This is a genomic window from Pseudomonas sp. GM33 (genome assembly GCF_000282295.1).
In the GTDB taxonomy this organism is placed as follows: Bacteria; Pseudomonadota; Gammaproteobacteria; order Pseudomonadales; family Pseudomonadaceae; genus Aquipseudomonas; species Aquipseudomonas laurylsulfatiphila.
In genome coordinates, this window is sequence record NZ_AKJO01000087.1 from 1 (window position 1) to 57,671 (window position 57,671).

Annotated in this window: 51 protein-coding genes and 1 pseudogene (1 of these 52 running past the window's edge); 24 read left to right on the forward strand and 28 right to left on the reverse strand. The window is 60.7% G+C overall.

Features of this window, described 5'->3' with window-relative positions; genetic code table 11:
• Positions 1-109 precede the first annotated feature (109 nt).
• Both PMI26_RS14500 and PMI26_RS14495 read right to left on the reverse strand, forming a co-directional pair.
• Positions 110-3,175 (reverse strand): efflux RND transporter permease subunit, encoded by a 3,066-nt coding sequence (locus PMI26_RS14500; RefSeq protein WP_007974995.1) that lies wholly within the window; start codon positions 3,173-3,175, stop codon positions 110-112.
• A 6-nt stretch (positions 3,176-3,181) separates the two neighbouring features.
• Complete coding sequence (locus tag PMI26_RS14495; protein WP_007974997.1) at positions 3,182-4,282, reverse strand: efflux RND transporter periplasmic adaptor subunit; 1,101 nt, start codon at positions 4,280-4,282, stop codon at positions 3,182-3,184.
• A gap of 93 nt (positions 4,283-4,375) precedes the next feature.
• Between PMI26_RS14495 and PMI26_RS14490 the strand changes: the two genes are divergently transcribed.
• On the forward strand, positions 4,376-5,014 hold the full coding sequence (locus PMI26_RS14490) for a TetR/AcrR family transcriptional regulator (protein WP_007975000.1): 639 nt from the start codon (positions 4,376-4,378) through the stop codon (positions 5,012-5,014).
• Positions 5,015-5,145: 131 nt separating this feature from the next.
• On the opposite strand, the gene PMI26_RS14485 is transcribed toward PMI26_RS14490, so the two are convergent.
• Positions 5,146-5,928 (reverse strand): class I SAM-dependent methyltransferase, encoded by a 783-nt coding sequence (locus tag PMI26_RS14485; RefSeq protein WP_007975001.1) that lies wholly within the window; start codon positions 5,926-5,928, stop codon positions 5,146-5,148.
• 93 nt (positions 5,929-6,021) lie between these two features.
• Between PMI26_RS14485 and PMI26_RS14480 the strand changes: the two genes are divergently transcribed.
• The gene (locus PMI26_RS14480; RefSeq protein ID WP_007975004.1) at positions 6,022-6,642 is read left to right on the forward strand and encodes a hypothetical protein; all 621 of its coding nucleotides are present in this window, start codon (positions 6,022-6,024) and stop codon (positions 6,640-6,642) included.
• 3 nt (positions 6,643-6,645) lie between these two features.
• On the opposite strand, the gene PMI26_RS14475 is transcribed toward PMI26_RS14480, so the two are convergent.
• The 6 genes from PMI26_RS14475 to ppc all read right to left on the reverse strand — a co-directional run bounded on the left by PMI26_RS14475 (position 6,646) and on the right by ppc (position 13,258).
• Entirely contained in the window at positions 6,646-7,467 is an 822-nt protein-coding gene (locus PMI26_RS14475; RefSeq protein WP_007975007.1) for an isocitrate lyase/PEP mutase family protein, read from the reverse strand.
• Positions 7,468-7,502: 35 nt separating this feature from the next.
• The gene (locus PMI26_RS14470; RefSeq protein ID WP_007975009.1) at positions 7,503-8,363 is read right to left on the reverse strand and encodes a DUF72 domain-containing protein; all 861 of its coding nucleotides are present in this window, start codon (positions 8,361-8,363) and stop codon (positions 7,503-7,505) included.
• Positions 8,363-8,668, reverse strand: coding sequence for a hypothetical protein (locus PMI26_RS14465; protein ID WP_007975011.1), 306 nt, complete (start codon positions 8,666-8,668; stop codon positions 8,363-8,365). Before PMI26_RS14465 ends, PMI26_RS14470 begins: the two co-directional genes overlap by 1 nt.
• A 255-nt stretch (positions 8,669-8,923) precedes the next feature.
• Positions 8,924-9,598 carry a tRNA (adenosine(37)-N6)-threonylcarbamoyltransferase complex dimerization subunit type 1 TsaB gene (gene tsaB, locus PMI26_RS14460; RefSeq protein WP_007975013.1) on the reverse strand — a complete coding sequence of 225 codons (675 nt, stop codon included), beginning with the start codon at positions 9,596-9,598 and terminating at the stop codon, positions 8,924-8,926.
• A 94-nt stretch (positions 9,599-9,692) separates the two neighbouring features.
• Positions 9,693-10,340 carry an adenylate kinase gene (gene adk / locus PMI26_RS14455; protein WP_007975015.1) on the reverse strand — a complete coding sequence of 216 codons (648 nt, stop codon included), beginning with the start codon at positions 10,338-10,340 and terminating at the stop codon, positions 9,693-9,695.
• Positions 10,341-10,627: 287 nt separating this feature from the next.
• A complete protein-coding gene (ppc, locus tag PMI26_RS14450) occupies positions 10,628-13,258 on the reverse strand; it encodes a phosphoenolpyruvate carboxylase (RefSeq protein ID WP_007975017.1) in 2,631 nt (876 codons plus the stop codon).
• 201 nt (positions 13,259-13,459) lie between these two features.
• On the opposite strand from ppc, the gene PMI26_RS14445 reads away from it, so the two are divergent.
• From PMI26_RS14445 to PMI26_RS14430, 4 genes are all read left to right on the forward strand, one after another.
• On the forward strand, positions 13,460-13,804 hold the full coding sequence (locus PMI26_RS14445; protein ID WP_007975019.1) for a hypothetical protein: 345 nt from the start codon (positions 13,460-13,462) through the stop codon (positions 13,802-13,804).
• A 387-nt stretch (positions 13,805-14,191) separates the two neighbouring features.
• Positions 14,192-14,605 carry a DUF4398 domain-containing protein gene (locus PMI26_RS14440; RefSeq protein ID WP_007975021.1) on the forward strand — a complete coding sequence of 138 codons (414 nt, stop codon included), beginning with the start codon at positions 14,192-14,194 and terminating at the stop codon, positions 14,603-14,605.
• Positions 14,606-14,650: 45 nt separating this feature from the next.
• The gene (locus tag PMI26_RS14435) at positions 14,651-15,448 is read left to right on the forward strand and encodes an OmpA family protein (protein ID WP_007975024.1); all 798 of its coding nucleotides are present in this window, start codon (positions 14,651-14,653) and stop codon (positions 15,446-15,448) included.
• A gap of 144 nt (positions 15,449-15,592) precedes the next feature.
• Positions 15,593-16,699, forward strand: a complete 1,107-nt coding sequence (locus tag PMI26_RS14430; RefSeq protein ID WP_007975027.1) for a hypothetical protein — start codon at positions 15,593-15,595, stop codon at positions 16,697-16,699.
• A gap of 70 nt (positions 16,700-16,769) precedes the next feature.
• Here PMI26_RS14430 and PMI26_RS14425 read toward each other — a convergent pair whose 3' ends face one another.
• From PMI26_RS14425 to PMI26_RS14355, 15 genes are all read right to left on the reverse strand, one after another.
• Entirely contained in the window at positions 16,770-17,099 is a 330-nt protein-coding gene (locus PMI26_RS14425) for a hypothetical protein (protein ID WP_007975029.1), read from the reverse strand.
• On the reverse strand, positions 17,096-18,010 hold the full coding sequence (locus tag PMI26_RS14420) for an alpha/beta hydrolase (protein WP_007975031.1): 915 nt from the start codon (positions 18,008-18,010) through the stop codon (positions 17,096-17,098). The genes PMI26_RS14425 and PMI26_RS14420 overlap by 4 nt, the downstream gene beginning before the upstream one ends.
• A 144-nt stretch (positions 18,011-18,154) precedes the next feature.
• Positions 18,155-19,432, reverse strand: coding sequence for a flavohemoglobin expression-modulating QEGLA motif protein (locus PMI26_RS14415; RefSeq protein ID WP_007975033.1), 1,278 nt, complete (start codon positions 19,430-19,432; stop codon positions 18,155-18,157).
• A gap of 32 nt (positions 19,433-19,464) precedes the next feature.
• A complete protein-coding gene (locus PMI26_RS14410; protein WP_007975034.1) occupies positions 19,465-20,019 on the reverse strand; it encodes a hypothetical protein in 555 nt (184 codons plus the stop codon).
• Positions 20,020-20,177: 158 nt separating this feature from the next.
• Entirely contained in the window at positions 20,178-20,882 is a 705-nt protein-coding gene (locus tag PMI26_RS14405) for a TetR/AcrR family transcriptional regulator (protein ID WP_081500975.1), read from the reverse strand.
• Between the two features lie 111 nt (positions 20,883-20,993).
• Positions 20,994-22,496, reverse strand: coding sequence for a lysine--tRNA ligase (lysS, locus tag PMI26_RS14400; RefSeq protein ID WP_033047908.1), 1,503 nt, complete (start codon positions 22,494-22,496; stop codon positions 20,994-20,996).
• 106 nt (positions 22,497-22,602) lie between these two features.
• A protein-coding gene (gene prfB, locus PMI26_RS31215; protein WP_095965010.1) for a peptide chain release factor 2 occupies positions 22,603-23,698 on the reverse strand; the annotation gives its coding sequence in 2 pieces (ribosomal slippage) (positions 22,603-23,625 and positions 23,627-23,698; 1,095 coding nt in all).
• Positions 23,699-23,905: 207 nt separating this feature from the next.
• Complete coding sequence (locus PMI26_RS14390) at positions 23,906-24,907, reverse strand: response regulator (RefSeq protein WP_007975041.1); 1,002 nt, start codon at positions 24,905-24,907, stop codon at positions 23,906-23,908.
• A 48-nt stretch (positions 24,908-24,955) separates the two neighbouring features.
• Positions 24,956-25,966 carry a chemotaxis response regulator protein-glutamate methylesterase gene (locus tag PMI26_RS14385; protein ID WP_007975042.1) on the reverse strand — a complete coding sequence of 337 codons (1,011 nt, stop codon included), beginning with the start codon at positions 25,964-25,966 and terminating at the stop codon, positions 24,956-24,958.
• Positions 25,963-28,257, reverse strand: a complete 2,295-nt coding sequence (locus PMI26_RS14380) for a hybrid sensor histidine kinase/response regulator (protein WP_007975044.1) — start codon at positions 28,255-28,257, stop codon at positions 25,963-25,965. The genes PMI26_RS14385 and PMI26_RS14380 overlap by 4 nt, the downstream gene beginning before the upstream one ends.
• Positions 28,254-28,934 (reverse strand): chemotaxis protein CheW, encoded by a 681-nt coding sequence (locus tag PMI26_RS14375; RefSeq protein WP_007975046.1) that lies wholly within the window; start codon positions 28,932-28,934, stop codon positions 28,254-28,256. The genes PMI26_RS14380 and PMI26_RS14375 overlap by 4 nt, the downstream gene beginning before the upstream one ends.
• On the reverse strand, positions 28,931-30,202 hold the full coding sequence (locus PMI26_RS14370) for a CheR family methyltransferase (protein WP_007975048.1): 1,272 nt from the start codon (positions 30,200-30,202) through the stop codon (positions 28,931-28,933). The genes PMI26_RS14375 and PMI26_RS14370 overlap by 4 nt, the downstream gene beginning before the upstream one ends.
• Positions 30,199-30,735 carry a chemotaxis protein CheW gene (locus tag PMI26_RS14365; RefSeq protein ID WP_007975050.1) on the reverse strand — a complete coding sequence of 179 codons (537 nt, stop codon included), beginning with the start codon at positions 30,733-30,735 and terminating at the stop codon, positions 30,199-30,201. Before PMI26_RS14365 ends, PMI26_RS14370 begins: the two co-directional genes overlap by 4 nt.
• Positions 30,735-32,357, reverse strand: coding sequence for a methyl-accepting chemotaxis protein (locus tag PMI26_RS14360; RefSeq protein ID WP_007975052.1), 1,623 nt, complete (start codon positions 32,355-32,357; stop codon positions 30,735-30,737). The genes PMI26_RS14365 and PMI26_RS14360 overlap by 1 nt, the downstream gene beginning before the upstream one ends.
• A gap of 310 nt (positions 32,358-32,667) precedes the next feature.
• Positions 32,668-33,354 carry a tellurite resistance TerB family protein gene (locus tag PMI26_RS14355; RefSeq protein WP_007975053.1) on the reverse strand — a complete coding sequence of 229 codons (687 nt, stop codon included), beginning with the start codon at positions 33,352-33,354 and terminating at the stop codon, positions 32,668-32,670.
• Positions 33,355-33,537: 183 nt separating this feature from the next.
• Here PMI26_RS14355 and PMI26_RS14350 point away from each other — a divergent pair, with 183 nt between their 5' ends.
• The 9 genes and pseudogenes from PMI26_RS14350 to PMI26_RS14310 all read left to right on the forward strand — a co-directional run.
• Positions 33,538-34,452 carry a LysR family transcriptional regulator gene (locus PMI26_RS14350; RefSeq protein ID WP_007975056.1) on the forward strand — a complete coding sequence of 305 codons (915 nt, stop codon included), beginning with the start codon at positions 33,538-33,540 and terminating at the stop codon, positions 34,450-34,452.
• 102 nt (positions 34,453-34,554) lie between these two features.
• A complete protein-coding gene (locus PMI26_RS14345) occupies positions 34,555-36,042 on the forward strand; it encodes a gamma-aminobutyraldehyde dehydrogenase (RefSeq protein ID WP_081500976.1) in 1,488 nt (495 codons plus the stop codon).
• A gap of 84 nt (positions 36,043-36,126) precedes the next feature.
• A complete protein-coding gene (gene ydcS / locus PMI26_RS14340; RefSeq protein ID WP_007975060.1) occupies positions 36,127-37,278 on the forward strand; it encodes a putative ABC transporter substrate-binding protein YdcS in 1,152 nt (383 codons plus the stop codon).
• A 216-nt stretch (positions 37,279-37,494) separates the two neighbouring features.
• Positions 37,495-38,532, forward strand: coding sequence for an ABC transporter ATP-binding protein (locus PMI26_RS14335; RefSeq protein ID WP_007975061.1), 1,038 nt, complete (start codon positions 37,495-37,497; stop codon positions 38,530-38,532).
• Position 38,533: 1 nt separating this feature from the next.
• The gene (locus PMI26_RS14330) at positions 38,534-39,481 is read left to right on the forward strand and encodes an ABC transporter permease (protein ID WP_007975063.1); all 948 of its coding nucleotides are present in this window, start codon (positions 38,534-38,536) and stop codon (positions 39,479-39,481) included.
• The gene (locus tag PMI26_RS14325; RefSeq protein ID WP_007975065.1) at positions 39,471-40,280 is read left to right on the forward strand and encodes an ABC transporter permease; all 810 of its coding nucleotides are present in this window, start codon (positions 39,471-39,473) and stop codon (positions 40,278-40,280) included. The genes PMI26_RS14330 and PMI26_RS14325 overlap by 11 nt, the downstream gene beginning before the upstream one ends.
• Positions 40,281-40,439: 159 nt before the next feature.
• Complete coding sequence (locus tag PMI26_RS14320; RefSeq protein ID WP_007975068.1) at positions 40,440-41,864, forward strand: gamma-aminobutyraldehyde dehydrogenase; 1,425 nt, start codon at positions 40,440-40,442, stop codon at positions 41,862-41,864.
• Positions 41,865-42,117: 253 nt separating this feature from the next.
• A complete protein-coding gene (locus PMI26_RS14315; RefSeq protein ID WP_007975070.1) occupies positions 42,118-43,602 on the forward strand; it encodes an APC family permease in 1,485 nt (494 codons plus the stop codon).
• 86 nt (positions 43,603-43,688) lie between these two features.
• Positions 43,689-43,979: pseudogene (locus tag PMI26_RS14310) on the forward strand (spermidine dehydrogenase); the annotation flags it as partial.
• A 40-nt stretch (positions 43,980-44,019) separates the two neighbouring features.
• On the opposite strand, the gene PMI26_RS14305 reads toward PMI26_RS14310, so the two are convergent.
• Together PMI26_RS14305 and PMI26_RS14300 are read right to left on the reverse strand one after the other, a co-directional pair.
• Positions 44,020-44,646: an RloB family protein gene (locus tag PMI26_RS14305; protein ID WP_007975074.1), complete on the reverse strand. Its 627-nt coding sequence runs from the start codon at positions 44,644-44,646 to the stop codon at positions 44,020-44,022.
• A gap of 3 nt (positions 44,647-44,649) precedes the next feature.
• Entirely contained in the window at positions 44,650-45,900 is a 1,251-nt protein-coding gene (locus tag PMI26_RS14300) for an AAA family ATPase (RefSeq protein ID WP_007975075.1), read from the reverse strand.
• 439 nt (positions 45,901-46,339) lie between these two features.
• On the opposite strand from PMI26_RS14300, the gene PMI26_RS14295 reads away from it, so the two are divergent.
• On the forward strand, positions 46,340-46,846 hold the full coding sequence (locus tag PMI26_RS14295) for a BRO-N domain-containing protein (RefSeq protein WP_007975076.1): 507 nt from the start codon (positions 46,340-46,342) through the stop codon (positions 46,844-46,846).
• A gap of 175 nt (positions 46,847-47,021) precedes the next feature.
• On the opposite strand, the gene PMI26_RS14290 is transcribed toward PMI26_RS14295, so the two are convergent.
• On the reverse strand, positions 47,022-47,207 hold the full coding sequence (locus PMI26_RS14290) for a hypothetical protein (RefSeq protein WP_007975077.1): 186 nt from the start codon (positions 47,205-47,207) through the stop codon (positions 47,022-47,024).
• Positions 47,208-47,626: 419 nt separating this feature from the next.
• Between PMI26_RS14290 and PMI26_RS14285 the strand changes: the two genes are divergently transcribed.
• The 7 genes from PMI26_RS14285 to PMI26_RS14255 all read left to right on the forward strand — a co-directional run bounded on the left by PMI26_RS14285 (position 47,627) and on the right by PMI26_RS14255 (position 56,188).
• Positions 47,627-49,255 (forward strand): glucan biosynthesis protein D, encoded by a 1,629-nt coding sequence (locus PMI26_RS14285; protein ID WP_007975078.1) that lies wholly within the window; start codon positions 47,627-47,629, stop codon positions 49,253-49,255.
• A 277-nt stretch (positions 49,256-49,532) separates the two neighbouring features.
• The gene (locus PMI26_RS14280; protein ID WP_007975079.1) at positions 49,533-50,447 is read left to right on the forward strand and encodes a glutamate/aspartate ABC transporter substrate-binding protein; all 915 of its coding nucleotides are present in this window, start codon (positions 49,533-49,535) and stop codon (positions 50,445-50,447) included.
• A 193-nt stretch (positions 50,448-50,640) separates the two neighbouring features.
• Positions 50,641-51,387: an amino acid ABC transporter permease gene (locus PMI26_RS14275; RefSeq protein WP_007975080.1), complete on the forward strand. Its 747-nt coding sequence runs from the start codon at positions 50,641-50,643 to the stop codon at positions 51,385-51,387.
• Entirely contained in the window at positions 51,387-52,058 is a 672-nt protein-coding gene (locus PMI26_RS14270; protein WP_033047912.1) for an amino acid ABC transporter permease, read from the forward strand. Before PMI26_RS14275 ends, PMI26_RS14270 begins: the two co-directional genes overlap by 1 nt.
• Positions 52,055-52,789, forward strand: coding sequence for an amino acid ABC transporter ATP-binding protein (locus tag PMI26_RS14265; RefSeq protein WP_007975082.1), 735 nt, complete (start codon positions 52,055-52,057; stop codon positions 52,787-52,789). Before PMI26_RS14270 ends, PMI26_RS14265 begins: the two co-directional genes overlap by 4 nt.
• 172 nt (positions 52,790-52,961) lie before the next feature.
• The gene (locus PMI26_RS14260) at positions 52,962-54,863 is read left to right on the forward strand and encodes a sensor histidine kinase (RefSeq protein WP_007975083.1); all 1,902 of its coding nucleotides are present in this window, start codon (positions 52,962-52,964) and stop codon (positions 54,861-54,863) included.
• A complete protein-coding gene (locus PMI26_RS14255; RefSeq protein ID WP_007975084.1) occupies positions 54,860-56,188 on the forward strand; it encodes a sigma-54-dependent transcriptional regulator in 1,329 nt (442 codons plus the stop codon). The genes PMI26_RS14260 and PMI26_RS14255 overlap by 4 nt, the downstream gene beginning before the upstream one ends.
• Before the next feature lie 119 nt (positions 56,189-56,307).
• Here PMI26_RS14255 and PMI26_RS14250 read toward each other — a convergent pair whose 3' ends face one another.
• A complete protein-coding gene (locus PMI26_RS14250; protein ID WP_007975085.1) occupies positions 56,308-57,342 on the reverse strand; it encodes an alpha/beta fold hydrolase in 1,035 nt (344 codons plus the stop codon).
• A gap of 218 nt (positions 57,343-57,560) precedes the next feature.
• Here PMI26_RS14250 and PMI26_RS14245 point away from each other — a divergent pair, with 218 nt between their 5' ends.
• Positions 57,561-57,671, forward strand: partial view of a dermonecrotic toxin domain-containing protein gene (locus PMI26_RS14245; protein ID WP_007975087.1) — the 5' end (the start) only. It continues 5,130 nt past the right edge of the window; the window shows 111 of its 5,241 coding nt (coding positions 1-111); its start codon is at positions 57,561-57,563; its stop codon lies beyond the right edge, outside the window.

The following is a 57,671-nucleotide window of genomic DNA, read 5'->3' on the forward strand; positions in this document are numbered from 1 at the left end:
GTTTGCCAAAGGGACTCGCCGTAAGGGCGAAACCATAAGTCGCCGTTACCGCAGAAACGGATATGTACTCAATCAACCAGGAACCTGGTCGGCCCGAAGGCCGCCAAGGTCAAACGGGTTCTTTGCGAACTCGAAACCAGGCCGCATAAAGCGCTGGCAAAAACAAAAGCGTCAACGCCGTAGCAACGATCAACCCCCCCATGATCGCCACCGCCATCGGCCCAAAGAACACACTACGCGACAACGGAATCATCGCCAAAACAGCAGCAAGTGCCGTCAACACAATCGGCCGGAACCGCCGCACCGTCGCCTCGATGATCGCCTGCCAAGGCTTCAACCCGGCAGCAATATCCTGCTCGATCTGATCCACCAGAATCACCGAGTTACGCATGATCATCCCCGACAAGGCGATAGTCCCCAGCATCGCCACGAAACCGAACGGCTGGCGGAACACCAACAGAAACAGCGTCACCCCAATCAACCCCAGCGGCGCCGTCAGAAACACCATCGCCGTGCGCGAGAAACTGCGCAATTGCAGCATCAGCAAGGTCAACACCACCACGATGAACAACGGCACGCCGGCCTTCACCGAGTTCTGTCCACGCGCCGAATCTTCAACGGTGCCGCCAACATCCAGCAAATAGCCGTCAGGCAGTTCGGCGCGGATCGGATCGAGGGTCGGCATGATTTGCTGCACCAGTGTCGCCGGTTGCTGCTTGTCATAGATGTCGGCGCGAACCGTTACGTTAGGCAGGCGGTTGCGGTGCCAGATGATGCCCTCTTCGAAGCCGTACTCCAGGGTCGCGATCTGCGACAGCGCGACGCTGCGACCGTTATCGGTCGGCACCGCCAGGCTCGGCAGCAATGACAGCTCGGTGCGTTCATGCACGGTGCCGCGCAACAGGATCTCGATCAACTCGTTGTCTTCACGGTACTGGCTGACGCTGGAGCCGGTGAGGGAGCTTTGCAGGAACTTCGACAGGTTCGCCGTGCTCACACCCAGCGCCCGCGCGCGGTCCTGATCGATGTTCAGGTACACCACCTTGCTCGGTTCTTCCCAATCCAGGTGGACGTTGACCACATGCGGGTTCTCGCGAACCTTGGCCGCGACTTTGCGCGCCAGCGCCCGCACCTCCTCGATGTGTTCCCCGGTCACGCGGAACTGTACCGGGTAGCCAACCGGCGGACCGTTTTCCAGACGCGTGACCCGCGAGCGCAGAGCGGGGAATTGCTCGTTGAGGGTTGAGATCAACCAGGTGCGCAGGGCTTCCCGTTCTTCGATGGTTTTCGCCAGGACGACAAACTGGGCGAAGCTCGCCGCCGGCAGTTGCTGATCCAGCGGCAGGTAAAAGCGCGGTGAACCGGTGCCGACGTACGCCACGTAATTGTCGATCCCCGCCTTGTCCTTGAGCAGCGCTTCAAGGCGTTTGACCTCGTCGGCGGTGTTGCTCAGCGAAGCACCTTCGGCCAGTTTCAGGTCGACCATCAACTCCAAGCGACCCGATGCCGGGAAGAACTGCTGCGGTACATACTTGAACAGCACAATGGAGGCGATGAACAACAGCACAGTCGCGGCGATCACGGTTTTGCGCCAGCGCACACACCATTCCACCAAACGCCGGACGCGCTGATAGAACGGCGTGCCATAGGGATCGGGTTGGCCGGCACCGTGCTTGGCGGCGTGAATCTTCGCCAGGTCCGGCAGGAGTTTTTCCCCGAGATAGGGTACGAAAACCACAGCGGCCACCCAGGACGCCAACAGCGCGATGGTGACCACCTCGAAGATCGAACGGGTGTATTCGCCAGTGCCCGATTGCGCCGTGGCAATCGGCAGGAAGCCGGCCGCGGTGATCAGCGTACCGGTGAGCATCGGGAACGCTGTGCTGGTCCAGGCGTAACTCGCGGCTTTGACCCGGTCGAAACCCTGCTCCATTTTGATCGCCATCATTTCTACGGCAATGATCGCGTCGTCCACCAGCAAGCCCAGCGCCAGTACCAATGCACCGAGAGAAATCTTGTGCAGGCCGATGCCCAGGTAATACATGCTGGCAAACGTCATCGCCAGCACCAGCGGAATCGCCAGGGCCACCACCATGCCGGTGCGCACGCCGAGGGAGAAGAAACTTACCAGCAACACGATGGCCAGCGCCTCGACCAGCACTTGCACGAACTCGCCAACCCCGGTTTTCACCGCCGCCGGCTGGTCGGAGACCTTGCGCAGCTCCATACCGGCCGGGAGGTTTTTCTGGATGCGGGCGAATTCGACTTCCAGTGCCTTGCCCAATACCAGGATGTCACCGCCGTCTTTCATCGCCACCGCCAGGCCGATGGCGTCTTGCGCCATGAAGCGCATGCGCGGCGCCGGCGGATCATTGAAACCACGCCGTACATCGGCCACATCGGAGATACGGAAGGTGCGATCACTTACGCGGATCGGGAAGTTCTTGATCTCGTCGACCGTCTGAAAATTCCCCGTCACCCGTAGTTGCAAGCGCTCGCTGCTGGTTTCGAAGAAACCTGCCGTGGACACCGCGTTCTGCTCTTCAAGGGCTTGCTGGACAGCCGCCAGCGGCAAGCCAAGGGTGGCAAGCTTGACGTTGGAGAGTTCGATCCAGATTTTCTCGTCCTGCAACCCCAGCAGTTCGACCTTGCCCACATCCTTGACCCGTTGCAGCTGGATCTGGATGCGGTCGGCGTAATCCTTGAGCACGGCGTAGTCGAAACCCTCGCCGGTCAAGGCGTAGATGTTGCCGAACGTAGTACCGAATTCATCGTTGAAGAACGGCCCCTGAATCCCCGGCGGCAGGGTATGACGGATGTCGCTGATTTTCTTGCGCACCTGATACCAGAGCTCCGGGATCTCTGCCGAGTGCATGGAATCACGCGCAATGAAGGTGACCTGGGATTCCCCGGGCCGCGAGAACGAAACAATGCGCTCGTACTCGCCGGTTTCCATCAGCTTTTTTTCGATGCGTTCGGTGACCTGGCGCGAGACTTCCTCGGCGGTCGCGCCCGGCCAGTTGGTGCGAATCACCATGGCCTTGAAGGTGAACGGCGGGTCTTCACTCTGGCCGAGCTTGGTGTAGGAAAGTGCGCCGACGATGGCCAGCAACAGCATCAGGAACAGTACGATCTGGCGATTACGCAGCGCCCATTCGGAAACGTTGAAGCGCATCGGGGCTTACTCCTTGTTCGCCAGATTGACCACGCGATTGGAGCGATCCACCGGACGCACCTGCTGCCCTTCGAGAAGCACATGGACACCGGCGGCCACGACCCAGTCGCTGGCGTTGAGCCCCTCGAGCACCGGTACGGTTTTCTCACCGAAGGCACCCACTCGCACCGGGGTTTTCTTCAAGGTGTTGTTGGCGCTGACGACCCAGACATAGGTCACGCCGTTTTCTGCGGTCAACGCCGACAGTGGAACGGACAGAGGCACCACGTCGGCGGCCTGCACGAACACCCGGGCGCTCTGGCCCAACTCCACCGGCACCTTGCCGGAGGTGAAGGCGATGCGCGCCGCGAAGGTGCGTGACTTTGGATCAGCCGCTGGCGACAGCTCACGGATGCGCCCTTCGAAACGCTGGCCGGGCTGGGTCCAGAGCTCCACCGCCACCGCTTCACCGACCTTGAAGCGGCCGAAGTTCTGTTCCGGCAGGCTGATCAAGACTTCACGCTCGCCATCGGTCGCCAGTGTGAACACCGTTTGCCCTGCGGCCACGACTTGCCCGACTTCCACCAGACGCTTGGCCACGACGCCGTCCTGCGGCGCACGCAGCACGGCGTAGCTGGCCTGGTTATTGGAAACGTTGAATTCGGCCTTGATTTGCTTGAGGCGCGCCTCGCCGGAGCGGTAGAGGTTTTCGTGATTGTCGTACTGCGAACGGCTGACCAGCTGACGCTCCATCAGGGTTTTGTAGCGATCACGCTCGGCACGCACCATGCTCAGATTGGCTTCAGCTGCAGCGACCTGGGCCCGGGTGGCCTCCAGTTGCAGGCGCACGTCCTGAGGATCGAGCTCCGCCAAGGGTTGATCGGCCTTGACCCGCTGCCCTTCCTCGACCAGTCGTCGGCTGACTTTGCCGCCGATGCGGAACGCCAGGTCCGGCTCATAACGTGCGCGGACTTCACCTGGATAACTTTCCATGGCCTGTGCCGAAGGCTCTGGCTGAACCACCATGGCCGGGCGCACGCTGACTGGCGGCACTTCGTCGGAGCCACACGCAGACAGTAAAAAAGCCAGGGTGACTGGCAACGCGAGGGGCAAGGCATAGCGGAACATGGTGAAGGACCTTTCGCTAATGGTGCTTTGAATAATTATACTGAGCAGTATGTTATTAATAGCAAACTCACCAGTCCAGTAATAAAAGCGAATATGCCAAACAATCTTTCAGCACCCAATGGCCCAGGCAGACCCAAGGATCTGGTCAAGCGCCAGGCGATTCTCGATGCGGCGAAAGTGCTGTTTCTGAGTAAGGGTTATGCCAATACCAGCATGGATGCCGTCGCAGCCGAGGCCGGAGTGTCGAAGCTGACGGTCTACAGCCACTTCAACGACAAGGAGACATTGTTCTCCGCCGCCGTGGTGGCCAAGTGCGAGGAGCAATTGCCCCCGCTGTTCTTCGAGTTGCCTGAAGGCGTGGCGGTGGAGACCGTGCTGCTGAACATCGCGCGCGGTTTTCATTCGCTGATCAACAGTGACGAATCAGTGAACCTGCACCGACTGATGATGACCTTGGGCAGCCAGGACCCGAAACTCGCGCAAATCTTCTTTGAGGCGGGCCCGGAGCGCATGCTGCATGGCATGGAACGCCTGTTGAGCCGGATCGACGAGAGTGGCGTGCTGAGCATCGACAAGCCACACAACGCCGCCGAGCACTTCTTCTGCCTGCTCAAGGGCGCCGGGAATTTCCGCTTGCTGTATGGCTGCGGCGAGCCGCCGGTCGGTGAGGAGGCGGAGAGCCATGTGCGGGAAGTGGTGGGGTTGTTTATGCGGGCTTATCGGCCGGAGTGAGCCTGATGAACTTGTGGCGATTGGGCGGGCGTATTCGCGAGCAAGCCCGCTCCCACAGGTGACCCGGTTCCGTCAGACAGTATGCGGTCAAATGTGGGAGCGGGCTTGCTCGCGAAGCAGGTGACTCGGTCTTAAGGCTTGAGCGCCTTCTTCGGATAGATGTCATACCGACTGGACTTGCCATCCAGCGCATGGCTCGGCTTCGGCCCGTCGATGCACGGCGCCTTGCGCGGGCGCTTGACCACCACCCGATGGCTGGCCAGGGCCAACGCCGCTTCGAGCAAGGCCGGCGCATCCGGGTCATCGCCCACCAGTGGCCGGAACAGGCGCATTTCCTTCTTCACCAGCGCGGTTTTCTCACGGTGCGGGAACATCGGGTCCAGGTAGATCACCTGTGGCGGTTCACCCTCCCAATTGCGCATCACCTCGATCGAGTTGCCCTTGAGCAGCCGCATGCGCGCCACGATCGGCGCCACGTCGAAGTCTTCCGCGCCACGGGCCAGGCCATCCTCCAGCAAGGCGCCGATCAGCGGCTGACGCTCGATCAGGCTCATCTCGCAACCGAGGCTGGCCAGCACGAACGCGTCCTTGCCCAGCCCTGCCGTGGCATCCAGTACCCGCGGGCGCACGCCCTGGGCGACACCTACAGCCTTGGCAATCATCTGCCCGCTGCCGCCGCCGTACAACCGGCGATGGGCCGCACCGCCCTCGACGAAATCCACCCGCACCGGCCCCGGCGCGTCCGGCCCCAGCTGTTGCAACTGCAAACCCTGGTCGCCCACCTGCAAGGCAAATTCGCCGTCCGCCACTTGCATCGGCAAGCCCAGGCGCTCGGCCCATTGCTCGGCTTGTGACTCGAAAGCCGCGTCCAGCGCCTGGACATGGATGCGGCAGGCCGCGGGTTGATCAATCATCGGAAAACACGCTCAAAAAATTAATGATCGGCAAAAACTGCCGATAACAAAACTATCGAGCATTTTGCCAGAGCTGAGCGTCGACCGAGAGAAATGTCAGACATTCAACCCACAATCACAGGTTTTATATCGCCCTACGGCAATTACAACCTGCGAAATACCCAGGCACTGAGCGGTGTCAGTCACATCTGGCAGGATTTCTTTGCCCGTGCGGTGGCCGATCAGTCGGGTGATGTGCTGCCTGAATCACTGAATTTCCCGCCGGTCGATCTCGAAAGCCCGGTCGAGCCGACCGTTGGCAGCGATCTGCTGGAACACATCGTTTCCCAGCGTGAGTGCGACGTCAAAGAGACCGAGGTCCGCCCGCCAGAGCCTCTGTTCCTGCCGATTGCCGAATTCGAAATGGACCTGGCCGACAAGCCATTCCCACCGTTCCCGGCGGATGAAATCGTCGCCCAGCAAAAACAACAGGACTTCGAAAGCGGCTGGGTTCGCCCGCTCGTGCTCAACGCCGGTCAGCCACTGCCGGAAGCCGGCCCTGCCCCGCAACCACGCCCGCTGCACCTGCCGATTGCCGAATTCGAACTCGATCTGCTCGACAAGCCGTTCCCGCCGTTCTCCCCGGAAGAACGGATCGAACAGCAGAAACAACTGGATTTCGACAATGGTTGGGCGCGCCCGATCATCCTGCAAAACCTGCGCATCGCCGCCTGACCCTCAGCCTTTGAAGAACTGATTGGCCTTCTGGTACGGCATCGACCGCGAAGTGAAGCCGAACGTGCCTGATGTCTGGATTTCTTCGGCGGCGCGGAAGAATTCACCATAGGCCGCCAACGCCAGCGCCGAACCGACGCTGATGCGTTTGACGCCCATTTCAGCCAACTGCGTGACCGTCAGCTTCAAGCCGCCCGACATCAACACATTCACTGGCTTGGGCGCCACCGCGCGCACCACCGCCAGCACATCCTCGGCGCTGCGCAAACCAGGTGCGTAAAGCACATCGGCACCAGCCTCGGCGAACGCCTGCAAGCGGCGGATGGTGTCGGCCAGATCAGGATTGCCATGCAGGAAGTTTTCGGCCCGGGCGGTCAATGTGAAGGGGAACGGCAAACTGCGAGCGGCAGCCACAGAGGCCTCGATGCGCGCCACGGCGTGGTCGAAACAGTAGATCGGGCCTTCTTCGCGGCCGGTGGCGTCTTCAATCGAACCCCCGACGGCTCCGGCCTCTGCCGCGCGCAAGATGCTTTTCGCGCAGTCGGCCGGGTTGTCGGCAAAGCCGTTTTCCAGGTCCACGGCAACCGGCAGGTCAGTGGCGGCGACAATCGCCTGAACGTTCATCAGGGTATCGTCGAGGCTCAAGCCGCCATCGGCACGGCCCTGGGAAAAGGCATAACCGGCACTGGTGGTCGCCAGCGCCTCGAAGCCGAGGCTGGCGAGCATCTTCGCTGAACCCGCATCCCACGGATTGGGAATCACAAAAGCGCCGGAGCGTTCGTGAAGGGCTTTGAACGCCTGGGCTCGAAGGGTTTGCGCATCCATGGGGCAGGCTCCTGAAGAGGGGGAAAGAATCCGCCTCAGAGCAGGCCAAGTTGCTCGGCGGCGGGTTCTCTGTATAGCTCAGGCAGCGCCGGCAAGCCAGGCAGACGCCCCATCAGCCTAGCGTGAAAACGCCGCGCCAGTTTCGCGGCCAGCAGGTTGTCGGCGGTGTGCAGGAAGATATACGGCGTGCGCCCTTCTTCGATCCACAGCGCGATTTTCTCGACCCAAGGCTCCAGGAACGGATCGTTGGCCTCAAGCACCGGATGGCCGATAAAACGCACCTGCGGACACTGCGTGAACGCCGCCGGACGCGGAGGCACCCGGGGCTTCTTCGCTTGAGCGTGAAGCACTGACGGCTCGGTCGATGTGCAACTGAACAACGCTCGGGGATCAAGACAAATACGTTCAACACCGCGATCCAGCAGCAGACGATTGAGCATCCGCTCACTGTCACCCTTGGCGAAGAAATCGCCATGGCGCACCTCAACGGCCAGCGGGCGCTGCAGGGCATCGATAAATCCGGCCAGCTCGGGCAAGCGTTGGGGCGTGAAGTTTTTCGACAGCTGCAACCACAATGGCGACACCCGATCACCCAGCGGACTGAGCAATTGCAGGAAGGTTTCGGCGGCTGTCAGCTGTTCGCGCAGATCGCCACCGTGGCTGATCTCGCCGGGAAACTTGGCGGTAAAGCGAAAGTGCTGCGGCATGGTTTCGGCCCAACGCTGCACAGTGCTGGCAGCCGGGCTGGCATAGAAGGTCGTGTTGCCTTCTACGGCATTGAATACCTGGCAATAGAGATCAAGAAACTCGCCGGGCCTGGCGTGCGGCGGATACAGGTAATCGCGCCAGGCGTTCTCGCTCCAGGACGGGCAACCGAGGTAATACGGCAGCAACATCAGATGTACAGGTCGAGACCCAGCACATCCGTATCCCAATCGACGAAACCGGCGGTACTCAGGTAGCTGGCCAGCGCCGTCGCCACGCTCTTGCTCATGGCACGGTGGTAAATCATGTCTTGCTGACGGGCGGGAAGATTGCTCAGTTTTTGCGCAGAGGCTTTGGCGGCGCGGGCAGCCAACTGCTCTTCAGTCGGGAATTCCAGCTCGCCTTCGATATCAATGGCGTCGTCTTCCACCACACGGCCTTTGCGTGGCTTGCGCTTGATGGGGTAGGACTGAGAGGAAACGCCGTCGATACGCATACGTGCATACTCGGAATCAGTGATGGCAGTTTAGTGGCGCAAAACCCACTTCGCAAACCGCCGAGTGATAACTAGAACACATAAAAGGCAAAAGGTTTAAAAGCTGGGGTTAGAAAATGACGATTGGCAGAATTAGAGCAGAACACCAACCCTGTGGGAGCGGGCTTGCTCGCGAAGACGGTGTGTCAGGCAACAGAAATGTCGAATGTCATACCGCCTTCGCGAGCAAGCCCTCTCCCACAGGTACTGCGTGAATCAACGCGCTTTAGGCGTCGCCACTTTGTCCCGCAGATAAACCGGCTGTGCCTCGTCGGCCACGATCGCCTCGCCACGCGCCCAGGCAAATCGCGCCAGGGTCAGCAGGTCTTCGGCATGGGGCAACATGGCCGCGTCCTGGCCGCTCAGGTTGACCGCGATGCGTTCGCCATACCCCCAACCAGTGCCGGCGCCGAACCACTCGCCGCCGGCATCGGCCGGCAATGCCGCGGACTCCGGCGGCAGTACCGCTTCAGCGCCAACAAGACGCATCTCCCCGGCCGTTTCGCGGTAGCAACCCCAATACACTTCATCCATGCGCGCATCGATGGCAGCGGCGACCTGAGTGGCGCCGTGTTCGCGCAAGGCACGTTGCGCCAGCACGGCCAGGTTCGACACCGGCAGCACCGGGCGATCCAGGGCAAACGCCAGGCCTTGCACCACACCGATAGCAATGCGCACACCGGTGAAGGCTCCCGGGCCACGGCCGAACGCAATGGCATCGACCGCTTGCAGGGTGGTGCCAGCATCGGCCAGCAATTGCTTGATCATCGGCAACAGCTTCTGCGCGTGCAGGCGCGGGATCACCTCGTAATGGCTCGTGACCTTGCCGTCATGCAGCAAGGCAACGGAGCAAGCTTCAGTCGCGGTGTCCAGGGCCAGCAAGGTGCTCATCGATGTATCCACAAGAGAGATCAGAAAAAAGTGCGTCAGTATAAACAACTACGGCCCGCAAGCGGGCCGTAGAAGATGAAGCGATTCAGACTTTTCAGCTCAGGGCTGCAAGCACCTTGGCGGTGATCGCTTCAACCGAACCGACGCCTTCGATATGGCTGTACTTCGGCTTGCCATTGGCAGCCGACAGCGTCTGGTAGAACTCCACCAGCGGCTTGGTCTGGGAGTGGTAGACCGACAGGCGATGACGCACGGTTTCTTCGGTGTCGTCCTTGCGCTGTACCAGCTCTTCACCGGTGATGTCGTCCTTGCCGGCGATTTTCGGCGGGTTGTAGACGATGTGGTACACGCGGCCGCTGGCCTCGTGAACACGACGACCGGCGATACGCTGGACGATTTCTTCGTCTTCGACGGCGATTTCAACCACTGCGTCCAGCTCGACGCCGGCAGTCACCAGGGCTTCAGCCTGGGGAATGGTGCGCGGGAAGCCGTCGAACAGGAAACCGTTGGCGCAGTCGGGCTGGGCGATGCGGTCCTTGACCAGTGCAATGATCAGGTCATCGGACACCAGGCCACCGGCATCCATGATGCTCTTGGCCTTGATGCCCAGCTCGGTGCCGGCCTTGACCGCTGCACGCAGCATGTCGCCGGTGGAGATTTGCGGAATGCCGAATTTTTCGGTGATGAACTTAGCCTGAGTACCTTTACCGGCCCCGGGAGCTCCCAGCAGAATGACGCGCATCGATGTGCTCCTCAATTTTTTATATGGATAACGTCAGATTCGCCTCGTGGGGCCAATCTCAAAAAAGGGTCGTGGCCGCCCAAACGGCCAAAGGCTGATCAAGATACACAGCAGGCTGCGCCCACACAAGACGCCAAAAGTCGGAGAAACCGCTGCCTCCTGCGACCATTGCGCACGGTTCCCCAAGTCGCAACCCCAACATTAACTGTCGCCTGACAGCACTTTTCAACCCGTCCTGCGGCGGCATCCGCCTCACCTGCCGGATGCCTGCCCCCAAGGCAAAAACCTTAGCCGGTGTTGCGCAAACCGGCGGCAATCCCCGCGACAGACACCAGCAGGGCCTGTTCTACAGGGCTGCCCTGCGCTACATCCTGCAATCGTGAACGGGCCAGCAACTCGGCCTGCAATAGATGAAGCGGGTCGAGGTAGGTGTTGCGCAAGCGGATGAATTCAAGGGTCGCTGGGCTATGTGCCAGCAGCTGCGACTGCCCGGTCAGGCCGAGGACGATGGAGCACGCCTGCGACAATAGGTCGCGTAAGTGCGCACCCAATGGCAACAGATTCGGCTCCACCAGACGCTCGTCATAGGACTGGGCAATGTCGGCATCCGCCTTGGCCAGGACCATCTCCAGCATATCGATGCGGGTGCGGAAGAACGGCCATTGCTCACGCATCTGCCCCAGCAGTTCACCTTCACCACGCTCCAGTGCCTTGCTCAGGGCGGCTTCCCAACCCAGCCAGGCCGGCAACATCAGGCGCGTCTGGGTCCAGCCGAAGATCCACGGAATCGCCCGCAGGCTCTCGATCCCCCCGGCCCGGCGCTTGGCCGGACGACTGCCCAGGGGCAATCGACCGAGTTCCTGCTCCGGTGTGGACTGGCGGAAATACTCCACGAACTGCGGATTTTCCCGCACCACGGCGCGGTAGGCGCTGACACCGTCTGCGGCCAGTTCGTCCATCAAATGGCGCCACTCAGGCGTTGGTGGCGGCGGCGGCAGCAAGGTCGCCTCAAGCACGGCGGCCAGGTACAGGTTGAGGTTTTGCTCGGCGATGTCGGGCAGGCCGAATTTGAATCGAATCATTTCACCCTGTTCAGTGGTGCGGAAGCGCCCTGCCACCGAACCCGGCGGCTGCGACAGGATCGCCGCATGGGCCGGGCCGCCGCCACGCCCCACGGTGCCGCCGCGACCGTGGAACAGCAGCAGTTCCACTTGTTGTTCGCGGCAGATATCCACCAGTCGTTCCTGCGCCCGGTACTGCGCCCAGGCCGCCGCAGTGGTGCCGGCGTCCTTGGCCGAATCGGAATAGCCGATCATCACTTCCTGCGGCCCTTGCAGACGCGAGCGATAGCCGGGCAACAGCAGCAGTTTCTCGATCACCGGGCCGGCGTTGTCGAGGTCGGCCAGGGTTTCGAACAGCGGCACCACGCGCATCGGCCGCAGCACGCCGGATTCCTTGAGCAACAATTGCACCGCCAGCACATCGGAAGCGGCACCGGCCATCGATATCACATAGGAACCGAGCGACGCCCCCGGTGCAGCGGCGATTTCCCGGCAGGTCGCCAGCACCTCGGCGGTGTCAGCGGAGGGTTTGAAATACGTCGGCAGCAACGGCCGACGGTTATTCAGTTCACGCATCAGGAAAGCGATGCGTTCTTCCTCGCTCCAGCCCTCGTAGCGCCCCAGGCCGAGGTAGTCGGTGATTTCGGTCATGGCAGCGGTGTGTCGCGACGAATCCTGGCGAACATCCAGACGAACCAGGAACAGGCCGAAGGTCACCGCCCGACGCAGGCAGTCGAGCAAGGGGCCGTCGGCAATCACGCCCATGCCGCACTCGTGCAACGAGTGGTAGCACAGCTCCAGCGGGTCGAGCAGTTCGCGGTTGTCTTGCAGCACATCGGCCGGTGCCGGCGTGGGCGTCGCCAACGAGGTGTGCGCCCAGTTGCGCGTCGCGCGCAGGCGTTCGCGCAGCTGTTTGAGCACTGCCCGGTAAGGTTCGGCGCTGTCACCCGCCCTGGCCTTCAATTCATCGTTGGCCTGCTGCATCGACAGCTCAGCCGCCAGGTGATCGACATCGCGCAGGTACAGATCAGCCGCCATCCAGCGCGCCAAGAGTAAAACCTCTCGGGTCACCGCCGCCGTCACATTGGGATTGCCGTCACGGTCGCCGCCCATCCACGAGGCAAAGCGAATCGGCGCCGCCTCCAATGGCAAGCGCAGGCCGGTAGCGGCGTGCAGGGCCTGGTCGGCCTTGCGCAGATAATTGGGAATGGCCTGCCACAGCGAATGCTCGATCACCGCGAAACCCCACTTGGCTTCGTCCACCGGTGTCGGACGCGTGCGACGGATTTCCTCGGTGTGCCAGGCTTCGGCGATCAGGCGCTGCAACGTGGTCTTGATCTGCTCGCGCTCGGCACTGGTGAGGTCACGGTGATCCTGAGCCGCCAGTTGCGCGGCGATGGCGTCGTACTTCTGGATCAGCGTGCGGCGCGCGACTTCGGTCGGGTGCGCGGTCAGCACCAGTTCAATCTCCAGTCGCCCCAATTGCCGGGCCAGTGCGTCGGCACCATGACCCTCGGCGCGCAGGCGAGCGAGCAATTCGGGCAACACCCTGGCTTCGAACGGCGCCGGCTGAGACTCCTCCCGACGGTGAATCAACTGGTATTGCTCGGCGATATTGGCCAGGTTGAGAAACTGGTTGAACGCCCGCGCTACCGGCAACAGTTCGTCTTCGCTCAACTGGTTGAGGCTGGCGCTGAGCTCGGCGTCCATGGAGCCGCGCCGATCCGCCTTGGCGCCCTTGCGGATCTGCTCGATCTTGTCGAGAAAACCGTCGCCATATTGCTCACGAATGGTGTTGCCCAACAGCTCACCCAACAGGTGAACGTCCTCGCGCAAGCGTGCATCAATATCGGTCATCAGCAGGTCTCCAGCAAAAAATCCGGGCGGCTTGGAACCTAGAGAGTGCCGCCCCAGACAGGTTCTTACAAGCAAGACGACGAAGGGCCTTCAAACCCTGCCCGTTGAGGCTAGTCTGAAGATAAGCCGTACAACGGCTGTCGCCGGCCAATGCCGGACACTCACCCTGCCCGCCACGAGCGGTCGCGCCATGAGGTCAATATGAAAATTCGCGAGCTTGCCCACCACTGGGAAGAAAACGCCAAGGGTCGCCTGACCGACACCGGCTACTCGATTCATCTGGATGTGGAGTCTGCCGCACGGCTGGCCGCGCTCGTCGAGATGTACCCCAAGCGGCATCCCGAAGAACTGCTCGGCGATCTGATTGGCGCCGCACTCGAAGAGCTGGAAAGAAGCTTCCCGTACATCAAGGGCTCGACCGTGGTCGCCACTGACGAAGAAGGCGACCCGCTGTACGAAGACATCGGGCCGACCCCGCGTTTTCTGGCGCTGTCGCGTCGGCATCTGCACGATATGTCGGTGCCGGACGACAAACAGAAACACTGAGTTTTCGTAGAACCCTGTGGGAGCGGGCTTGCTCGCGAAAGCGGTGTGTCAGCCGATATCAATGTTGCCTGACACTACGCCTTCGTCGGAACGCCGCCCGGAGCAAGCCCGCTCCCACATTGGCCTGTATTTCACTTCGTAAATTGCGTTTCTCCGGACCTGTAAAAGGCCCGGCATAGCGCTTCGCGTCATGTAAATCCCCGTCTTAGAGCCCTGACGACCCGGTCAAAGTTTTTTCGATAGCTGGCTAAATTCTCTGAACTTTCAAAAAACGCCTCGGGTCAACCCAAGTAACCACGCCTGGGACGAGCGTTTCAAAACACCCCGCAAATGATGGCTTCAGCGCCCTGCCCAGGATGGATTCAATGCTTTTCAGGAGTTAGCCCAATGGAGTTGAAGACCATGAAAACCCGAACCGGCACATCCTCGTTCACTCATTCACGCGGCCTCCAGCTGGCGGCGCTGGCCCTCGGCAGCAGTCTGATCCTGGCCGGTTGCGCTGGTAACCCGCCGACCGAGCAGTACGCGGTGACCCAATCGGCCGTCAACGACGCCGTGAGCGCCGGCGGCACCGAGTTCGCCGCGGTGGAAATGAAGTCGGCCCAGGACAAGCTCAAGCAAGCCGAAATCGCCATGCACGACAAAAAATATGACCAGGCCCGGATGCTCGCCGAACAGGCCGAGTGGGACGCTCGTGTTGCAGAGCGCAAGGCCCAGGCGATGAAGGCCGAACAATCCGTAAAGGACGCGCAGAAAGGCGTTCAGGAATTGCGTCAGGAAAGCCAGCGCACCGTTCAGTAAGCGGCGCGGCACCACGCATTCCCACTCGACTAAAAGGACGAAATCATGAAACGCATTCAACTGATGATCCCAACCCTGCTGGCTGCCACCATCGCCCTGGCGGCCTGCTCCACGCCGCCCAACGCCAACCTCGAACAGGCCCGCACCAACTACAGCGGCCTGCAAGCCGACCCGCAGGCCAGCAAAGTCGCAGCCCTGGAAACCAAGGAAGCCAGCGATTATCTGGACAAGGCCGACCAGGCCTACAGGGACAAGCAAGACGCAGCCAAGGTTGACCAGCTTGCCTATCTGACCAACCAGCGGGTTGAAGTGGCCAAGCAGACCATTGCCCTGCGCACCGCTGAAGCCAATCTGAAAAACACTTCGGCACAACGGGCCGAGGCCCGCCTGGCAGGCCGCGATCAGCAGATCAAACGACTGAAGGACAGCCTCAACGCCAGGCAGACCGAGCGCGGGACGCTGGTGACTTTCGGGGATGTGCTGTTCGCCACGGACAAGGCCGAACTGAAATCAAACGGCCTGATGAACATCAACAAACTGGCGCAGTACCTCCAGGAAAACCCCGACCGCAAAGTGATTGTCGAGGGTTATACCGACAGCACCGGTACGGCATCGCACAACCAGTCGCTCTCGGAACGTCGTGCGGATTCCGTGCGAGCGGCCCTGGTGAAGATGGGCGTCGACCCGGCGCGTATCGTTGCCCAGGGGTACGGCAAGGAGTATCCGGTGGCGGATAACTCAAGCACCTCTGGCCGGGCGATGAACCGCCGGGTGGAAGTGACGATTTCCAATGACAACCAGCCGGTGATGCCGCGTTCGGCGGTGAGCGCGAACACTCAATAGCTGGCCGGTGAACTAAACAAAAGCCCCGTCTGATCTGTTCAGACGGGGCTTTTTGTTTTTACTTCGTCGTCACTGTTACTTCTGATAGCAGATAAAACTCCTCGCAAAAGTTATGAAGGGCTTCAAAACTTTGAGGAAGGAACCATGAAACTGTCAGCTGCTTTATTACTGTCCTGTTTGATCGCAACAACGATGGCTTACGCGAACGCACCAGATGCCGTGAACAACGATGCCATTCTTACCGACATCCCCCTGCCTGAAACCGGCGTTGATCAGCGGCCCGTAGTTGGGGAAAAGACCGTCTTGTTGATAGCCACTCACTGGCAAGACAGTAAAGGAATAGACATGCAAAAACTTTATGCAGACACCGCCTCAGAACAACCCGGGTCTCTAAGTGATTACATACGACAAGCCTCAATGGGCAAATTAACGTTTAAATGGACGACGACTACCGTGAGGATTCCTACGCCGTATCCAGGATGGGCAACCGCTATCAGGGAAGCTGCAGAGGAGGCCCTGAAACAGGGCCATGATTTTAAACAGTACGACTTCTTTATGGTTATCGAAAACGGCCCTGGCGGAGGTCAAGCATGGATGCCGGGGAGCTCGCTGATTGTGCGCGGGCAGTATGGAGGCCACTATTTATGGGCACATGAGTTCGGTCATAACCTCGGATTCAATCACGGAGAAACCTACACGAAATGTCCAAAAGACAACGATACGGTCTTTGCTCCCGATCAATGCGAGATCAAACCGGCTATCCCCGCAACCGACACCGGGGATCCGGTATCACAGGGAAGAGGCCTCTATCCTGCAAATTATCGTTGGTATGCCGGTTGGCTGGATAACTCTCAAGTAGCGGTAATCGAGCGCTCTGGCATCTATCGCCTGGGTGTACTGGGCCAAAGTGGACCGCAACTGTACCTCATCAATCGCACTGGATTGACTCCGAGGCAAATCGCACTTGAGTACCGCCAGCCCAGCTACTACGACAACTTCCCACCTACCGACAATCGAGTGAACGGCGTTTGGGTGAGATATACAAACATCGGTGGAACCGTAAGTAACATTCAGCTCGATGCTACATCGGAAACTGCCACGACGAGTGACCCGACATTACAACCGGGAAGAACATTGGTTGACGACAGCGCCAAAATAAAAGTCAAGGTTTGCTCCACTGATACGTCAGGTGCCTCGATAGCAGTCTCCGTCGGCGGAGAAACATTACCTGACTGTGATCCCCCAACATAAGTATCCACAAGCTGGTATACCGGAATGCCTGTCACTAACAGACAGGCATTCCTCATCCTCAGCTAAAAACCTAGGGCTCCAGCTTCTGCGGCGTCTCCTGCCCCATGCAACGCACGGCTTTTTTCTTACTGTCGACCAGCACGCCGGTCAGGCCTTTCTGTTCCATGTCAAACAGCACCAGCACGCCATCGATGCACTGCGCCACTTGCGCCGCCGGTTCCAGTGAGACTTTGTAGTCTTCGCCCGGAATCGTCTTGAGCATGGTGAATTCGTTGAGCAGCAACGCATCCTCGGGCTTGGCGAAGTGCAGGTAGCCGTACCACCACAGGGCACCGACGGTGCCGAGGATGCTGCAGATACCGGTGATGATCAGCGGGATGGCGTTACGTTCTTCACTCATTGCGGGCTCTCTGGTGGTTCATCTTCAGAATTCGGGGGTGCCGGATAATTGGGAATTTCACCCAGGCGGCGCAGGCCGTTGAAATGCTGCGGGTCATCGAGATAGCGCAGCATGACGTTACGCCAGACCGGGTCGGCGAACGTCTGCACGTGACCGCCACGGGTCAGTTGCAGCACCCTCGGCGGGGGCGCAGCTTGATACAGTCGGATGCCGTTGGAAAGAGGCACGATCGGATCGTCGATGCTGTGGTAGATCAGTTTCGGCACATATTTAAGTTGCGCCATGGAGTTGATCGCGCTGTCGCCGTCTGGCACCAGCCACGACAACGGCACCTGGAACGTCCAGAACACCCATGAATTACTCAACGCATAGCGACCGACACTGCGATAACTGGCAGGTACACCGTCGAGGACAAACGCCTTGAGTTGTTTCTGCCGTTGCGGGTGCTGGACCAGGTAATGCACGGCCATCGAGCCACCGAGACTCTGGCCGAGCAGGATCAGCGGCTTGCCTTGAACCTCCGGCGCCTTGTCCAGCCAGGCGAACGCCGCATCGATGTCCTGGTAGATCGCCGGCAGGCTGGGTTCGCCTTCGGACAGGCCGTAACCGCGATAGTCCACAAGCAATACCTGGTAACCATTTTTCGGCAACCAGAAACTGCCGCCAAGGTGCATGGGCAGGTTTCCGCCATTGCCGTGCAAGTGCAGCACCGTGCCCTTGACCTCAACCCCCTGCTTCACCGGCAGCCACCAGGCATTCAGCTTGAGGCCATCGGCGGTGTTCAAGGTGATGGTGCGATACTCGAGTCCGGCCTTTTCCGGGGTGAACAACTGGCCGGGTTCCGGGTAGAACAGCAGCGAGCTGCAACCGCTCAAGGTCAGGAGAAGGCAGAGGATGCCGAGGATTCTCATCCGTTGAAACCTCGCAAGTATTGAGCTGGAACACATCACCTGTGGGAGCGAGCTTGCTCGCGATGGCGGTGTATCAGACAGTAGAATTGTTGAATGTGAGACCGCTATCGCGAGCAAGCTCGCTCCCACACGGGAATTCATTGTTCACAAGATATTCGAGTAATCCGCCTCGATCCGGTCCAGGCTCAGGTGGTTGAGGAAGTTGGAGAAGCACATCCACGCCGACAACGCGTTCATGTCGCGGAACTGTTCCGGCAGGTACTTGGGTGGCACCACCAGGCCTTCGTCCACCAGCTGACGCAAGGTACGCATGTCTTCCAGGGTGGTCTTGCCGCAGAACAACAGCGGTATCTGCTCCAGCTTGCCTTTACGCACGGCCAGTTGAATGTAGTTGTAAATCATGATGAAGCCCTTGAGGTAGGACAAGTCTTTGGTGAATGGCAGACCTGTCGGCACCGAGCCGCGGAACACGCGGCTGGCGTTGCTGTAGCTCTCGGGCATCTCGAAGCCTTGCTCACGGAAGAACTCGAACACCTGCAGAAAATCCGCGCCCTCTTCCACCATGTGAATCGCACGCGTACGGTTGGTCAGTTTGCGCAGACGGCTCGGGTACGAGGCGAAGGTGATGATTTCCATCAGGATTGCCAGGCCTTCCTGGGTCACCGTCGACGAGGGCGGGCCTTTGGCCAGGAAGGTGCAGATCGGCTGGTTCAGGCCGTTGAGCGTGGTGCCGACGTGCACCAGCCCTTCGTGGACCTCCAGGGCGCGCACATCGCGCTGGTTGAACATCGCGTCGGAGCGGATCTTGATGTAGTCGGCGCCGGCCGCCGCATCGGCGACGATGCCGTCGGACTCGAACACCCGAATGGTTTCCTCGGCTTCGCCAAACACCTTGTTCAACCGGTGCTGTAACAGGTCGACCGCATCCTTGGCCGTCAGCGTCTTCGGTTCGTCCTTGAGGTCGCCACGGCCGTCGATGTTGTTCAGGTATTCGGACAGCATCATGCCCAGGTCGGACAGGGTCGGGTCGCCGGCATGGAACGCGTCGGACGCGGCGCCGTACAATTCCTGGGAAATCAGGCCGAAATCCTCGGTGCCGCGCGCTTCGAGCATGCGCACCACCATGCGGTACTCCTTGCACATGCGTCGCATGATCTGGCCGACGGGGTTGAACTGGCCGAGCTGGCGGGTGATGTCGCGCTCGATGTTCTGGAACTCCAGCTTCACTTTGCTGGAGTCGAACGCCAGCGGCCGGTTGAGGTAGTAGTCGCGGTCCACCGCGGGCATTTCCTTGCCCTTGGCCTTGAGGAAACCCTTGCGAATGTTGTCGTCCCATTTGACCGCATCGAGTACGCGGATCGGCGTCTGTGCCAGCACGATGCGATCAGACAAAATGCGTATCGACTGTTGGTAATCGTCCACGCGAAACTCCTGTAGAAACCTGTGGGTGCCGGTTATTTGGCTTTGGCCTGGCGCTGATAGCGCACCGCTTCGACGAACACATCGGAATTGGCCGGGTCGTCGAGGTAGGCGGCGACTTGATCCATGTGGCTGTCGATCAATACGCCATCACCCTCGTTGGTCTGGAAGCTTTCACCGCTCAGGGCGTTCTGCTTGATGGCCTGGTTGATCTGTTCGAGGTCGAGGTTGTAAACCACCAACTCATGTTTGTCGGTCAGCTCAAAACCGCCCAGGGTGAAATGCCCGCCGAACTGCGCCGGCACTTTTGCCGACAGGTACCAGCGGCTGCCATGACGCGACACCGTGAAAGGATAGGCCTCCCGCTCCCCGGGCCTGGCCCGGTAATAGCTGACGGCTTGATAACGATTGTCGCCAATGCGGGTCAGTTCGAGGTTGAGCGCTTCGCCCCAGGCATTGGTGCTGGTCCACTTGCCGAGTAATCCTTTGGGCGCAGGGTCGCTTGCAGGCAGCGGCTCCTTGAAGGACACCAGACAGCCACTGAGCAGCAAGAACGATAAGGCGATCACAACGACACGCCAGGCTTTCATTCAATACTCCCTTTGAACACACACCGCCCTAAGGTGGACACATTCCCCTGTGGGAGCGAGCTTGCTCGCGATGACGGTGTGTCAGACAACATTAATGTTGAATGGTAAACCGCTATCGCGAGCAAGCTCGCTCCCACAGGGGAAAGCGCCAGCCGGGACTACTCCGATGCCAGCACCAGGTGCATGTAGCGCGTCAGGATGCCGAGCATTTCCTCTTCGGCGGCAGGCTCGTCTACGTTGAGCAGGCCCTGATATTCCATCCGGCCGATAATCGCCGTCAACACCTTGGCATCCTGATGCGGCTCGCGCGAGCCCAGCACCTGGAACAGCTGGCAAGAGCCCTGCAACAGGATTTGCTGATGCGAACGCACCAGTTCGGCCAGGCGCGGGTTAAGCAACGCCTCCTGGCGGAACGCCTGCTCGGCCATCAGGTGTTCGCGGCGATTGATCAGTTGCCGGTGAACGTAATCGGTCATCAGCCGTGCGATATCGTCCGCCAGTTTCGAGCGCGCCTGCGGGCTGCCATCGCCGCTGGCGATCATGTCGCGCAGCAGGCCCTCGTTGTTCACCCACAGCTTGCCCATGTACGCGGCACTGCGCTCCACGTATTGGGCGAAGGTATCGGTGAGCAGGTCATCGATATCCTTGAAATAGTATGTGGTTGCCGACAACGGCACTTGCGCCTCGGCGGCCACCGCACGGTGCCGTACGGCGCGCACGCCATCGCGCACGACAATGCGCATCGCGGCGTCGAGAATGTCCTGTCGACGCTGCTCACTGCCCTGTCGGCTGGCCTTGCGGCCCTGGTACTGAACACTTTCAGCGACCGCAGTGGCGATACCCGCTGCACCTTCTTGAGCCATTGCACGAATCACGACAGGTATTTCCTCTCAGATGAAACTAACAAGTTGATACGTTTGTACCAGACAGGCAATAAAAAACCGCCTGAAAAGGCGGTTTTTTAATTGAAACACTTATGCTTGCGGCCGCATGTGCGGGAACAGGATCACGTCGCGGATCGACGGGGAGTTGGTCAGCAGCATCACCAGACGGTCGATACCGATGCCTTCACCCGCCGTTGGCGGCATGCCGTACTCCAGCGCACGCACGAAGTCGGCGTCGTAGTGCATGGCTTCGTCGTCGCCGGCGTCCTTGTCGGCCACCTGGGCCATGAAACGCTCGGCCTGGTCTTCCGCGTCGTTCAACTCGGAGTAGGCGTTGGCGATTTCACGACCACCGATGAACAGCTCGAAACGGTCGGTGACGTTCGGGTTGTCGTCGTTACGACGGGCCAGCGGCGACACTTCGAACGGGTACTGGGTAATGAAGTGCGGCTGTTCCAGCTTGTGCTCGACCAGCTCTTCGAAAATCATCACCTGCAGCTTGCCCAGGCCTTCGAAGCCCAGCACCTTGGCGCCGGCTTTCTTGGCGATGGCGCGAGCCTTGTCGATGTCGTTCAGGTCGTCGGCGGTCAGCTCGGGGTTGTACTTGAGGATCGAGTCGAACACCGACAGGCGCACGAACGGCTCGCCGAAGTGGAACACCTTGTCGCCGTACGGCACGTCGGTGCTGCCCAGAACCAGTTGCGCCAGTTCACGGAACAGTTCTTCGGTCAGGTCCATGTTGTCTTCGTAGTCGGCGTAGGCCTGGTAGAACTCCAACATGGTGAATTCAGGGTTGTGACGAGTCGAAACGCCTTCGTTACGGAAGTTGCGGTTGATCTCGAACACCTTCTCGAACCCGCCGACAACCAGGCGCTTGAGGTACAACTCCGGCGCGATACGCAGGAACATTTCCATGTCCAGCGCGTTGTGGTGGGTTTCGAACGGCTTGGCGGCCGCGCCACCCGGAATGGTCTGCAGCATCGGCGTTTCCACTTCCAGGAAATCACGCTTCATCAGGAAGCTGCGGATGTGGGCGATGACTTGCGAACGCACGCGGAAGGTCTGGCGCACGTCTTCGTTGACGATCAGGTCAACGTAGCGCTGGCGGTAGCGCTGTTCGGTGTCGGTCAGGCCGTGGTGCTTGTCCGGCAGCGGGCGCAGGGATTTGGTCAGCAGGCGCACGTTGGTCATTTCAACGTACAGGTCGCCCTTGCCGGAACGGGCCAGGGTGCCTTCGGCGGCAATGATGTCGCCCATGTCCCAGGTTTTCACCGCGGCCAGGGTTTCTTCGGACAGGGTCTTGCGATTGACGTAGACCTGGATACGACCGGTCATGTCCTGGATCACCATGAACGAGCCACGGTTGAGCATGATACGACCGGCAACCTTGACCGGGATCGCAGCCTCTGCCAGCTCTTCCTTGGTCTTGTCCGCGTACTGTTTCTGCAGTGCATCGCAGTAGTTTTCGCGGCGGAAGTCATTCGGGAAGGCATTGCCCTTGGCGCGCTCGGCAGCAAGCTTTTCCTTGCGCAGGGCGATCAGGGAGTTTTCTTCCTGTTGCAGGGCTTGCGGGTCGAGTTCTAGGTCGCTCATGTCTTTAAATATTCCATCACGGGTTCGTTGCCCCCAGGCCTGCGGCCTGGGGATCGCCGGCAAGCCGGCTCCTACAAGGGATCGCGGGGATCCTGTACAGCATTGCTTACAGCCCGGACTTCAGGCTCGCTTCCAGGTATTCGTCGATGTCGCCATCGAGCACCTTGTCACAGTCGCTGCGTTCGATGTTGGTGCGCAGATCCTTGATCCGCGAGGCATCGAGCACGTACGAACGGATCTGATGACCCCAGCCGATATCGGACTTGGTGTCTTCCAGCGCCTGGGACGCCGCATTGCGTTTCTGCATTTCCTGCTCGTACAACTTGGCCCGCAGCATTTTCATGGCGGTGTCCTTGTTGGCGTGCTGGGAACGTTCGTTCTGGCAGCTGACCACGGTGTTGGTCGGTACGTGGGTGATACGTACGGCCGAGTCGGTGGTGTTTACGTGCTGACCACCGGCACCCGAGGAACGATAGGTGTCGATCCGCAAGTCTGCCGGGTTGATTTCGATTTCGACCTTGTCATCGATCTCTGGCGAGACGAACACCGCGGAGAACGAGGTGTGGCGACGGTTGCCGGAGTCGAACGGGCTCTTGCGCACCAGACGGTGCACGCCGATCTCGGTGCGCAACCAGCCAAACGCGTATTCGCCCTTGATGTGTACGGTCGCGCCCTTGATCCCGGCGACTTCACCGGCGGACAGTTCCATGATGGTCGCGTCGAAACCGCGTTTGTCGGCCCAGCGCAGGTACATGCGCAGCAGGATGTTGGCCCAGTCCTGGGCTTCGGTGCCGCCGGAACCGGCCTGGATGTCCAGGTAGGCGTTGTTCGGGTCCATTTCGTGGCTGAACATGCGACGGAATTCCAGCTTGGCCAGACTTTCCTCGAGACGGGCCAGCTCGGCGACGACATCGTCCACTGCGCCTTCGTCGTTTTCTTCGACAGCCATGTCCAGCAGGTCGCGGCAATCGGCCAGACCGGTGTTCAGTTCGTCCAGGGTATCGACGATCTGCGCCAGCGCAGCGCGCTCGCGGCCCAACTCCTGGGCGTATTCAGGTTTGTTCCAGACACTCGGATCTTCAAGCTCGCGATTGACTTCGGTCAGACGCTCATGCTTTTGATCGTAGTCAAAGATACCCCCGAATGGTTTCGGAGCGCTCGGACAGGTCCTTGATGGTGTTCAGGATCGGGTTGATTTCCATGACGGGCAGCACTCGTTGGCGAACTTTTGAAAGCCGGCGAGTATACCGGGAAACAGCCGAAAACGGCAGTCCGCTTGGCCGAAATGCCAAGTCCCTGTAGGAGCGAGCTTGCTCGCGAGAAACGCTCAGGCACCGCGTTTATTCAGATAGCCATCGTCATCGTTAACGACCATCGCGAGCAGGCTCGCTCCTACGGGGGCGTGGTGCTCAACCGATCCCCACCTGATTACGCCCATTGTTCTTCGCCAAATACAGCCCCTTGTCCGCCGCCAGGATCAGGTCGCGGCAGCTGCTGCCCGCTTTCGGGGTGATGGTCGACAGGCCGATACTGATGGTCAGACTCGACCCTTCGGCCGGCGAGTTATGCGGGATCTTCAAGGCTGCCACGGTCTGGCGCAGCTTCTCGGCGACAAGCCGCGCGCCACCCTGGGAGGTATTGGGCAGCACCAGGGCAAATTCTTCGCCGCCGTAGCGGGCCGGCAGGTCCGAAGGGCGGGCACTGGCCTCCTTGATCGCCGCGGCGACCTTGCGCAGGGCTTCATCGCCTTCCAGGTGGCCGAAGCTGTCGTTGTAGGCCTTGAAGTAGTCGACATCGATCATCAGCAACGACAACTGGCTCTGCTCACGCAGCGAGCGGCGCCACTCCAGTTCCATGTACTCGTCGAAGTGCCGACGGTTCGACAGCCCGGTCAGGCCATCGGAGTTCATCAGGCGTTGCAGGACCAGGTTGGTGTCGAGCAGTTGCTGCTGGCTGACCCGCAACGCGCGGTACGCCGCGTCCCGTTGCAGCAGGGTCATGTAGGACCGTGAGTGATAGCGGATGCGCGCGACCAGTTCGATGGTGTCCGGCAGCTTGACCAGGTAATCGTTGGCCCCGGCCGCGAAGGCCGCGCTCTTGATCAGTGGATCTTCCTTGGTCGACAGGACGATGATCGGAATGTCCTTGGTCGCCGGGTGATTGCGGTATTCGCGCACCAGGCTCAGACCGTCAAGGCCGGGCATGACCAGATCCTGCAGGATGACCGTCGGCTTGATGCGCACCGCGTGGGCGATGGCCTGGTGTGGATCGGCGCAGAAGTGGAAATCGATGTTCTCTTCGTTCGCCAGGCCCCGGCGCACGGCTTCGCCGATCATGGCCTGATCGTCCACCAGCAACACCATGGCGGCGTTTTCGTCGGTCTTGAAGTCGTCGAGCTGTAATTCATTCATGTGCGGTCACCTGAGTACTACCTGAGCCAGGAATGAGGAAAAAAGTGCTCATTTGGCGAAAATCTCCAGCAATCGTGGCGCTATCTTGTCCAGCGGGCGAATCTCCACGGCAGCGTCGATGGCTGCGGCCGCCTTTGGCATGCCGTACACCGCACTGCTACCCTGGTCTTGTGCGATGGTCAGGTAGCCCTGTTGGCGCATGAGCTTAAGCCCCTGGGCGCCATCACGCCCCATGCCGGTGAGTAAAACCCCCACGGCGTCACCGTTCCAGTAACTGGCCACGCTCTCGAAGAACACATCGATGGAGGGCCGGTAGATTTCGTTGACCGGTTCGGCGGTGTAGGCCAGCGTGCCGTTTTTCAGCAAGCGAATATGGTGATTGGTGCCGGCCAGCAATACCGTGCCGCTTTGCGGCGGCTCGCCTTCCTCGGCCAGGCGCACGTTGAGGCCGCTGGCACTGCCGAGCCATTCAGCCATGCCGGCGGCAAACACCTGGTCAACGTGCTGCACCAGCACGATGGCCGGGGAGAAATCACGCGGCAGGCCCTTGAGCAAGACCTCCAGCGCCGCCGGCCCACCGGCGGATGAGCCGATGGCGATCAGGCTCTGGCGTGAACCCGAACTGCGCAACGGTGCCGGCGCCGGGCGCGGGCGATTGCCCTTGTCGCCGATCAGCCAGCCGATGTTCATGATCTTGCGCAACAACGGCGCAGCCGCGTCCTGGGCATTGCCGGCGCCGACGGTCGGGGTGTCGACTACGTCCAGCGCACCGTGGCCCATGGCCTCGAACACCCGGTGCACGTTCTGCTGGCGATCCACGGTGACGATGACAATGGCGCACGGGGTCTCAGCCATGATCCGCCGCGTGGCCTCGACGCCATCCATCACCGGCATGATCAGGTCCATCAGGATCAGGTCCGGCGTGTCCTGGGCGCACAAGCGCACCGCTTCGGCGCCATTGCTGGCGACCCAGACGACCTCGTGTGTCGGCTCAAATGCCAGGGCGCGGCGCAGGGCCTCTACCGCCATGGGCATGTCGTTGACGATTGCAATCCTCATGCCCGCGCTCCTCCGATGAGCTCGACCACTGCATCGAGCAAGGCGTCGTCATGAAAACTGGCCTTGGCTAGATAATAGTCGGCCCCGGCATCCAGTCCACGGCGCCGGTCCTCCTCACGATCCTTGTAGGACACCACCATCACCGGCAGCGATTGCAGGCGATTGTCCCGACGCAGCAACGTAACCAGTTCGATGCCGTCCATGCGCGGCATATCAATATCGGTGATCAGCAGATCGAAATCCTCCGAACGCAACGCGTTCCAGCCGTCCATGCCGTCTACCGCAACCGCCACGTCGTATCCGCGATTGAGCAACAGCTTGCGCTGCAACTCTCGCACGGTCAGGGAATCGTCCACCACCAGAATTCGTTTGCGGGCCGCCTCGACCACCTGGTTGCTGTGGCGGGCGATGCGTTCCAGGCGCCCGGTGTTGAGCAGTTTTTCCACCGAACGCAGCATGTCTTCGACGTCGACGATCAGCACCACCGAGCCGTCGTCGAGCAAGGCCCCGGCGGAAATGTCCTGCACCTTGCCCAGACGCTCATCCAGCGGCAGCACCACCAATGTCCGCTCCCCGATAAACCGCTCCACGGCCACGCCGTAGATCGCATCGCGCTCGCGAATCACCACGACTTTCAGGGTTTGCCCGCTGTTCTGGCTGGCCGGGCGATGCAGCAACTGGCTGGCCGCCACCAGCCCGACATGCCGGCCCTCGTGCCAGAAATGCTGGCGACCTTCGACCTGCACGATGTCCGCCGGCTCCAGATCACACATGCGCTCAATGTGCGCCAGCGGAAAGGCATAGGCCTCGTCGCCGACTTCCACCACCAGACTGCGCACCACCGACAGGGTCAACGGCACTTCAAGATGGAAACGACTGCCCTCGCCCGCCGTCTGCTCCAACACCACCGCACCGCGCAACTGCCGGACCATGTGCTGCACCGCATCCAGGCCGACGCCACGACCGGACACCTCGGTGACCCTGTCGCGCAGACTGAAACCGGGCAGGAACAGGAACGTCAGCAGTTCTTCTTCGCTCAACTGCGCGGCGGTTTCTGCGGGGGACAGATTTCGTTCAACGATACTGCGACGGACTTTTTCCAGGTCCACGCCGTTACCGTCATCGCTCAATTCAAGCACCAGCAAACCGGCCTGATGAGACGCGCGCAGGCGAATCAAACCTTCCGCCGGCTTGCCGGCCAGCAGGCGTTGTTCCGGAAGTTCGATGCCGTGATCGACCGCGTTGCGCAACAGGTGAGTCAGCGGCGCCTCGAGCTTTTCCAGCACGTCGCGATCGACCTGAGTCTTCTCGCCTTCAATCTCCAGTCGCACCTGTTTGCCCAGATCGCGCCCCAGATCACGGACCATGCGCACCTGCCCGGTCAACACATCGGCAAAGGGCCGCATGCGACAGGCCAGCGCCGTGTCGTACAACACCTGCGCCCGCTGGCTGGCCTGCCAGGCGAACTCATCGAGTTCGGCGTTCTTTTCCATGAGCAACTGCTGGGATTGCGCGAGCAAGCGCCTCGCATCCTCAAGGGCTTCCTGGGCTTCCAGGCTCAAGGCGTGATCCTTGAGATGAACGTTGAGATTCTCTAGCGCTCGCAGGCTGTTGCTCTGCATGCGCTTGAGTCGCTGCATAGTCGCCAGGTGCGGCTTCAGGCGCTGGGTTTCCACCAGGGATTTGCTGGACAGATCGAGCAGGCTGTTCAGGCGCTCGGCGGTGACGCGCAACACACGTTCGCCATTTTCGGTAGTGCGTTTGGTCTTGCGCGGGGCTGGTACCGGAGGCGGTTCGACGACAGGCGCCGGCGGCTCGACCTTGGGGGCAGGTGCTTCGAGCATGAGCTCGGCGATAATCGATTCGGCCATGACCGGTTCGGCAGGCGCAACCAGCGGCGCTGTCGGATCCAGCAAGCGTGCCATCAAGGATACGTAAGCCTCAATGTCCGAGGCCTGCGGGTTGTTGCCCGGCGTGGCGATGCGCATCAGCAGATCGGTGCCTTGCAGCAACGCATCGATGTGTTCGGGGCGCAGCAACAGGCGCCCTTCCTGGGCACTGACCAGGCAATCCTCCATGACGTGGGCGACGCTGACCCCGGCATCGACGCCCACGATCCGCGCCGCGCCCTTGAGCGAGTGCGCCGCACGCATGCACGATTCAAGCTGATCGGCCAGGGTCGGATCGCGCTCAAGCGCCAGCAGGCCGGCACTCAAGACCTGGGTCTGGGCTTCGGCCTCCAGGCTGAACAGCTCCAGCAAAGAGGCGTCGCGCATTTGCTCGGGGGTCATGTGAGGCTCCGGGTCACGGCGGACAACAGCTGTTCTTCATCCAGCCAACGCAGGCTGCGACCTTTGAATTGCAACACGCCACGAGTGTATTTGGCGCTGGCCTGGGCCCCCGAGCGTGATGCGCTATCGAGGATATGCTCGTCGATGGCGTGAATCCCGTCGACTTCGTCCACCGGCACCACCACCGGCCCGCCGTGGGCCGCGATGATCAGCATGCGCGGCATGACCCGCGCACCCGGTGCCACATTGCCGGTGCCGTCGAGCCCGAGCAGTTCCACCAGCGACAGGCAGGCGACCAGCGCGCCACGCACATTCGCCACGCCGAGCAAGGCCCGGGAGCGCTGGTGCGGCAAAGAGTGAATCGCCTGCAACGGCGACACTTCCACCAGGCTGCGCGTGGCCAGGCCCAACCACTCCTCCCCCAGACGGAACATCAACAACGAGCGGGTTTTCACCTCACTCTCGAGCGCGACGGACACTGGCCCGCGCTCTTGCTGCTGCAAGGCATAACGATCGAGCAGACGCGTCGCAGCGGCCGAATACACCGCACAATTGCGGCAATGAATATGTTCGGCCAGCAACGGGCAGGACTTGTCGCCGTGGATACCGATGCGGTTCCAGCAATCGTCGATGGCCTGGGCATCCCGGGTGACGCTTAAGGTGTCGGAGGCGATCATCGTTTACGCTCACTGTCGGCGGCGCGTGCGCTGCGGGCGGCACGCTCCTGCAATCGTCTGGCCCCCGCCGCGTCACCCTGGGCCTGCAGCAAGGCGGCCAGGTGCATCAACGCTTCGGGATGTTGCGGTTCGAGGTACAACGCCTTGCGATAAAAGCCCTGGGCTTCCAGGACATTTCCCGCCACATCACTGAGCAGTCCCAGCCAGTAGAACACCTGGGCTACCGGTTCATGACTGCGCAAATAGCTGTCACACGCGGCTTTTGCCTCGGCGCTTCTGCCTTCGTTGGCCAGCCCGGCGATGTTGGCCAGCAGCGCGGCCGTATCGGTGCCAGAGGTTTTCGGCACAGGCGCCAGCGGCACGACACCGGCGAACGGACGGCTGCGCACCGGCGCTGCTGGTCGATTGCGCAACGGTTGCGGCACAGGCAAGGGGGTTGGAACGAATGTCGGCAGGGGTACAGGCTCCGCAGTCCCTTGTCGACTGAAGGCGAAGGACTGCGCGATACCGATCGAGCGCATCCCCAGACGCCCCAGCAGACTGCCTTCGGCCGGGCCGATAAACAGCACGCCGTCATCGTGGGTCAGGCGCTTGAGCACTTCAAAGACTTGCTTCTGGGTCGGCTGGTCGAAATAGATCAGCAGGTTGCGACAAAACACGAAGTCGAATGGCGGTTCACCGGCCAGCAAGGCCGGGTCCAGCAGATTGCCGACCTGCAAGCGCACCTGTTCCTGCACGCGCGGGTCCAGGCGATAGCCGTCGCCTTCGGCAATGAAATGGCGGTCGCGATATGCAATGTCGTCGCCCCGAAAGGAATTCTTGCCGTACAAGGCTCGCCTGGCTTTATCCACCGACAACGGACTGACGTCCATGCCGTCGACCTTGAACTGGTGCGGCTTGAGTCCGGCATCGAGCAACGCCATGGCGATTGAGTACGGCTCTTCACCGGTGGAACACGGCAGGCTGAGAATCCGCAGTGCGCGCAGGTTGTTGATTTCGCCCAGACGCTTGTTCGCCAGTTTCGCCAGGGTGGCGAAGGATTCCGGATACCGGAAGAACCAGGTTTCCGGAACGATCACCGCTTCGATCAATGCCTGTTGCTCGTCCCGTGACCCCAGCAAGGTGCACCAATACTCATCGGCCGAAGCTGCTTGCGCAGCCACGCTGCGCTGGCGCACCGCCCGCTCGATGATGGCCGGCCCCACCGAGGTCACGTCGAGTCCGATACGCTCCTTGAGGAAGTCGAAAAAACGCTGATCGCTGCTCATGGCCGCACCTCCAGCAACACCGGATCCATTGGCGACGAAGGAAACAGCAAGGCGCGCACCTGATCGTTCAGCAGATCACTGACCCGTACCCACTGCAGCAAGCCTTGCTCGTCCTTGCGCACCGGCCCCAGGTAAGGCGCCTGGCGATTGTCCAGGCCATAGGGCTGGAAGTCCGCCGGATCGCAGCGCAAGGTGTCGGTTGCCTGTTCCAGAATCAGCCCGAGCAGTTGTGTCTCGCCGGCTTCATCCGGGCGGTAGTTGACCAACACCAGTCGGGTACTGGTACGGGCCTGTGCCGGTGCACCAAACGTCAGTGCACTCAAGTCGATCACCGGCACCACGGCCCCCCGATAGGCGAACACCCCGACGACCCAGGCGGGGGCATGGGCAATGGGCTTTAACGGCAGGCGCGGCAGCACTTCAGCCACTTCGACAGCCTTCAAGGCATAGCGCTCGCTGCCGATGCGAAACACCAGAAACAATGCATGCAGCGCCTGCTTCACGGCAGAGCGCTTGGCCGTGATTTCGCTCATCAGACTTTGAATCGCGAAACGCCGCTGCGCAGCCCGACGGCCACCTGGCTCAGTTCATCGATGGCGAAACTGGCCTGGCGCAGAGACTCGACCGTCTGGCTGCTGGCATCACCCAACTGCACCAGCGCATGGTTGATCTGCTCGGCACCGGTAGCCTGGGCCTGCATCCCTTCGTTGACCATCAGCACCCGCGGCGCCAGCGCCTGGACCTGATGGATGATCTGCGACAACTGCTCGCCGACCTGCTGCACCTCGGACATGCCGCGACGCACTTCTTCGGAAAACTTGTCCATGCCCATGACCCCGGCCGAAACCGCTGACTGGATCTCGCGCACCATTTGCTCGATGTCGTAGGTGGCCACCGCCGTCTGGTCCGCCAGGCGCCGTACTTCGGTGGCGACCACGGCAAAACCGCGCCCGTACTCACCGGCCTTCTCGGCCTCGATGGCGGCGTTGAGCGACAACAGGTTGGTCTGGTCTGCCACCTTGACGATGGTCACCACCACCTGATTGATGTTGCCGGCCTTCTCGTTGAGGATCGCCAGCTTGGCATTGACCAGGTCGGCAGCGCCCATCACCGAGTGCATGGTTTCCTCCATGCGCGCCAGGCCCTGCTGCCCGGAGCCGGCGGCCACGGAAGCCTGATCGGCGGCGGTGGAGACCTCGGTCATGGTGCGCACCAGATCCCGGGAGGTGGCGGCGATTTCACGGGAGGTCGCGCCGATTTCCGTGGTGGTGGCGGCGGTTTCCGTGGCAGTGGCCTGTTGCTGCTTGGAGGTGGCGGCGATCTCGGTGACCGACGTGGTCACCTGCACCGATGAGCGCTGTGCCTGGGACACCAGTGAAGTGAGCTCGGCCATCATGTCGTTGAAACCGGTCTCCACCGCACCGAATTCGTCCTTGCGCTCCAGATTGAGACGGCGGCTGAGATCGCCCGTACGCATGACTTCGAGGATCTGCACGATACGGTTCATCGGCGCCATGATCGCGCGCATCAACAACAGACCGCATAGACCGGCAGCCAGTACGGCGATCACCAGGGAAATGCCCATGATGACTTTTGCGGTGAGCACCGCATCGTCGATGGCCGCGATATCCCGGTCCGCCACGGCTTTGTTTTCGCTGATGATGTCGTTGAGTTTCATGCGCCCCGCGGTCCAGGCCGGGGTCAATTGTTCGTTGAACAACCGGATCGCTTCGACGGCCTGATTGCGCTTGTGCAGGTCGAGCACCGCAGCCAGGACTTTGCTGTAGTCGTCGTGAAGCTTTATGAAGGTGGCGTACTCGACCTTGTCTTCATCCGTGGTGACCGTGTCGCTGTAGTTCTTCATCTGTTCTTGCAGGCGGGTTTCGAAAGTTTTGAAGTTTTCCGCCTGTTCAGCACTCAACCCCTGCCCTTCCCTGAATCCCAGTATTTCCTGGGTCCGAAGGTAACTGTCCACCCAGGCGCTGCGAACCATGGAGCTGTAATACAGCCCGGGAAGCGCGTCTTCACGTACGCTCGCTTCACTGCTTTCGATCTTCAGCAACCGCGAATACGAGACGACCACCATCAACAACATGATGGCGATAATGACCGCAAAACTCGCCAAAATGCGTTGGCGCAATGTCCAGTTCTTCACAGTCAATCCTCAGGCCTGATTCGAAATGCGGGGAGTATAGCCGAGGGCGGTGTTTCATTTATAAGACGGATGCACGCCACTTCTCATCCCGTTGAAAAAAGGCGGGATGGGCTCTGGAGGGGACTGTCCGCTAATTGAGGGAAGGAGTGTTAGGGGTGATTGGGTAGAATCGGGCGATGGATCGGCCATTGGGGATGTGGCGCGACTGAAAACGAGGACCTGTGGGAGCTGGCTTGCCAGCGAAAGCGTCGTGTCAGACAACCGATTACTGACTGAATGAACGCCTTCGCTGGCAAGCCAGCTCCCACAATTACATCGAAGCCTGGCGCACCTGCTTCTCCAGTTCAGCCTTCAACCCCGGCTCCAGCTTGAGTTGCCGCGCCAGTTCATCCAGGTAGGACTTCTCCATGAAGTTCTCCTCGTCGACCATCATCACACTCGCGATGTACATCTCGGCGGCGGTCTCCGGCGTGCGCGCGGCACGGGCGACGTCGCTGGGGTCCAGCGGTTTGTTGAGTTCGGCATGCAGCCAGTGTTGCAGCTCCTGGTCATTGTCGAGCTTGATGAACTCGCCCTCGATCAGTGCGCGCTCACGTTCGTCGACATGCCCGTCAGCCTTGGCCGCGGCCACCAGCGCCTTGAGAATCGCCTGGCTGTGCTGCTCGACTTGCGCGGCAGGCAAACGGTCGAGGGTTTGCGGTTCGGTTTCCGGCGCAGTGCCCTGCTGGGCCTGCCAGTTGCCGTAGGCCTTATAGGCCAGCACGCCCAACGCGGCGAGGCCGCCGTAGACCGCAACCTTGCCGCCGACCTTGCGGGCCTTCTTGCTGCCGAGCAGCAAGCCCATGGCGCCTGCCGCCAACGCCCCGCCGCTCGCGCCGGAAAGCAAACTGCCAAGGGCACCACCGCTCGCGCCTTTTTGCTGTGAGCCACCGGCCTTGTTTTGCAGCAGGTCCTGGCCGGACTTGAGTAGCTGATCGAGCAATCCACGGGTGTTCATTTGCTGCCTCCACAGGGCGTTTAACCTGAAACCAAGGGCACCAGCCTAGATCGAAAGTGCCGACGCCCCGTGGGCGAGAGTGCTTCCAGATGTTGCATCGCCAGGCCACCTGGCGCTGACCATCGAAAAAAAAGATATACACTCCAATAAATCGATAAAAACAGCCCACCGGGTGCTTCCCCCATGATGACCTTGCGTCAGATCCGCCATTTCATCGCTGTGGCCGAGACCGGTTCGATCTCCGCCGCCGCACAAACCGCGTTCATTTCCCAGTCGACCCTGACCCTGGCCATCCAGCAACTGGAGGAGGAAATCGGCGTCAGCCTGTTCAGCCGCCACGCCAAGGGCATGACCCTGACCCACCAGGGCCATCAATTCCTGCGCCAGGCGCACTTGATCCTGGCCACGGTGGATAACGCCAAGCGCAGCCTGCAACAGAGCACCGACCAGGTCGCCGGGCAATTGATCGTCGGCGTGACCAGCCTGGTGGCCGGTTATTACCTGGCGGATTTGCTCACCCGATTCCAGCGCGCCTACCCCAACGTGGAAATCCGCGTGATGGAAGATGAACGCCCGTACATCGAGCATTTGCTGGTCAGCGGCGAGATCGATGTCGGCGTGCTGATCCTCTCCAACCTCGAAGACCGCCACGCCTTGCAGACCGAAGTGCTGACCCACTCGCCGCACCGGCTATGGCTGCCGGCCCAGCATCCCTTGCTGGAACACGACAGCATCAACCTCGCCGATGTGGCCCGCGAGCCATTGATTCAACTGAACGTCGACGAAATGGACCGCAACGCCCAACGCATGTGGTCCGCCGCCTCGCTGCAACCGCGCATCACCCTGCGCACGGCCTCGACCGAAGCGGTGCGAAGCCTGGTGGCTGCCGGCTTGGGCGTATCGATCCAGCCCGACATGACCTATCGCCCGTGGTCGCTTGAGGGCGACATCATCGAAGCACGGCCGATTGCCGACCTCAGCCAGACCCTGGATGTCGGCCTCGCCTGGCGTCGCGGTACGGCCCGGCCGGCGCTGGTGGACCCGTTCCTGACGGTCGCCCGCGAACAACCCCATGGCGGGCGCAAGCCATCTATTTAATCGAACGCTACCTTCAGTATTTAGTATTTGTTGTCCTCGGGCCCGCGAACTAGTCTTGTTACATCTATATAAGACGGCCGGGTCCCAACCACTGGGAACACCATGGCCACACAAGAAAAGAGAACCCGAAAAATGGCCGGCGCGCAGACCCCGTTGTTCACCGCATTGTTGATCGATGGTGAATTAGTCGCCGGTCAAGGCTGTGTCGAGCCGATTCTCAACCCGGCCACCGGCGAAATCATCACGCAAATCGCCGAAGCCAGCACCGAGCAAGTCGAAGCCGCGATCCTCGCCGCCCACCGCGCCTTTGCCGGTTGGTCACGGACCACGCCACAGCAACGTTCGAACCTGTTGCTGGACATCGCCAACGCCATCGAAAAAAACGCCGACCTGCTGGCCCGCCTCGAATCCATGAACTGCGGCAAGCCGCTGCACCTGGCCCGCCAGGATGACCTGAGCGCCACGGTCGACGTGTTCCGCTTCTTCGCCGGCGCCGTGCGATGCCAGACCGGCCAGCTCAGCGGCGAATACCTGCCGGGCTACACCAGCATGGTGCGCCGCGACCCTATTGGGGTCGTGGCGTCGATCGCGCCGTGGAACTACCCGATCATGATGGCCGCGTGGAAAATCGCCCCAGCCCTCGCCGCCGGCAACACGCTGGTGTTCAAGCCGTCGGAACACACGCCGTTGTCGATCCTGGCCCTGGCACCCGCGCTGGCCGAGATCCTGCCACGGGGTGTGATCAACATCGTTTGCGGGGGTGGCGAAGGCGTCGGCAGCCACCTGGTGAGCCACCCTAAAGTGCGCATGGTGTCGCTGACCGGCGATATCGTCACCGGGCAGAAAATCCTCCAGGCCGCATCGAAAACCCTCAAGCGTACCCACCTCGAACTCGGCGGCAAGGCTCCGGTGATCGTCTGCAACGATGCCGACATTCAGGCGGTGGTCGAAGGTGTGCGCACTTATGGCTACTACAACGCCGGCCAGGATTGCACCGCCGCTTGCCGCATTTATGCCCAGGCCGGGATTCACGACCGTCTGGTGGCCGAGCTCGGCGCGGCCGTCAGCAGCCTGCGCTTCGCCGGCAAACGCGACGCCGACAACGAAATCGGCCCGCTGATCAGCACCCGCCAGCGCGACCGCGTGGCCAGTTTTGTCGAACGCGCCCTCGGCCAGCCGCACATCGAGCGGGTGACCGGCGCGGCCGTGCATTCCGGCGCCGGCTTCTATTACCAGCCGACCCTGCTGGCCGGCTGCAAGCAAAGCGATGAGATCGTCCAGCGCGAAGTGTTCGGACCGGTGGTCACCGTGACCCGTTTCGATGAACTGGAACAAGCGGTGGACTGGGCCAACGATTCGGAATACGGCCTGGCGTCGTCGGTCTGGACCCAGAACCTCGACAAGGCCATGCAGGTCGCGGCGCGCCTGCAGTACGGCTGCACCTGGATCAACAGCCATTTCATGCTGGTCAGCGAAATGCCCCATGGCGGCCTGAAGCGTTCGGGCTACGGCAAGGACCTGTCCAGCGATTCGCTTCAGGACTACAGCGTGGTGCGGCACATCATGGCCCGCCATGGCGAGCATCTCTGACTACGCTAATAACAAGCCACCAACGGCATGCTTCACCACGTTCAAAACACTGCCCCGACCATAATTAAAGAAGAGGGAATTCCCATGTTCGTGCACAAGACCGCACTGCTCAGTGCAATCACCACCGCGCTGCTGGCCAGTGCCAGCCTCCAGGCCGCCGAGCCGCTCAAAGCTGTCGGGGCTGGCGAGGGCCAACTGGATATTGTGGCCTGGCCTGGCTACATCGAACGTGGCGAGAGCGACAAGGCCTACGACTGGGTGACCGGTTTCGAGAAGGAAACCGGCTGCAAGGTCAACGTCAAGACCGCGGCCACTTCCGATGAAATGGTCAGCCTGATGGCCAAGGGTGGTTACGATCTGGTGACGGCGTCAGGCGACGCCTCCCTGCGCCTGATCGTCGGCAAGCGTGTGCAGCCGATCAACACCGCGTTGATCCCGAACTGGAAAAACCTCGACCCGCGCCTCAAGGATGCCCCCTGGTACGTGGTCAACAAGCAGACTTACGGCACCCCGTATCAGTGGGGCCCGAACGTGCTGATGTACAACACCAACGTGTTCAAGACCGCGCCGACCACCTGGGGCGTGCTGTTCAATGCCGAAAACCTGCCGGACGGCAAGCCGAACAAGGGGCGTGTGCAAGCCTATGACGGCCCGATCTACATCGCCGACGCGGCGCTGTACCTCAAGACCGCCAAACCGGAGCTGGGCATCCAGAGCCCGTACGAACTGACCGAAGCCCAGTACAAGGCGGTGCTCGACCTGCTGCGCGCCCAGCAGCCGTTGATCCACCGCTACTGGCACGATACCACCGTGCAAATGAGTGACTTCAAGAACGAAGGCGTGGTCGCCTCCGGCGCCTGGCCGTATCAGGTCAACGGCCTGATGAACGAGAAACAGCCAATCGCCTCGACCATCCCGAAAGAAGGCGCCACCGGTTGGGCCGACACCACCATGATGCACTCCGAGGCCAAGCACCCGAACTGCGCCTACAAGTGGATGGACTGGTCGCTGCAACCGAAAGTCCAGGGTGACGTAGCGGCGTGGTTCGGCTCGCTGCCAGCGGTCCCTGCGGCGTGCAAGGAGAGCGAACTGCTCGGCGCCGAAGGCTGCAAGACCAACGGTTTCGACCAGTTCGACAAGATCGCCTTCTGGAAAACCCCGCAGGCTGAAGGCGGCAAGTTCGTGCCGTACAGCCGCTGGACCCAGGACTACATCGCGATCATGGGCGGTAGATAACCCACCCTCCCCTGTGGGAGCGAGCTTGCTCGCGATGAGGGCACTCCAGTCAATATTGTTACTGACTGACACTCCGCCATCGCGAGCAAGCTCGCTCCCACAGTAGATCACCGTCGTTGCCGCTACCGCGCTCGGCCGACAGATAAAAGTTTTTGTTTTTTCAGAAGTCCAGGCAGGGCCGCTGCGACGACCTTCGCCTTTTTGGAGCACCGCACCATGACGCTTGCAGTCCAGTTCACCAACGTTTCCCGTCAATTCGGCGAAGTGAAAGCCGTAGACCGGGTTTCCATCGACATCCAGGACGGCGAGTTCTTCTCCATGCTGGGGCCTTCCGGCTCGGGCAAGACCACCTGTTTGCGCCTGATCGCCGGTTTTGAACAACCGAGCGCAGGTTCCATCCGTATTCATGGCGAAGAGGCCGCCGGCCTGCCGCCGTACCAGCGTGACGTGAACACCGTGTTCCAGGATTACGCGCTGTTCCCGCACATGAACGTTCGCGACAACGTCGCCTACGGTTTGAAAGTCAAAGGCGTGGGCAAGACCGAACGCCTGAAGCGCGCCGAAGAAGCGCTCGATATGGTTGCCCTCGGCGGCTACGGCGACCGCAAGCCGGTGCAGCTCTCCGGCGGTCAGCGCCAGCGTGTGGCCCTGGCCCGCGCCCTGGTCAACCGTCCTCGCGTACTCTTGCTCGACGAGCCACTCGGCGCACTCGACCTGAAACTGCGCGAGCAAATGCAGAGCGAGCTGAAAAAACTGCAACGCCAGCTCGGCATCACCTTCATTTTCGTCACCCACGACCAGACCGAAGCACTGTCGATGTCTGACCGCGTGGCGGTGTTCAACAAGGGTCGCATCGAACAAGTCGACAGCCCGCGCAACCTGTACATGAAACCGGCCACCACCTTCGTCGCCGAATTCGTCGGCACCTCCAACGTGATCCGCGGTGATCTGGCGAAGCAAATCAGTGGCAATCCGCAGCCGTTCTCGATTCGCCCGGAACACGTGCGTTTCGCCGAAGGCCCGCTGGCCAGCCACGAAATCGAAGTCACCGGCTTGCTCCACGATATCCAGTACCAGGGCAGCGCCACCCGCTATGAACTGAAACTGGAAAACGGCCAGACCCTGAACATCAGTAAGGCCAACAACCAGTGGCTGGACACCAGTGCACAACACCAGACCGGGCAGCGCATCAGCGCGCGTTGGGCACGCGAAGCCATGATCCCGTTGCACGACACCGTTGCAGGCGGGGTGTGAGATGAACACCGTAGCCATTCCTCAATCTCCGGCCAGCGGCTCGCTGCTGCGCAGGTTTTCCAATCTGCTGTATCGCCGGCCGAATTTTTACCTGTCGCTACTGCTGGTACCGCCGCTGCTGTGGTTCGGCGCGATCTACCTGGGCTCGTTGCTGGTTCTGCTGTGGCAAGGTTTCTACACCTTCGATGACTTCACCATGGCGGTCACCCCCGACCTGACCCTGGCGAACTTCACCGCGCTGTTCCAGCCGTCGAACTTCGACATCATCCTGCGCACCCTGGGCATGGCGATTGTCGTGTCGATTGCCAGCGCCATCGTCGCGTTCCCGATTGCCTACTACATGGCGCGCTACACCACGGGCAAGACCAAGGCGTTTTTCTACATCGCGGTGATGATGCCGATGTGGGCCAGTTACATCGTCAAGGCCTACGCCTGGACCTTGCTGCTGGCCAAGGGCGGCGTGGCGCAGTGGTTCGTGCAGCACCTGGGGCTGGAACCGGTCCTGCAATTCGTACTGGGCATTCCGGGCGTTGGCGGCAGCACCTTGTCGACCTCGCACCTGGGACGCTTCATGGTGTTCGTCTACATCTGGCTGCCGTTCATGATCCTGCCGATCCAGGCTTCGCTGGAACGCCTGCCGCCCTCGCTGCTGCAAGCCTCCGCCGACCTCGGGGCCAAGCCGCGCCAGACCTTCATGCAAGTGATTCTGCCGCTGTCGATCCCGGGCATTGCCGCCGGTTCGATCTTCACCTTCTCGCTGACCCTGGGCGACTTCATCGTACCGCAACTGGTCGGCCCGCCCGGCTACTTCGTCGGCAGCATGGTCTACGCCCAGCAAGGCGCCATCGGCAACATGCCAATGGCTGCCGCGTTCACCCTGGTGCCAATCGTGCTGATCGCCATCTACCTGTCCATCGTCAAACGTCTGGGGGCCTTCGATGCACTCTGAAAAAGCATCTCTCGGGCTACGCCTCGCGGCCTGGGGCGGATTGGTGTTCCTGCACTTCCCGATCCTGATCATCTTCCTGTACGCCTTCAACACCGAAGACGCGGCGTTCAGCTTTCCACCCAAGGGCTTCACCCTGAAGTGGATCGGCGTGGCGTTCTCCCGGCCGGACGTGCTCGAAGCCATCAAGCTGTCGTTGCAGATCGCCTCGATTGCCACGCTGATCGCCATGGTTCTTGGCACGCTGGCTTCAGCGGCACTGTACCGCCGGGACTTCTTCGGCAAGCAGGGCATCTCGCTGATGCTGATCCTGCCGATTGCCCTGCCGGGGATCATCACCGGGATCGCATTGCTGGCGACCTTCAAGACACTGGGCATCGAGCCAGGGATGTTCACCATCATCGTCGGCCACGCGACCTTCTGCGTGGTGATCGTCTACAACAACGTCATCGCCCGCTTGCGCCGTACGTCCCACAGTTTGATCGAGGCCTCGATGGACCTCGGCGCCGATGGCTGGCAGACCTTCCGTTACATCATCCTGCCGAACCTTGGCTCGGCGTTGCTGGCCGGAGGCATGCTGGCGTTTGCCCTGTCGTTCGACGAAATCATCGTCACCACCTTCACCGCCGGCCATGAACGGACCCTGCCGCTGTGGCTGCTGAACCAGCTCAGCCGCCCACGGGACGTGCCGGTGACCAACGTCGTGGCGATGCTGGTGATGATCGTGACCATGCTGCCGATCCTCGGCGCCTATTACCTGACCCGTGGCGGTGAAAGCGTTGCGGGCAGTGGCGGAAAATAAATCAATAACCGACAACAACAATTCCCCGTGGGAGCGAGCCTGCTCGCGAAGAGGCCATCACATCCAACTCTGATGTGCCTGATCCACCGCTTTCGCGAGCAGGCTCGCTCCCACAGGGGCCTGTTTCAACACAAGATCTGCTTTGACGAGGACAACGCCATGCAAACCAAACTCTTGATCAACGGCCAACTGCAAGACGGCGAAGGCCCCGCCCAACCTGTGTTCAACCCGGCACTGGGCCGTGTACTGGTGGAAATCAACGAAGCCAGCGAAGCCCAGGTCGATGCCGCCGTGCGCGCCGCCGACGCCGCGTTCGACAGCTGGTCGCAGACCCCGCCGAAAGAGCGTTCGTTGCTGCTGCTCAAACTCGCCGATGCCATCGAGACCCACGGCGAAGAGCTGGCCAAACTGGAATCGGACAACTGCGGCAAGCCTTACAGCGCCGCGCTGAACGACGAGATCCCGGCGATTGCCGACGTGTTCCGTTTCTTCGCCGGTGCCAGCCGTTGCATGAACGGTTCGGCCGGTGGCGAATACCTGCCTGGCCACACCTCGATGATCCGCCGCGACCCGGTGGGCGTAATCGCCTCCATCGCGCCGTGGAACTACCCGCTGATGATGGTCGCCTGGAAAATCGCCCCGGCCCTGGCCGCCGGCAACACCGTGGTGCTCAAGCCGTCGGAACAGACCCCGCTGACCGCCCTGCGCCTGGCCGAACTGGCGGCGGACATCTTCCCGGCCGGCGTGCTCAACCTGGTGTTCGGCCGCGGTCCTAGCGTCGGCAGCCCATTGGTCACTCACCCGAAAGTGCGCATGGTGTCGCTGACCGGTTCGATCGCCACCGGCTCGAACATCATTTCCAGCACCGCCGACAGCGTCAAACGCATGCACATGGAACTGGGCGGCAAGGCCCCGGTGATCATCTTCGACGACGCCGACATCGACGCTGCCGTGGAAGGCATCCGCACCTTCGGTTTCTACAACGCCGGCCAGGACTGCACCGCCGCCTGCCGCATCTACGCCCAGGCAGGCATCTACGAGAAATTCGTCGAGAAACTCGGCGCCGCCGTCAGCAGCATCAAGTACGGCTTGCAGGACGATCCGTCGACCGAACTCGGCCCGCTGATCACCGCCCAACACCGCGACCGCGTGGCCAGCTTCGTCGAACGCGCCATCGCCCAGCCGCACATTCGCCTGATCACTGGCGGCAAGGCTGTCGAGGGCAATGGCTTCTTCTTCGAACCGACCGTGCTGGCCGATGCCCAGCAGGACGACGAAATCGTCCGTCGCGAAGTGTTCGGGCCGGTGGTGTCGGTGACCAGGTTCAGCGATGAAGCGCAGGTGCTGGGTTGGGCCAACGATTCGGACTACGGCCTGGCCTCCTCCGTGTGGACCGCCGATGTCGGCCGCGCCCATAGGATGTCGGCGCGCTTGCAGTACGGCTGCACCTGGGTGAATACGCACTTCATGCTGGTCAGCGAAATGCCCCACGGCGGGCAGAAGTTGTCCGGGTATGGCAAGGACATGTCGATGTATGGGTTGGAGGATTACACCGTTGTGCGGCATGTGATGTTCAAGCATTAACAGCGAAAAGATCGCAGCCTTCGGCAGCTCCTACAGGCGTTGTGCAGGGCGCGGAATGTGCGATGCATGCGATCCCTGTAGGAGCTGCCGCAGGCTGCGATCTTTTCAGCAGACACAAGGATGATGTCGGCGATTTACATCAAGGATTCACCGCAACACCAAAAAACAATAACCACCGATCCTGGCGGTGCCCTCAAGGCCCCGCCACGGTGTCGGACATCCGAAATCTGCCGATTTTCCGGAGCAATCACACATGAGTGCATCACCCGATCTCTCTGCAGTCCTTGCCGACAGCGATGCCGAGCAACTGCGCAAACTGGGTTACACCTCCAACTTCAATCGCAGCATGAGCCTGTGGGAAAACTTCGCCCTGGGCTTCACCTACCTGTCCCCGGTCGTCGGGGTTTATACCCTGTTCGGCCTGTGCCTGGCCGCGGGCGGGCCACCGATGTTCTGGGCTTATCTGCTGGTCGGTTGCGGCCAGTTGCTGGTGTGCCTGATCTTCGGCGAAGTGGTTTCGCAGTTCCCGATTTCCGGCGGCGTGTACCCATGGGCCCGCCGTCTGGTGGGCAAACGCTGGGCGTGGATGGTCGGCTGGATCTACTCCATCGCCCTGTGCGTGACCATCGCGGCGGTTGCCGTGGGCGCCGGCCCGTACCTGGCCGCGATGATGGGTTTTGAACCGAACAACAACACCAACATTGTCATTGCCCTGGTGCTGACGCTGTTCGCCACCCTGGTCAACCTCAGCGGCACCAAAGTGCTGGCGCGCATCGCCATGTTCGGCTTCCTCTGCGAACTGGTCGGCGCAGTCATCGTGGGCGTTTACCTGCTGATCTTCGAGCGTCATCAATCGATCAGCGTGCTGTTCAACACCTTCGATATCAGCGTCGACGGCTCGTACCTGCCGGCCTTCCTCACCGCCTCGCTGGCGGGGATGTTCCTGTACTACGGTTTCGAGGCCTGCGGCGATGTGGCCGAAGAAACCCCGAACCCGAGCAAGCAGATCCCGGTGGCGATGCGCATGACCATCTACATCGGCGGCATCGCGGCGATGTTCGCCTGCCTGGCGCTGATCCTCGCAGTGCCAGACATGCAAGCGGTGATCAATGGCACCGACAAGGACCCGGTCACCACCATCCTCAACAACGCGTTCGGGCCGGTAGGTTCGAAAGTGGTGATGGGCGTGGTGATGATTTCCTTCATCTCCTGCGTCATCAGTCTGCAAGCGGCGGCCAGTCGCCTGCTGTATTCCTACGCCCGTGACGAAATGGTCATCGGCAGCCGACTGCTGAAGAAGATTTCCCCTACGACGCAGGTTCCGGTTGCCGCGTTGTTCGTCTCCGGTGTCCTGCCGGCGCTGATCATCATCCTCGGCTTCTTCCTGCAGGATGCGGTCGCCACCATCGTCAGCTTCGCGGCCATCGGCATCTACCTGGCGTTCCAGATGATCGTGCTCGCGGCCCTGTACGCCCGCATGAAGGGCTGGAAACCGAGCGGCAAATTCACCCTCGGCGCCTGGGGCTGGGCGGTGAACTTCGGCGCACTGGTCTATGGTGTCGGGGCCATTATCAACATGGCCTGGCCACGGACACCGGATGCCGCCTGGTACATCAACTACGCCATGGTACTGAGCACGGCCATCGTGATTGGCCTGGGCCTGCTCTACATGTGGATCGCCAAGCCGTATGACCACGGCACCGCCCCGGCGGGCGATGCCTGGAAAGTCAGCCGGTAACGGCATTCGCCCCGGTGCCGTCGTGGCGCCGGGGCGATCTGAAAAACCAACAAGGATTGAATATGGATATCACCCGCCGCGACTTTTCGTTCGAGCAACTGGAAACGCAACTGCGTGACCAGCTGCAACGCATGCTCGGCCCTGGCGGCTTCAACCACCAAACCGACATCCTCGCCATCACCGTCAACCGCTGGTCACACGGCTACGCGTACTTCTCCAACAGCCTGTACGACGATGCCGACGAAAGCGAAAAACTGATGAACCTGGCCCGTCAGCCGGTTGGACGGGTGAGCATCGCCAACTCGGACGCGGCGTGGAGTGCTTATGCTCATGCGGCGATTGATGAGGCGTATCGGGCGGTGGGGGAAGTGGGCTGATTGAGCACCCTGCCCGCAGCGATGCGGGCAGGGTTTGATGTTAAATCGGCTGCGGCTTGGAGAGGCTTTCGAATTCATCCATAAGCAGGTGGATTTCGGTGCTGGGGTTTGGCTCGCCGCTGATGGCAACGTCCTCAAGGATCTTCGGTGCCAAAGCTCTTGCAGTTTGGAACGGCGCTCCCAACAGCTGGGCAAAGTAGTTGATGTCTTTGCCCTTCTCATATTTTTCCATGGTTGGCTTTTCTCGCAAACTCTTGCTCACCAACTCACCAGGGGAATGTTTCCCGACAGCTCTGAAGGGCTTTCGGTTGAAACCAAAGTGCAGCAGTAGCCAAAACTCAAAACAGGGATACGATGCAATGACTTTGATCTTTGGATGAGGCTGCGCAACATTCAATGCACGCTGAAAGCAAAGGTGTGTATCGCGATCCAATACACAAAACACTTTGTCGAAGTACTTCTGCCGGCTGATTGCTCGCTCAACAATGCCACTCGGATGTGTGACGCCGCAGTGAGCAATTTCCACCTGGGCCTTGGCCCGAAAATAAAAGGCAGCCTCCTCCAGATAGCGTTTTCCTGACTTGCTGTCTTCACAGAGCACCAACACTTTAGGTTGAGGCTTGTACCCTGAACGCCTGCGATCAAATGACTTGCCTGAACTCACCATTGCTCAGCCCTGCCTTATCAACGGTAGCCCGCGATAACGGCCTTCAAAGTAGCGCTTCTCGACATCCTCACTTTCGCCCCCCTCAAAATCGTGGATGGAAAACAAACTGGTCGCGCCGTTGGCATCACGTTCGGTAATCCAGAACTGATCCCGCCGCAAAATCTTTTCGTTCATCAGATGAGTGTCGTGCGTTGTAAAAATCAGCTGGGTATCGAGGCCACTGTCCAGATGCTTGTCGATCAAGTCAGCGACGATGTCGGGATGAAGGCTGCTGTTGAGTTCATCGACACAAAGCACTCCGCTACCCCCCGCTTGATTCATCATGAACCAGGGCAACCAAAAGCCAATCAGGTTCTTTGTACCGCACGACTCCTCCGAAAAATCAAACTCCGCAGCACCTAAATGACTGGAGTGTGTGAGGGTCACCTTGTTCTTTTGAACCGCAGCGAAGATCTCCTTCAAGGTAGGTTCTTTATTGTTCTGAACGGCATCGACCTCGTCTGAATTGAGCTCAATGATAGAGACCGGAATGTCCAATGCCTTGAGAAAGTCCCGAAGATCGTTCGTATGGCTCGACACCATCTGAAGAAATCGGATCGACGCCGTCGACAGCTCCATCATGCTGTTCTGCTCGACCACGAGAAGTCCGGTTTGGAACCAACTGAACGGCATTCGCAACTGAGTCATTTCTTCATTGCTGTTCTTCACGGCCTGCGCGAGGAAGAGCATTTTTGGGCTCGTCAGACGCCGCCAGGCGCCATGCACTTCTTTCCCGCCCTCCAGCGCCGTCCCGAAAACATAACGCTCCCCTTCGGCGTCGAATTGGCGGTCATACAGAAGCGTTTCGTTCCCTCCTGGATAAGAGAGCAACTGCTCTTTGACGATCCGCTGCCCAGTTAACCCCAGCACAAACCGATAGCGCTGCCCTCCCTGAATGAAGTTGTATTCAAATACGCTGGGCGCATCCTTCAACGCGCGATCAAAACGAAAAGGCGAAACCGATAGCAACGCGTCAATTGGATTGGTTTCCATGGCAAGCAAGCGCCCGACGACCCCCATCGCGCGGACCAATGAAGACTTGCCGGAAGCATTTGGGCCGTAAATCGCAGCCACCTTCAACAGGTCGGGGAGCTTTTCTGCGCAGGGCGGCTTGAATGTATTACGCGTTTTGCTCAGGAGAGGAGTCGCCGCCATGGACAAGGTTTGCTTGTCACGGAACGAACGGTAATTGGAAACCGAGAATTCGATCAGCATGGAAAAAGACCTGCAGTTCGTTTGCTGGACTCGAATACATAAAGGAAAAAGCGCGCTTCAGGTGCCGCTTCTCTGCAGCCAATGCAAAAACAGAAAAATCCTACAGATCGCACCTTCGAATACCGGCGCCGATTCCTACAACAAGCGTAGCCAGAGTAGACTTGGCGCCGCGAGCGCCTGACCGATAGGCTTCAATCCGTCGCTGCCAAATCAGCGGCCCGGAGTCGAAGCCGGAACATATCAACATGGCGCATCCGCGCCCCCATATGAGCTGGGGCATTTTTTTGCCTTTCAGTTTCGCGTTATGGCGGGCCGTGTGGCGCGGGCCTCTCGGCTTCCATGTTGATCGAGAATGTTCCGACTTCGAACGCCGCACGGTCCGCCACCCAAATCTGTCGAAGGGTTAGTGGCGGCTCCTTTTTCAACATGGAGTCGAAAAATGCACAAGCACACATCACATCAGACTGAAATTCCTTCCTGCTTCATCCCTAAAGTCTCCACCCGCCACAACCGCTTCCTCCATGCCTTCATGCAAAACAATCAAGCCTGGTTCTGCGCCCAGGATCTGGGTCGCTTGATGGGCAAACCACTCAATGAACGCCTGACCTTGAAACTCGATCCCGACCAACGTCGCAGCGTCTGTCTGCTCAAGGACGGCAAAACGGTCGAAACACTGATGGTCAGCGAATCAGGCATGTACGCCTTGTTGGTTCACCACTTCGTCCCGGAAAACCGCAATCTGCGTCAGTGGTTGAGCAACGAAGTCATACCCATGATGCGGGAAACCAGCGCCACACCTGTGGAAAACCGCCCGAGCCTGAGTTCGGTGCATTGGGCCGGCGTCACTGTGCCGCTGCTGCACTGGCAACAACAGACCTGGGTGAAGTGGCGTGATGTGCCTGAGCTGATGCATGGACAGCGACCTTCTCCGGCTCCCAGGGATTGAATACATGACCTGTGGCGAGGGAGCTTGCTCCCGCTGGACTGCGAAGCAGTCCTCGCTTTGAAGGTAAAGCGAGGGCCGCTGCGCGCCCCAGCGGGAGCAAGCTCCCTCGCCACAGCAAGTTGATGGATCTGGCTACCGTAAAAGCCAGATGGCTCTCACGGTAACCCGCCCTGCTTCAAAACCGCGAAACACTCCTCATCGCATCCACCAGATACCTCATCGCGATCCTGTCGCTCTCCGACAGCTCCCTATACCGCTCCACCAGTTTCATTTCCTCGTTATTAAGCCGGCGCCTGCGTCGCCCGATGGCCAGGCACGGAAAGATTCCCAACATTTCGGTGATGCCTTGTACTTTCGACATGGACGATGTCCTTCTCTATACGTCAAAGAAAACTGCAAAAAACCGCATCGCCCTATCCCTTTTTCAGCAGCCGCTGGGTGCCCGCTGAACCGCACCGGTCCGAAGGGCATAAACCGGTCATGTGCACAGAATAGAAATATTCCGGGCGCTGAAAAGCGGTTTTTAGAGTAATTAGTCAAAAAAAGCAGAAATGCCCTGTAAATCAGAAACCCCTGTCGGAATTGTTTCCCGACATGTCTTGTTTCATTGCCGAGCCGGCGCTGTGCCATCAATCAATTTTGCTCTGCAATCGAACGGTTTAAGCTGTCGGGCATCTGTTCTACAGTCCGTTGCGTTTGGCCGAAGGCATGTCCGAACCGTTTTTTCTGATCCAGCACGTGCCAGGAACGGCGCGGGATTGCTCACGACAGGTTGTATTTATGCACCGCAGGAACTTGCTCAAAGCCTCCATGGCCATCGCGGCCTACACCGGTTTGTCCGCTACAGGCCTGTTGGCCGCCCAAGCCTGGGCCGCCAGTGGCGGCACCGCTGATGGCGAGGCCAGCGCATTCGATTTCGAGGCGCTGAAGCTCCAGGCCAAACAGCTCGCCAGCAATCGTTACCAGGACACCAAGCAACAGTTGCCGCCGACCCTGGCGACCATGACGCCGCAGAACTTCAATGCGATCCGCTACGACGGCAATCATTCGTTGTGGAAAGAACTCAAGGGCCAACTGGACGTGCAGTTCTTCCACGTCGGCATGGGGTTCAAGCAGCCGGTGCGCATGTACAGCGTCGACCCGAAAACCCGGATGGCCCGCGAGGTGCATTTCCGCCCGTCGCTGTTCAACTATGAAAACACCACGGTCGACACTGCACAGCTCAAGGGCGACCTGGGTTTCTCCGGCTTCAAGTTGTTCAAGGCCCCGGAACTGGACAAGCACGACGTCGTGTCCTTCCTCGGCGCCAGTTATTTCCGTGCGGTGGACGCCACCGGCCAGTACGGTTTGTCAGCCCGCGGCCTGGCCATCGACACCTACGCCAAGAAGCGCGAAGAATTCCCCGACTTCACCAAGTTCTGGTTCGAGACGCCGGACAAGGACAGCACCCGCTTCGTGGTCTACGCCCTGCTCGACTCGCCGAGCGCCACTGGTGCCTACCGCTTCGATATCGACTGCCAGGCCGAACGCGTGGTGATGGAGGTCGATGCCCACGTCAACGCGCGCACCGCCATTGACCAGTTGGGCATCGCGCCGATGACCAGCATGTTCAGCTGCGGCACCCACGAACGCCGCATGTGCGACACCATTCACCCGCAAATCCACGACTCCGACCGCCTGGCCATGTGGCGCGGCAACGGCGAGTGGATCTGCCGCCCGCTGAACAACCCGGCGACCCTGCAATTCAATGCCTTCGCCGACAAGGACCCGAAAGGTTTCGGCCTGGTGCAGACCGACCACGAGTTCGCCAGCTATCAGGACACCGTCGACTGGTACAGCCGCCGCCCGAGCCTGTGGGTCGAACCGACCACCGCATGGGGCGAAGGCTCGGTCGATCTGCTGGAAATCCCTACCACCGGCGAAACCATGGACAACATCGTCGCCTTCTGGACCCCGAAGAAACCGGTGGCTGCCGGCGACTCGCTGAACTACGGCTACAAGCTCTACTGGAGCGCGCTGCCACCGGTCGGCACGCCGCTGGCGCGGGTCAATGCCACCCGTTCCGGGATGGGCGGTTTCACCGAAGGCTGGGCGCCGGGCGAGCATTACCCGCCCGTCTGGGCCCGTCGTTTTGCCGTGGACTTCACCGGCGGCGGCCTTGACCGCCTGCCCGAGGGCGCGGGCATCGAGCCGGTGGTCACTTGTTCGAACGGCGAGGTCAAGGATTTCAGCGTGCTCAAGCTCGATGACATCAAGGGTTACCGTGTCCTGTTTGACTGGTACCCGACCAATGACAGCGTGGAGCCCGTCGAGCTACGCCTGTTCATCCGCACCAACGACCGCACGCTGAGTGAGACCTGGTTGTACCAGTACTTCCCGCCAGCCCCGGACAAGCGCAAGTACACCTGATGATCAGGTAGCACCCCGCCACCATTCGGTTTTCCGAACGCGACCTGTTGGTCGGTTCGGTTAACCGGATCATTTCACTGATATTCCAGCGCAATAAAAACTTAATTTCCTTATAAATCAACACTTTGACTAATGCCGACTGGTCTGGCACGAGTCATGCTCTACACTTCTTCGACGAATGTCCTTTGCGCTCACTCATCGTAGCGCTCAGGTGTTTTGCAGCACAAAAGGGCCGATGAACTGGCTCCATAAAAAAAACAAAGTCGAGGAAAATTTGATGCGCATCGTTCCCCATATCCTGGGCGCAGCCATTGCTGCCGCTCTGATCAGCACTCCGGTTTTCGCCGCCGAACTCACCGGCACCCTGAAGAAGATCAAAGAGTCCGGCACCATCACCCTGGGCCATCGCGACGCTTCCATTCCGTTTTCCTATATTGCGGATGCTTCCGGCAAACCGGTCGGCTACTCCCACGACATCCAGCTGAAAGTCGTCGAAGCCCTGAAAAAAGACCTCGACATGCCGAACCTCCAGGTCAAATACAACCTGGTGACTTCGCAAACCCGTATCCCGCTGGTGCAGAACGGCACCGTGGACCTCGAATGCGGTTCCACCACTAACAACGTCGAGCGTCAGCAGCAGGTCGACTTCTCCGTCGGCATCTTCGAAATCGGTACTCGCCTGCTGTCCAAGGCAGACTCCAAGTACAAGGATTTCCCTGACCTGGCCGGCAAGAACGTCGTGACCACCGCCGGCACCACGTCCGAGCGCATCCTCAAGGCGATGAACGCCGACAAGCAGATGGGCATGAATGTCATCTCCGCCAAAGACCACGGCGAATCCTTCCAGATGCTGGAAACCGGCCGTGCCGTTGCGTTCATGATGGACGACGCCCTGCTGGCCGGTGAAGCGGCCAAGGCCAAGAAGGCAAGCGACTGGGCCGTGACCGGCACTCCACAGTCCTACGAAATCTACGGCTGCATGGTGCGCAAAGGCGACGAGCCGTTCAAAAAGGCTGTAGATGACGCCATCAAGGCCACCTACGCATCGGGCGAGATCAACAAGATCTACGATAAATGGTTCATGCAGCCAATCCCGCCAAAAGGCCTGAACCTGAACTTCCCGATGAGCGACGAGCTCAAGGCCCTGATCGCCAATCCGACCGATAAAGCGGCTGACGACAAGAAGTCCTGATTTCTGACTAACCTTATCCCCTGAAAGGGCCGTAGCCCTTTCAGGGGAATGCACTCCCTGCTGGCATTTCTGGAAACACTCGAACCGGTGGCTGTCGAGCCGAGCGCGTGTGCCTGTCCCCCAAGGACAGGCGGGAACGGAGCTTCCCCCAAGCGGGCATTTGTACATCGATCGAATCCGAGGGGAGACCCTAATGAATTACAACTGGGACTGGGGCGTGTTCTTCAAGTCCACCGGCGTGGGCAGCGAGACCTATTTCGACTGGTACGTGTCCGGTCTGGGCTGGACCATCGGCATCGCCATCGCGGCCTGGATCATCGCCCTGACACTGGGCTCGATCCTGGGCGTCATGCGTACCGTGCCGAACCGCATCGTATCGGGCATCGCCACCTGCTACGTCGAACTCTTCCGTAACGTGCCGCTGCTGGTTCAGCTGTTCATCTGGTACTTCCTGGTACCCGACCTGCTGCCGGCCGACCTGCAAGAGTGGTACAAGCAGGACCTGAACCCGACCACCTCGGCCTTCCTCAGCGTCGTCGTGTGCCTGGGCCTGTTCACCACCGCCCGGGTGTGCGAACAGGTGCGCACCGGTATCCAGGCGCTGCCAAAAGGCCAGGAATCCGCGGCCCGCGCCATGGGTTTCAAGCTGCCGCAGATCTACTGGAACGTGCTGCTGCCCCAGGCTTACCGGATCATCATTCCGCCGCTTACCTCGGAGTTCCTGAACGTCTTCAAGAACACCTCCGTGGCCTCGCTGATCGGCTTGATGGAGTTGCTTGCGCAGACCAAACAGACCGCCGAGTTCTCCGCCAACCTGTTCGAAGCCTTTACCCTGGCCACGCTGATCTACTTCACCTTGAACATGAGCCTGATGTTGCTGATGCGCCTGGTCGAGAAGAAAGTCGCCGTACCGGGCCTGATCTCCGTAGGGGGTAAATGATGGAATTCGACTTCTCGGGCATCATCCCGTCCCTGCCGGGCCTGTGGAACGGCATGGTCATGACCCTCAAGCTGATGATCATGGGCGTCGTCGGCGGGATCATTCTCGGCACCATTTTGGCCTTGTGTCGCTTGTCCCACAGCAAACTGCTGTCGAACCTGGCCGGTGCCTACGTCAACTATTTCCGCTCGATCCCGCTGCTGCTGGTGATCACCTGGTTCTACCTGGCGGTGCCGTTCGTGCTGCGCTGGATCACCGGCGAAGACACCCCGATCGGCGCGTTCGCCTCGTGCATCGTGGCGTTCATGATGTTCGAAGCGGCGTACTTCTGCGAAATCGTCCGTGCCGGCGTGCAGTCGATTCCCAAGGGCCAGATGGGCGCTGCCCAGGCCCTGGGCATGTCCTACGGCCAGATGATGCGCCTGATCATCCTGCCGCAGGCGTTCCGCAAGATGACGCCGCTGTTGCTGCAACAGAGCATCATCCTGTTTCAGGACACCTCGCTGGTCTACGCCGTCGGCCTGGTGGACTTCCTCAATGCTTCGCGCGCCAGTGGCGACATCATTGGCCGCTCCAATGAGTTCCTGATTTTCGCGGGTCTCGTGTACTTCATCATCAGCTTTGCCGCCTCGCAGCTGGTCAAGCGTCTGCAAAAAAGGTTCGCCGTATGATCTCTATCAAAAGCATCAACAAGTGGTATGGGGACTTCCAGGTTCTGACTGATTGCAGCACCGAGGTCAAAAAAGGCGAAGTGATCGTGGTGTGCGGGCCATCCGGTTCCGGCAAGTCGACCCTGATCAAGTGCGTCAACGCCCTGGAACCCTTCCAGAAGGGCGACATCGTGGTCGACGGCACCTCCATTGCCGACCCGAAGACCAACCTGCCGAAACTGCGTTCGCGCGTGGGCATGGTGTTCCAGCACTTCGAGCTGTTCCCGCACCTGACCATCACCGAAAACCTGACCATCGCGCAGATCAAGGTATTGGGCCGCAGCAAGGAAGAAGCCACCAAGAAAGGCCTGCAACTGCTCGAGCGCGTCGGTCTCTCGGCCCATGCCCACAAGCATCCTGGCCAACTGTCCGGTGGTCAGCAGCAGCGCGTGGCGATTGCCCGTGCGCTGGCGATGGACCCGATCGTCATGCTGTTCGACGAACCGACCTCGGCGCTGGACCCGGAAATGGTCAACGAAGTGCTCGACGTGATGGTGCAACTGGCCCACGAAGGCATGACCATGATGTGCGTGACCCACGAAATGGGCTTCGCCCGTAAAGTGGCCGACCGGGTGATCTTCATGGACGCCGGCAAGATCATCGAAGACTGCAAGAAAGAAGAGTTCTTCGGCGACATCAGCCACCGTGCCGAGCGTACGCAGCACTTCCTCAACAAGATTCTGCAGCACTAAGAAAAACACCGCCGCCCCTGTAGGAGCTGCCGCAGGCTGCGATCTTTTGATCTTGATCTTTTGTGACCGGACGTTCGCCAGAATCAAAAGCCAGATCAAAAGATCGCAGCCTGCGGCAGCTCCTACAAGGGCGCGTCAAGGCTGTAGTGGTGGTTGACCCAAGGCATCTGTGATGAAATGCGACCCTAATCTTTATCGCGCAGCGTCGCCATCACTCGCCGTGAAACCCCGTCTGGTTCGTCATTTGTTCCTGCCGCCACTGATCATCGCCATGATGATCGGCCTGGGCTACATCGGCTTCTGGATCAGTGAGCACTATGGCATTCGCAACCTCAGCGAAAACGGCCAGCGTCAGCTGGAACTGCATGCCCGCGCCGTCGAAAGCGAAATCAGCAAATACACTTACCTGCCCAGCCTGCTTGAGCTCGAAACCAGTGTTTCGCAGTTGCTGGCCGACCCGACCCCGGAACACCGGCAAACGGTCAACGATTACCTCGAAGGCCTGAACCGGCGCAGCCGCAGTCGGGCCATCTACGTGATGGACACCACCGGCCGCGTCATGGCCACCAGCAACTGGCGCGATGTCGACAGTTACCTGGGTGAAGACCTGTCCTTTCGCGCCTATTTCCAGAACGCCGTGCGCGGTCAGCCGGGGCGTTTCTACGGCATCGGCAGCACCAACGGCGAACCCGGTTACTACCTGGCCCATGGCCTGGAAGAACACGGCAAGATCATCGGCGTCGCGGTGGTCAAGGTGCGCCTGGAAGCCATGGAAGAGCGCTGGCAGCGCGCGCGGCTGGAAGCCTTCGTCAGCGACGAGAACGGCATCATCATTCTCTCCAGCGATCCGGCCCGACGCTTGAAATCGGTGGTGCCGCTGAGCGAAGAAACCAAGGAAAAACTTGCCCGCAGCCTGCAGTACTACTGGTTCCCGCTCAACGAACTGCAGCCGGTGGCCCGGGAAACCCTGTCCGAAGGCGTGGAGAAACTCACGTTCCCGGCCAACAGCGAACTGGTGTCCGACGATGAAAACATCAGCTACCTGTCGCAAACCCGGCCCTTGAGCGATACGCCGTGGAATTTCACCCTGCTCACGCCGCTCCAGGACTTGCGCCGCGAAGCGATCAACCAGGGGATTCTGGTGGCCGTGGCGTTTGCCCTCTGCGCCTTCCTGTTGATCGCCTGGAACGAGCGGCGCAAGGTGATCGCCACCCGCCTCGCGGCCCGGGAAGCCTTGCAGGAAGCCAACAACCAGCTGGAACGTCGGATTACCGAACGCACCACCGACCTGCGCGCCAGCAACGAGCGGCTCAAGGGGCAAATCCGCGAACGCCGGCACGCCGAAGAGACCTTGCGCCGCGCCCAGGACGAACTGGTACAGGCCGGAAAACTCGCGGCCATCGGCCAGATGTCCACCAGCATCGCCCACGAACTGAACCAGCCGCTGGCGGCGCTGCGCACCTTGTCCGGCAATACCGTGCGCTTCCTCGAACGCGGCCAGCTCGACGTCGCCAGCACCAACCTCAAGACCATCAATGAACTGATCGACCGCATGGGCCGCATCACCGCCAGCCTGCGCTCGTTCGCCCGGCGCGGTGACGACAAGGGGCAGGCCTGCCTCGGCAAAGCGGTGGACGCGGCCCTGCAATTGCACGGCGCGCGGGTGGAAAACACGCCTTTGCAATTGCACCGCCATTTTGACGCTGTGCAGGTGCAAATCGACCAGACCCGCCTGGAGCAGATTCTGGTCAACCTGATCGGCAACGCCCTCGACGCCATGCAAGCGCAGCCGCAACCCGAGCTGTGGCTCGAAGGCGAAACCGTCGATGGCAAATACCGGCTGCGCGTGCGTGACAACGGCCACGGCATCGACGCCGAAGCGCGCAAGCACCTGTTCGAACCCTTCTTCACCACCAAACCCGGCGAACAGGGCCTGGGCCTTGGCCTGACCCTCTCTGCCAGCCTGGCCGCCGCCACCGGCGGTCACCTGGGTGTCGAGCACCCGGCCAGCGGTGGTACCGCATTCGTCCTCAGTTTACCGTTGGTAAGCCCCACTTCCGCCGAGCCAATATGAACAACGACCTTAGTGTATTGATCGTCGAAGACGACCCCCATGTGCTGCTCGGCTGCCAGCAGGCGCTGACCCTGGAAGACATTCCCTGCATCGGGGTGGGCAGCGCCGAAGAAGCCCTGGAACGGGTCGGCGACAACTTCGCCGGCATCGTCGTCAGCGACATTCGCCTGCCGGGCATCGATGGCCTGGAGTTGCTGACCCGGCTCAAGGAGCGCGACCGCAGCCTGCCGGTGGTGCTGATCACCGGCCACGGCGACATCTCCATGGCCGTCGGTGCGATGCAGAAAGGCGCCTACGACTTCATGGAAAAGCCGTTCTCCCCGGAGCGCCTGGTGGACGTGGCCCGCCGCGCCCTCGAGCAACGCAGCCTGGCACGGGAAGTGTCGTCGCTGCGCCGACAACTGGCCGAGCGCGACTCCCTCGAAGGGCGCATCATCGGGCGCTCGCCGGCCATGCAGAACCTGCGGGAACTGATCGCCAACGTCGCCGATACGTCGGCCAACGTGCTGATCGAAGGCGAGACCGGCACCGGCAAGGAACTGGTTGCGCGCTGCCTGCATGATTTCAGTCGGCGACACACCAAGCAGTTCGTTGCCTTGAACTGCGGCGGCCTGCCGGAGAACCTCTTCGAAAGCGAAATCTTCGGCCACGAAGCCAACGCCTTTACCGGTGCGGGCAAACGACGGATCGGCAAGATCGAACACGCCGACGGCGGCACGCTGTTCCTCGACGAAGTGGAAAGCATGCCCCTGCCCTTGCAGATCAAGCTGCTGCGGGTATTGCAGGAACGCACCCTCGAACGCCTCGGTTCGAACCAGAGCGTGGCGGTGGATTGCCGCGTCATCGCAGCGACCAAATCCGACCTCGTCGAGTCGAGCAAGGCCGGCGAATTCCGCAGCGACCTGTACTACCGCCTCAACGTGGTGACCCTGGAACTGCCGCCGCTGCGCGAGCGTCGCGAAGACATCCTGCAGCTGTTCGAACACTTTCTGCAGCAATCGTCCCTGCGCTTCGACCGCGCGGTGCCGGAGCTGGACAACCAGACCGTTTCCAACTTGATGAGCCACGACTGGCCGGGCAACGTGCGTGAACTGCGCAACGTGGCCGAGCGCTTTGCCCTGGGCCTGCCGGCGTTCAAGAAAACCGGTGCCGGCGGCAGCAATCAAGGCCTGGCGTTTGCCGAAGCGGTGGAAGCCTTCGAACGCAACCTGCTCAGCGATGCCTTGCTACGCAGCGGCGGCAACCTGACCCAGGCCAGCCAGGAACTGGGCATGGCCAAGACCACGCTGTTCGACAAAGTGAAAAAATACGGCCTGAGCCATTGAACTCGATCTGATCGCTCCCCTGTAGGAGCTGCCGAAGGCTCGGGCCGCGTTCGGACGATCTTTTGATTTTCAAGATCAAAAGATCGCAGCCTTCGGCAGCTCCTACAGGGGATCGAGGGTTAGAGGAGATTGTGATCGGCCACAGGCTCGATCTGCGCCCAGTGCGAAGTGTCTTCACGGTGCTCGCGCAAGTACGGCAACACCGCCGCCAGCAACGGGGCCTTGAACGCCTCCTGGAAACGATGGGCCAGGCCCGGAATCAAGACCAACTGACTGCCCCGCAGATGCGCCGCCAGATGCACCCCGTGCATCACCGGCAGCAAGGGGTCGGCCGTGCCATGGACCACCAGCGCCGGCACCCGCAACCTGTTGAGCAGCGCGACCCGGCTCGGCTCGGCGAGAATGGCCATGATCTGGCGTTTTACCCCCTCGGGATTGAACGCCCGGTCATAGGACTGCGCCGCCTGATGCAGCAGCACCTGACGATCATCGCTCACCATCGGGCTGCCCAGCGCCGCCAGCAAGTCGGCCTGTTGCTCCAGGGCCACCTCGCGGTTCGGTGCGCCACGTCGCGCCAGCAATTGCACCAGCGCCGCACTCGGCGCCGGCAAGCCTTCGGCCCCGGAGCTGGTCATGATCAGGGTCAGGCTCTCGACCCGCTGCGGGGCCATGGCCGCCATGTGCTGGGCGATCATCCCGCCCATGCTGGCGCCCAACACGTGGAATTGATCGATGTGCAAGGCATCCATCAAGCCCAGGCCATCGTCGGCCATGTCGGTCAGCGAGTACGGCGACGACACCGGCAATCCGAGTTTGTAGCGCAGCACTTCGAACGTCAGGTTGGCTTCGGCCGGGGCTTGTCGCCAGGTCGACAGGCCGACATCGCGATTGTCATAGCGAATCACCCGGAACCCCTGCTGACACAGGGCGACCACCACCTCGTCCGGCCAGTGGATCAACTGCCCGCCCAGGCCCATCACCAGCAGCAAGGCCGGATCCGACGCACGACCGATGCTCTGGTACGCCAGGCTTACCTGGGCCAGATCCACCCGCTCGGTCGGAACATTGACGTCACAACGCGAGGCCGCCAACGACGGCAGGCCGAACAACAATGCGGCCAGAAATACGATTCGTGAAAAAAATGCAGCACCCATGGAAAAACACCAAAACGCAGAACCCCAGTAGAGCGCGAGTCTGATGAAGTTTGTTCAAGCGCGCTGCCACAGTTCCATGACAGTTTGATGAAGAGCGCCGGGCGGTCATCCGGCACCACACCCGGTTTCGCGATAACTATGTACCGCCCCTCCTCCTGTCGACTGCCGCCTAATGCCCGTACCGCCGGCACGGCCCGGCTTTCTGGAGACTCATCGTCATGGTTGACGAAACCACACCCTTTACGGCCGATTTCGGCCTCATCTACCCATTGCCCGCCAACCCGGACCAGGGCCTGAGCCTGAGCGCCTCGGCACGCTGGGAAGAATGC

Coding starts and splice junctions, on each gene's coding strand:
- PMI26_RS14500 (WP_007974995.1), bottom strand. CDS start 3,175: ATGCGCTTCAACGTTTCCGAATGGGCGCTGCGTAATCGCCAGATCGTA.
- PMI26_RS14495 (WP_007974997.1), bottom strand. CDS start 4,282: ATGTTCCGCTATGCCTTGCCCCTCGCGTTGCCAGTCACCCTGGCTTTT.
- PMI26_RS14490 (WP_007975000.1), top strand. CDS start 4,376: ATGCCAAACAATCTTTCAGCACCCAATGGCCCAGGCAGACCCAAGGAT.
- PMI26_RS14485 (WP_007975001.1), bottom strand. CDS start 5,928: ATGATTGATCAACCCGCGGCCTGCCGCATCCATGTCCAGGCGCTGGAC.
- PMI26_RS14480 (WP_007975004.1), top strand. CDS start 6,022: ATGTCAGACATTCAACCCACAATCACAGGTTTTATATCGCCCTACGGC.
- PMI26_RS14475 (WP_007975007.1), bottom strand. CDS start 7,467: ATGGATGCGCAAACCCTTCGAGCCCAGGCGTTCAAAGCCCTTCACGAA.
- PMI26_RS14470 (WP_007975009.1), bottom strand. CDS start 8,363: ATGTTGCTGCCGTATTACCTCGGTTGCCCGTCCTGGAGCGAGAACGCC.
- PMI26_RS14465 (WP_007975011.1), bottom strand. CDS start 8,668: ATGCGTATCGACGGCGTTTCCTCTCAGTCCTACCCCATCAAGCGCAAG.
- tsaB (WP_007975013.1), bottom strand. CDS start 9,598: ATGAGCACCTTGCTGGCCCTGGACACCGCGACTGAAGCTTGCTCCGTT.
- adk (WP_007975015.1), bottom strand. CDS start 10,340: ATGCGCGTCATTCTGCTGGGAGCTCCCGGGGCCGGTAAAGGTACTCAG.
- ppc (WP_007975017.1), bottom strand. CDS start 13,258: ATGACCGATATTGATGCACGCTTGCGCGAGGACGTTCACCTGTTGGGT.
- PMI26_RS14445 (WP_007975019.1), top strand. CDS start 13,460: ATGAAAATTCGCGAGCTTGCCCACCACTGGGAAGAAAACGCCAAGGGT.
- PMI26_RS14440 (WP_007975021.1), top strand. CDS start 14,192: ATGGAGTTGAAGACCATGAAAACCCGAACCGGCACATCCTCGTTCACT.
- PMI26_RS14435 (WP_007975024.1), top strand. CDS start 14,651: ATGAAACGCATTCAACTGATGATCCCAACCCTGCTGGCTGCCACCATC.
- PMI26_RS14430 (WP_007975027.1), top strand. CDS start 15,593: ATGAAACTGTCAGCTGCTTTATTACTGTCCTGTTTGATCGCAACAACG.
- PMI26_RS14425 (WP_007975029.1), bottom strand. CDS start 17,099: ATGAGTGAAGAACGTAACGCCATCCCGCTGATCATCACCGGTATCTGC.
- PMI26_RS14420 (WP_007975031.1), bottom strand. CDS start 18,010: ATGAGAATCCTCGGCATCCTCTGCCTTCTCCTGACCTTGAGCGGTTGC.
- PMI26_RS14410 (WP_007975034.1), bottom strand. CDS start 20,019: ATGAAAGCCTGGCGTGTCGTTGTGATCGCCTTATCGTTCTTGCTGCTC.
- PMI26_RS14405 (WP_081500975.1), bottom strand. CDS start 20,882: ATGGCTCAAGAAGGTGCAGCGGGTATCGCCACTGCGGTCGCTGAAAGT.
- lysS (WP_033047908.1), bottom strand. CDS start 22,496: ATGAGCGACCTAGAACTCGACCCGCAAGCCCTGCAACAGGAAGAAAAC.
- PMI26_RS14390 (WP_007975041.1), bottom strand. CDS start 24,907: ATGAATGAATTACAGCTCGACGACTTCAAGACCGACGAAAACGCCGCC.
- PMI26_RS14385 (WP_007975042.1), bottom strand. CDS start 25,966: ATGAGGATTGCAATCGTCAACGACATGCCCATGGCGGTAGAGGCCCTG.
- PMI26_RS14380 (WP_007975044.1), bottom strand. CDS start 28,257: ATGACCCCCGAGCAAATGCGCGACGCCTCTTTGCTGGAGCTGTTCAGC.
- PMI26_RS14375 (WP_007975046.1), bottom strand. CDS start 28,934: ATGATCGCCTCCGACACCTTAAGCGTCACCCGGGATGCCCAGGCCATC.
- PMI26_RS14370 (WP_007975048.1), bottom strand. CDS start 30,202: ATGAGCAGCGATCAGCGTTTTTTCGACTTCCTCAAGGAGCGTATCGGA.
- PMI26_RS14365 (WP_007975050.1), bottom strand. CDS start 30,735: ATGAGCGAAATCACGGCCAAGCGCTCTGCCGTGAAGCAGGCGCTGCAT.
- PMI26_RS14355 (WP_007975053.1), bottom strand. CDS start 33,354: ATGAACACCCGTGGATTGCTCGATCAGCTACTCAAGTCCGGCCAGGAC.
- PMI26_RS14350 (WP_007975056.1), top strand. CDS start 33,538: ATGATGACCTTGCGTCAGATCCGCCATTTCATCGCTGTGGCCGAGACC.
- PMI26_RS14345 (WP_081500976.1), top strand. CDS start 34,555: ATGGCCACACAAGAAAAGAGAACCCGAAAAATGGCCGGCGCGCAGACC.
- ydcS (WP_007975060.1), top strand. CDS start 36,127: ATGTTCGTGCACAAGACCGCACTGCTCAGTGCAATCACCACCGCGCTG.
- PMI26_RS14335 (WP_007975061.1), top strand. CDS start 37,495: ATGACGCTTGCAGTCCAGTTCACCAACGTTTCCCGTCAATTCGGCGAA.
- PMI26_RS14330 (WP_007975063.1), top strand. CDS start 38,534: ATGAACACCGTAGCCATTCCTCAATCTCCGGCCAGCGGCTCGCTGCTG.
- PMI26_RS14325 (WP_007975065.1), top strand. CDS start 39,471: ATGCACTCTGAAAAAGCATCTCTCGGGCTACGCCTCGCGGCCTGGGGC.
- PMI26_RS14320 (WP_007975068.1), top strand. CDS start 40,440: ATGCAAACCAAACTCTTGATCAACGGCCAACTGCAAGACGGCGAAGGC.
- PMI26_RS14315 (WP_007975070.1), top strand. CDS start 42,118: ATGAGTGCATCACCCGATCTCTCTGCAGTCCTTGCCGACAGCGATGCC.
- PMI26_RS14305 (WP_007975074.1), bottom strand. CDS start 44,646: ATGGTGAGTTCAGGCAAGTCATTTGATCGCAGGCGTTCAGGGTACAAG.
- PMI26_RS14300 (WP_007975075.1), bottom strand. CDS start 45,900: ATGCTGATCGAATTCTCGGTTTCCAATTACCGTTCGTTCCGTGACAAG.
- PMI26_RS14295 (WP_007975076.1), top strand. CDS start 46,340: ATGCACAAGCACACATCACATCAGACTGAAATTCCTTCCTGCTTCATC.
- PMI26_RS14290 (WP_007975077.1), bottom strand. CDS start 47,207: ATGTCGAAAGTACAAGGCATCACCGAAATGTTGGGAATCTTTCCGTGC.
- PMI26_RS14285 (WP_007975078.1), top strand. CDS start 47,627: ATGCACCGCAGGAACTTGCTCAAAGCCTCCATGGCCATCGCGGCCTAC.
- PMI26_RS14280 (WP_007975079.1), top strand. CDS start 49,533: ATGCGCATCGTTCCCCATATCCTGGGCGCAGCCATTGCTGCCGCTCTG.
- PMI26_RS14275 (WP_007975080.1), top strand. CDS start 50,641: ATGAATTACAACTGGGACTGGGGCGTGTTCTTCAAGTCCACCGGCGTG.
- PMI26_RS14270 (WP_033047912.1), top strand. CDS start 51,387: ATGGAATTCGACTTCTCGGGCATCATCCCGTCCCTGCCGGGCCTGTGG.
- PMI26_RS14265 (WP_007975082.1), top strand. CDS start 52,055: ATGATCTCTATCAAAAGCATCAACAAGTGGTATGGGGACTTCCAGGTT.
- PMI26_RS14260 (WP_007975083.1), top strand. CDS start 52,962: ATGAAATGCGACCCTAATCTTTATCGCGCAGCGTCGCCATCACTCGCC.
- PMI26_RS14255 (WP_007975084.1), top strand. CDS start 54,860: ATGAACAACGACCTTAGTGTATTGATCGTCGAAGACGACCCCCATGTG.
- PMI26_RS14250 (WP_007975085.1), bottom strand. CDS start 57,342: ATGGGTGCTGCATTTTTTTCACGAATCGTATTTCTGGCCGCATTGTTG.